This window comes from Limosilactobacillus oris DSM 4864 (assembly GCF_001434465.1).
In the GTDB taxonomy this organism is placed as follows: Bacteria; Bacillota; Bacilli; order Lactobacillales; family Lactobacillaceae; genus Limosilactobacillus; species Limosilactobacillus oris.
The window spans coordinates 1-45,526 of sequence record NZ_AZGE01000013.1; the positions used below are offsets into that span (position 1 = coordinate 1).

Consider the following 45,526-nt stretch of genomic DNA (forward strand, 5'->3'; position numbering starts at 1 on the left):
TCAGTTTTCAAAGGTCTACCAAACTGTCACTAGACAGCTCTTATATTTTATCATCAAGGCGATTTGATGTCAAGAACAATTTTTAATGATTCTTGATTATCATCTCACAAGACAACTCATTTATAATAACAAAGATGTGAATCTCTGTCAACAACTATTTCGAAGCATCAATCACACTGCTCCGTAACAGCAAGTAATAATATACCAAGCATTCCCCTGTTCGTCAACACTTTTTTTGAATTTAAAAAGTATGCCGCAGTTCATACAAACTGTCGTAAACTTCAATCGCCGTTAAGTCAATACTGTCAAAACAGAACCGTTCCTGTGGACGAAAACGCACAAAAATAAAATCATCGCTTTCACGAACATAGGTCACTTCGCAAACCGGAATCCCAAACTGTTCAAACGTCCGACGCTGTCTTTTCCCACTTGTATCACACCGCATCGCATTGAGGCGGCGAACAATTGGCAGCAACATTGATTCTTCCACTAAGTCAATCCTCCTTAACTAAAAAGGGCTGGAGAACATCCCCAACCGCTAATCTTCATGTTTAATTTTATCTGGTTTAATAAACAATGCAACCATCCCGGCGAACATCCCGAAATAGTACGTCAACAGCCGCCACAAAATCATCGCCAGCACTAGCTTAGTACCAGAACCAATGAAGCTGGCAAAAAGAACGGAGAATGAGTACTCTGCCCCACCGGCGCCTCCCGGAATCGGGAAGAGCGAGATGATCATGAAAATAAGTACATGGAGGCTAATCACCATTATAAAGTTCATTCCGTGAACACCGAGTGCCAGCATAATGAAGTATGGAATAGCGTAATAGAAAAACAGCTGGCATAACGTTACCAGGCAGACCTTAGCCATCTTCCCGTATTCTTCCTTCATGCGGAGACTTTCCTGATAAAACGAGTCCACCTTTTCATTCAAAGAAATCCGTAGCCGCTCGTACCGTTGTGGTTTCATAAACCAGGCGCAGGGTTTAATCAACAAGTTCAGGGCCCGCTTGGTGAATCCGTACCAGTACATCACCAGCAGCAAACCGACGATCACCGCCAAGTGGATAACAAACCCCAGCAATACCAGCAGTGATAACGCATGGAGTTTTTCCGCGATAAAGTGGAAACCAATCAGTAAGCTAATCAGGAAGTTAATCACGATCATCGCTTGGAAAACCACGAACTTCATCAAGAGAACCGAGCTTGCCAGTCCCCCGTCAACGCCACACTGCAGCATTGCTACAAGCTGGGCAGGCTGACCCCCAGTAGAAAAGGGCGTAATCCCGTTAAAAAGCTGCTCAATCGGGGGCAGCCGCAGCGCATCTTTCCAGGTAAAGTCAGCATGACGGTTATTCATAAAAATCTTCACCACGACCCCCTCCAGGATTAGGTAAAGACAAATACAGGCCAGAGCAACCAGCATCCACCACCAGTTAAGGGTAAAAAAGTCCTGGACCAGTAAGCGGAGGTTGACGGTCCGTAGGGAGTAGGCAACGATTCCCCCACCAATCAGCAGCATCGCAACCAGAGCGAGCCAATTTTTCCTACTCATGCTGGCCCTCCTTTACCTGGCTTTGGTAAAAGGCAAGCCAGACCTTTGCTAAATGATCCTCCGAGTAGCGTTGGGCCGCCTGATGAGCCTGCTCCTGCCAATGAGCCAGTCGCGCCGGGTCATTTCGCAAGAGGGTCAGTTTTACCTGCATCTCATCCACATCCTTAGCCGGCTCGTAGTCACCAGCAATGATTGAATGATACAGGTCAAGGTCCCGTAGCATTACTGGGGTCCCACAGCTAAACGCTTCTAAGACCGACATTGGGAAAAGTTCATTATAAGAAGGAAGCAAAAACAAGTCCGCCAGGTTATTTAGATCGGCAATTTCGTCCCGGCTAACGATCCCGGTAAAGAGCAGGTTGCTTGGCGGGTCATCAACAACTTTTTTCAACTCCGTATAGCCGTCCGTCAACCGTCCAAAGGAAAAGCCCCCGGCCCAAATAAACTGAACGTCTGGATTCTGCCGCGCCAAGGTAATAAAGTCCGGTACTCCCTTGCGTTCCTGTACCTGCCCCGAGCCTAAAACGACAAACTTATCTGCAGGCAGGTGGTAATGACGCCGCAATTGCGCACGCCGGCTTGCATCCACCGGGTGGAAACGTTTGGCGTCAACAAAGTTTGGAATATAGGTAATTTTCTGGCGGGGAATACCATAGGCGGTTAACTTGTCAATAAAAGACGGGTTAACCACCACCAAATGGTCCATTCGTTTATAAAAAGCAATGACATAATGGTAAAAAATCCCACGAAAAGGCTGTGGGATTTTTAAACTCCCCTCCAGTGTTTCCGGCAAGAAGTGAACGTAGCCGATTTTTCGGCCCCGCTTTTTGGAAAATGTCGAAAAATAGAAGGGTAAATCAATTGTGTGGTAATGACTAATGTCGCTTTCCCGGTAGTGGTTGATCTGGACGTCTAATTGGTCTTGGTACCGGCTCCGCAGTAGGTTGACCAATTCCAGGTAGGCACTGCCGACCCCCTGGCCAGCTACCTTATCAGCAGACGAAAACATTGTAATCTTAATCATCACTAACTCCTTGAACGATGAAATAGACGACGAGAATGATGGTGGGCTTTCGCCGCTTCTTCTGCCGCTAGCTGTTCCTGGCAGTCATTATAAAAAGCGACCACCCGTTTTGCAAACACCTCTGCCGAAATCGCGTGAAGTTTTTCCTGGCGGCGAGCATGGGATTCCTGACTGGCGGGATGGTTAAGGTAGTAATGAACTCCCTTTACCAGGTCTGCCCGCTTTTGGAAACTAACCCCAATTGCCGGATCATCAATCAGCTCATCCGTGTACACGCTCCGCATCACTACAATTGGTAGATCGGAAGCCAGGGCTTCATCATAGGTCAAGCCCTGGGACTCCGAATCCGAGGCTGACACGAAAACGTCCGCCATCTGGTAATAATGATGGACGTCCGCGTTTTTGATCTCGCCAGCAAATTGAACGTGGTCGGTTAGCTTCATCTGCCGAACCTGCCGTTCCAAAGTAGTCCGGGCCGGACCATCCCCAACAATCAGCAACTGGGTCCGGGGATCCTGGGCCAGAATATCTGGCATCGCCTCAATCAGCGCATGAATATTCTTTTCGTAAGCCAGCCGGCTAAGTGACAACAGGACCGGCGTATCCGGCGCATAACCGTACTTTTCCCGCAGGGCCGCCAGCTCCGCGGGAGAATCCCACTGCTGGTAAACCCGTAAATTAATTCCGGTGGGAATAATTCGGATCGGCGCACTAATCCCGTACGAACGGAGCGTGTCTAGCACCCGCTCACTTGGAGCCACGATCCCATCCATGTTTTTCATGTAGAGTCGGGCATAGGTCGCCACATTCTTAGGCTTAACAATGTGACCATTTGCAATGTAGTGAAGATAGTCCTGGTACATCGTGTGATAGGTATGCAAGCACGGAATTTTCAACTCGTGCGCAACTATCTTGCCCATCATCCCCAGCGCAAACTCGGTCTGGTTATGAACCACGTCTAGCTGAAACTTCTTTGCCAGGTGGACTGCCCGAAAGGCTCCGCGCACCGCAATCCGGCGCTCAGTAAAGGAGACAAATGGGATGCTCGGGAAGCGGTAAATTCCTGCCTCAACATCATCCTCCCTCGCCTTGGGATCGGTGGTCGTAAAGATGTATACGTTGTGTCCCTGAGCAGTTAACTCGTCACGGAGGGTCTTAATCGACGTCGCCACCCCGCTGACCTGCGGAAAATATGTATCTGTAAAAAGACCGATATTCACACTAACTGCTCCCATCTATTATTTTCGTCCATAATATTAGCTATTATACTAAATGCATCTTTCTTTAGCAAAGACCCGTATTTTTTATTGTAAGATGAATTACCACAAGCGACAAGCTCTAGTGGATGGATTAAGTCTTTCTTAAAACAAACAACCAGGAGATTGGCTGGTAACGGCTCACCTCCTGGTTGTTGTTTAGTTTGACAGGCTGCCCTTATTAAAAAGTCAGCTCCTGTCCTTCCTATCTATTGAGTTCCGGAATTGCTGTGCGAACCAGCTCCGCCACTTCCGGAGCGCTTTGCGCGTTCAACGCCCGGTGTACAAGCGGTTGCAGCTGGCGGGTGTTCATTTTCTTAATCAGGGACCGAATTTGTAAAATCTGGTTGCTATTCATTGAAAACTCATCTAGCCCCATCCCCATTAATAAGGGGGCAGCCAACGGGTTCCCTGCCATTTCACCGCACATTCCAACCCACTTTCCTTCAGCATGGGCGGCGTCAATCACTCGCTTGACCGTCCGCAAGACAGCGGGATGCAATTCTTGATAAAGATAGGCCACCCGTGGGTTCCCCCGGTCCGCCGCGAACAGGTATTGAATCAGGTCGTTGCTGCCGATGCTAAAGAAGTCGACCTCCGTGGCAAAAATATCCGCCATCATGGCAACCGCGGGAATTTCCAGCATCATCCCCAGCTCAACGTTCTGGGCGAGTGGAATCCCCGCCGAACTAAGTTGGGCCCGTTCTTCCTCCAAAATTGCCCGGGCCTGGTGAAACTCTTCTAACGTTGCCACCATCGGAAACATAATCGCCAGCCGGCCATACACGGACGCCCGGAGCAGGGCCCGCAACTGGGGACGCAAAATTTCCGGGCGGGCTAACCCAATCCGAATAGCGCGAAAGCCAAGATAGGGGTTCGCCTCGCTCGGCAGCGGGACCATCCCAAGCCGCTTGTCTCCCCCGACATCGAGGGTGCGGGCAACCACCCGCTTTTCATTCATCCCCGCGACAAATTGCTTGTAGGCGCGAAACTGTTCCTCCTCGCTCGGCAAGCGGGACTGGTTCATGTATAAGAACTCGGTCCGAAGAAGGCCAATCCCCTCGGCACCATTCTTCCGGGCATCCTCCATATCCGCCAGGGTGCCCACGTTGGCGGCAACTTCAAAGTGCCGGCCGTCCGCACTAATTGTCTGCTGGTTCCGAACCGCTCCCCAGGCTTCCTGCTCCCGGGCAAACTTGCCAGCCAGTAAGCGGTATTGCTCAAGCTCTTCCTCCGTTGGCCGAACGATTACCTTGCCGTGAATGCCATCGACAATGAGGAGGTCACCGTTTTGGATTTCCGTCGTTGCGATTTTTGTCCCGACAACGACCGGCAGCGAGAGGGTCCGGCTCATGATGGTAAAGTGTGAGGTCCGGCCCCCTGTATCAGTAACCAGCCCAGCGACATAGCGCCGGTCAAATTGGGCGGTGTCGGTCGGAGTGATGTTTGCGGCAACAATAATTGCCCGGTGGTCCAGCTTTTGCGGGTCCGGAAGTTCCACCGCCATTAAGTGGCTTAGCAGCCGTTTGGCAACATCCCGCATGGCCGTCCCCCGCGCCTGCAGGTAATCATTGTCATTTTGTTTTTCAAAAATGGTCAGGTAGTGATCCGCGGTCTGCTTGACCGCCCACTCCGCAGTCACCCCGGACTGCATAATCTCTTGCCGCATCATCGCAAAGAGGGCCGGATCCCCCAGCATTGCTAATTGGGTATCTACCACGGCGGCCGCCCGCTGCCCTAATCGTTCGTGGGCCTGGTCACGAATGCGGCGAAGTTCCTGGCGGCTGAACGCAAAAGAATCATGAAGCCGCGTGACCTCATGATCCTTATCATTAGTATGCTGTTTTTGAACAGGCAGATCTGACCCCACTAACAGGTAGGCAGGAGCAATTGCAATCCCGTTGCTCGCTGCCAACCCATTTAGCAGTAAAGACATTAGTCAGTCAATCCTTCCTTCTTCATTGTTTCAGCAACGGCATCCAGGGCTTCCTTTTCGTCATCCCCACTTGCGGTGATGGTAACGTTGGCGTTTTGGCCCACGCCAAGTGACATTACACCCATGATGGACTTCAGGTTAACACTCTTGCCCTCGTATGACAGGGTAACGTCTGAAGCAAACTTGGAAGCAGCTTGTACCAAGATTGTTGCTGGACGTGCGTGGATACCAGTTTCAGCAGTAATAGTAAAATCGCGTTTTTCCATTATTAATCAGTCTCCTTCGAGCAGATTTACTTTTATCAGTGATTATTCTACCACCGATACACCTCGATAGATATATTTTAGCAATTGTAAGCGGTAAATACAAGCGAGTCCGGGGCACTTATCGCTTTACCAACCGGTAGATGATTTTACCGCCTATATGCGCCTTCCCCACAATTTGGGTCCGGTAGGGGTATGAGTGGTAGACCGGCTGAAATTCCTGAAACTGCTCTGGTCCAATTTCAAACTGGTCGATTTTCCCTGCCCGCAAGTCGTCGAGGAGCTGTTTATAATCTTGTTCTGCCATCTTCTCGCCTCCATTTTTCTTCTATTATACACGACCCCTGAGTGACCCTCTTTAGCAAACTCACTTGAAGAGTGCTAAAATAATGCTAAATCAGCTGCCTTTCCTGATTAGGGAGGCCATGCCACCTCTGCAATCAAGCAGGCGGTATTTTTAGCCAGGTCGAGACACTTGACTTGCGCTGTAATAAAAAGTAAGTATAATATAATCAATAGTCAAGAATGGTCAAACATTTTGACCACGATTTTACCAAGGAGGTATTTACCTGATGCTCTGTCAAAATTGTCATCAAAATCCCGCATCAATCCACCTACAAATGAACTTTAATGGTCAGCGGGTGCAAATTGACCTCTGCCAACAATGCTACCAAAAATTACAAAATCTCCAAACTAATCTGATGAACGGAGGTAACGGAATGAATAACTTTAACTTTGGAAGTCTCGAAGACTTTATGAACGCAATGAACGATATGCAAAGCCAGGCGGCCGGCCAAAATGGTCAAGCCGCTGGTCCCCAGGGACAACAAGCCGGCGGCCGGCGTGGCGGCAAGGGCATCCTCGGCCAATACGGGATCAGCCTTACTGAAATGGCGCGCCAGGGTAAAATTGACCCGGTAATCGGCCGGGACAACGAAATTAAACGGGTCATTGAAATTTTGAACCGGCGGACCAAGAATAACCCGGTCCTAATCGGTGAAGCCGGGGTTGGTAAGACCGCCGTAGTTGAAGGACTCGCCCAGGCCATCGTTTCCGGCCAAGTTCCTGAAAAGCTGGCTAATAAGGAAATCATCCGCTTAGACGTCGTATCCCTAGTTCAAGGGACCGGAATTCGGGGTCAATTTGAAAAGCGGATGCAGCAATTAATGGAAGAAGTTCGCAAAAACAAGAACATCATCCTCTTCATTGATGAAATCCACGAAATCATGGGTGCCGGAAATGCCGAGGGCGGCATGGACGCTGGCAACGTTTTGAAGCCGGCCCTCGCCCGTGGCGACTTCCAATTAGTCGGCGCGACGACCCTGAATGAATACCGGAAGATTGAAAAGGACGCAGCCCTCGCCCGCCGGTTCCAACCGGTCGAAGTCGACGAACCATCCGTGGACGAAACCATCAAAATCTTGAATGGAATTAAGGCCCGCTACCAGGACTACCACCACGTCAAGTACACCGACGAGGCGGTCGTTGCCGCTGCCAAGCTCTCTGACCGCTACATCCAGGACCGCTTCCTGCCGGACAAGGCGATCGACCTCCTAGACGAAGCCGGCTCCCGCAAGAACCTGACCCTGAAGACGGCCGACCCGAACATGATTGAAAACGAGATTCACACGGCCGAAGCTCACAAGCAGCAAGCCGTTGACAACCAGGACTACGAGAAGGCCGCCTTCTACCGGGACCAAGTTACCCGACTGGAAAAGGCTAAGAAGGACGCCGAAGAAAACCACACTGAGGAGTCCGCAACGGTTACTGCTCAGGATATGCAAAAGATTGTCGAGGAAAAGACCAACATCCCCGTTGGTGACCTCCAGCAGCAGGAAGAAAACCAGCTACGGGACCTCGATAAGGAACTGGAAGCCCACGTAATTGGCCAAAACGAGGCCGTTGACAAGGTCGCCCGGGCAATTCGGCGGAACCGGATTGGCTTGAATAAGTCCGGTCGGCCAATTGGTTCCTTCCTCTTCGTTGGGCCAACCGGGGTCGGAAAGACCGAAACTGCTAAGCAATTGGCTAAGCAGCTCTTTGGTTCTAAGGACGCCATGATTCGCTTTGACATGTCAGAATACATGGACAAGACGTCCACTTCCAAGTTGATTGGGGCAGCTCCTGGTTACGTTGGTTACGAAGAAGCCGGGCAGCTGACTGAACAAGTTCGCCGTCACCCGTACAGCTTGATCCTGCTGGATGAAGTGGAAAAGGCCCACCCGGATGTCATGCACATGTTCCTGCAAATCCTGGATGACGGCCGACTGACTGACTCCCAGGGCCGGACTGTTAGCTTCAAGGACACGATCATCATTATGACTTCCAACGCCGGAACGGGCGATGCGGTTGCCAGTGTTGGTTTTGGGGCCGAAGCTGCCGGCTCGACCCACTCGATCATCGACAAGCTGACCAACTACTTCAAGCCGGAGTTCTTAAACCGGTTTGATGACATCGTCCAGTTCAACGCCCTCACCAAGGAGGACCTGATGAAGATTGTCAACCTGATGATCGATGACGTTAACGGAATGCTCAAGGAAAAGGACCTCCACATTACCGTTCCGGATGACGTGGACGAAAAGCTGGTCGACCTCGGCTACGATCCGAAGATGGGTGCCCGTCCTCTTCGTCGGGTAATTCAAGAACAAATTGAAGACCGGATCGCCGACTACGTCCTTGACCACGGTGACGTCCACGACTTAGCCGCCCAACTAGACTCTGCTGGCAACATTACCGTCGTTGCCGCCGGTGCCACCCAACCAGCCGAAGCACCAGCAGAAAACAAGTAAATACTAGCTCAATCAAAAAATGCGCCTAGGCCAATTTTACCTAGACGCATTTTTAACTTTCCTATCCTAACCGCCGGCGCACTTCCAAGACCGGGTAAGCAACCAGCGGCACCACGATAGCAGCAAAAACTAGCTCAGCCAGCCCATTCGTTGCCATGATCGTTTCAAGAGCCGGCAGCAAGTGGTCAACGTTAACTCCATAGGCCCGTGCCACAGCCGGAGTCCGGTAAAAGAGTGCGATTGCTCCCAAGACTAGGCCAGTGTTCGTTAGGCTGCCAGCAATTCCTGCAAGAATCATTGCTAGCCGGGGCTGCTTACTCAGGCGGGCCAGCCAACGGTAAAGGTAACCCGCTACCAACCCGATCATGATTCGCGGCACCACCGAAACCAGGGGGTTAACCATGACCAGGGGGGCCAGGGGACTTGACGGCGCGACGAAGGCCCGGACCCAGGTCAGAATTCCCCAGACCCCGCCGATAATGGCACCATCTACCGGCCCAACCACGATTGCCGCAATAATCACGGTTACGTGCATGGTTGTAATACTCAGGGGACCAACCGGAATGTTCCCTAAAAATGGTACGAAGTCTTGTAAAATAATTATCGCAATCAAAATTGAGCGAATGGTGCTTCGCTGGATCTGTTGGCGGCGTTTCATCTAGTTATCCCCTTTTGTAAATTTACTGAAACTATTTTAGCAAACGGAAATAAAGTTGGCTAGTTTCTGACTTCTCAGGGACTAAGGGCCAAAATGCGGTATAATTAAACTAATTATCTTTTACAATGAGGTGGGAATCGTGTTAGAACCTTTGAAAACTGGCAACCCAATTTGGGTGTACTACCTTGATATTGACACTGGTGAGAACTTAATGGTCCCCCAACTGATGCGGGGCGTCACCGGCTGCAAGTACCACGTTGAACGGAAAAACTTCCCCCGCTACCGCTATGTCGACGTCGACGGTGCGACCGATGGCACTTTTAACATGCAGCGTAAGGACGTCAAGTTCTATTATCGGAAGGACAACTGGCAGGAAGTCGAAGCCGTCGATACTTACCTGCAAATCGACCAGGCAGCCACGGTCTACGATAACGTCAAGGGCTTGCCAATTGACATCCCCCTCCCCGCCGGAATTGTTGTTAAGGCCTTTCACCGGGTCAACACCGAAAATGGTGACACCTGGTACGAGCTAGGCGCAGACCAGTGGGTTCGCTACCAGGGGATGCGCGTCGTCACCAATCCCTACCAAAATGATGATCACCAGCCTTCCACACTGGCGGACCAGTTAACAATCCTACCGCTAAAGAACGTTCAGGGAACCGTGGATTACCTGCCGAACCGGGAAATCGATGTCTATGATGCCCCCTATGGCAAAAAGGTCGCGACCATCCCCGATGGTAAACGGGTCAGCATCAGCGGTAAGTTAGATGATAATGGCGAAATTACCTGGTACCAAATTGGCGACCAGCGGTTTATCACCGGAAACTACGTCATTGTCGATAATCAAGAAGATTAAAGTATGAGAGTGGGACAGAACTAGCTTGTCTAGTTCGTCGTCCCACCCCTGTCGACGCGCAGCTAGCCTGTAGGAAGGATGGCTACGCCGTGTAGCAAGCCTATTTTGGGTTGGTTAAAGGCTGATTGATCAGCGTTTGAACTGCCAACCAGCTACTGCNCCTGTCGACGCGCAGCTAGCCTGTAGGAAGGATGGCTACGCCGTGTAGCAAGCCTATTTTGGGTTGGTTAAAGGCTGATTGATCAGCGTTTGAACTGCCAACCAGCTACTGCGCTGAGGCATTACTAACTTTAAAATATTAAAGAGGTTGAGTTAATTCCCAGCCTCTTTTATTTTAAAGGAAAACCGTAGCGCAGTGCCCGTGCGAAAACAGGATGGTGAACTAGCCAAGCTAGTATTCTCTCTTTTTATGATTTTTGTTACAAAAACATTACATTTTAATTGCTGACGTGTTACAATAATAGTGTAAACAAGAAGTGGTAATGCTTCCTGCGGTTAAAGGGGTGTTTACAATGAGATTAAATAAAGCCATTATCAATAGTTCATTAGTATTATTACTCGCACTCGGGCTTGGTGGCTGTGCAGCCAATAACAGTGCCAGCACGCATAAGACTAGCCACGAGCCAACTTCCGCAAAGGTCACGAAAGCAAATAACCATAAGAAAGCCGCTAACGATAGCACTGACCAGCCAAGCACTAAGCAGGAAAGCAACCAGGCCACTGCTAACAAGGCGGCCATTGAGGCCCCCGCAAGCTACGCAAACGTAAATCAGCCAGCCAGCGTTGTTAATCCGGCACTCGCTAACAGCAACGCGGTAGCTTCCGGCAACCAGGCTCCTGTCGCAGGCCAAACTAACGCTAACCAAAACAACCAGCTTGTGCGGCCTGCACAAAACACCCAGCAAGCAGTTAATAACGATGACGAACAAGAATTACCGGCACCGTTTTACTACTACTGGGTTTGGAATGATGAGCAAGGACGGACTCATAATGTTGATTGGGATATGTCTGATATCATCAACCACAATAATGGCACGATTACCAATGAATATCGCTATGACCCGATTCCAGGCCAAGCTGTTCAATATGATAGTCGGGAATTCAACCTCCACTACCATAATGGCGGTTACCAATGGGTAGTTAACTTTGACAACCAGATTAACGCCAACCCGAGCCACGGGGTCGTTAACCGCATGAATTAACCTATTTAAGACAAAGAGAGGCTGGGAGAAAACTTCATTTTCTCACCAGCCTCTTGCTAGTTCTTAACTATTATAAAGATAACGTGGAAAATAACCACAAGGCTAGTGTCTAGCGCCGCGAAGCAAGGCTATTTGCCTACGAACGATAGCCGACCCGTGCCGTGTCAACTATCGTCCTAGGCTAGTCATACGCCTTGTCAAGGAGGTTATTTCCCACTCACCTTTTTATTATTCTTTTGTTTCATCCTTTACCGGGTGTTCAATCCGGTAAATATCAAAGAAGTATTCTGCAATCGTCTTGAGGACGGCATAGAACGGGATGCAAAGAATCATTCCCGCAATTCCCGCGATGTGGCCCGCTGCAAGTAAGAACAGGATGATCGTCAACGGGTGAATTTGGAGCGTCTTCCCGATAATATTTGGGTAGATAACGTTCCCGTCGATTTGTTGGACCACAATAACCACAATGATAACCAAAATCAGCTTCTGCGGGGCCATCGTCAGTGACACAAAGAGTGCCGGCGCGATTCCAATATAGGGACCGATATAGGGAATAATATTGCACAGGCCGGCAACAATCCCGAGCACCAGGGCCAACGGCTGGTGAATCAACAGGTAGCCCAGCGAGGTAAAGACGGCCACGAACAAGCACTCAATTACCTGCCCCGCAATGTAGGAAGACAGGGTATCATTCATCTTCCCCAGCAGCTGGTCGACTTCCTTAGCATGGTGTGGTGATAGCCACTTCTGGATGCTTGGCCCCAGTTTGGACCCATCCTTCAGCATATAGAAGAGCATTACTGGCACCGTGATGGTCACGACCGTAATATTCGTCACCGCATTAATGACGTCGCCAATCCGCGATGATAGACCCTTGAGAACCACCTGGGCATAGTTAGCAAGCTGGTGATCAAACTGCCGGTAGTAAGCCGTCAGGTCGATATTTTTCAGGGGCGAATGCTGGATCGTATCATTCAGCAGCCGCTGCAAGCCGCTCGCCGTCTGTGGCAAGTGGGTCACCAGACTCGTAATTTCCTTGACCACTGGTGGAATCAGCATTGCTAGGCCGCCACAAATAATTAAAATCAGCATTAAAACCAGCAGCAAGCTGGCAACGCCCCGGTTAAGGCGAAAGCGGCCCAGACGAACTTTCAGTAATAATTTCAAAATCGGGTTAAGCATGTAATAAAGGAAACCCGACAAAATCAATGGCACAAAGACTACTGAAATAAAGGTAAGAAAGGGCTGGAAAATAAACTGGATCTTGGTGCACACCCAAATCAGAGCCGCGATCACCAGCAGTAGGCTCGGCCAAAAGAGCCAATGGTAGTATTTTTCTTTCACGTTTTCTCCTCGTTTCTCGTTAAGCATTCGTATAATATAGTAAGCCTTTTACCACCGAAAAGATAGCTTAGGTCCCCTTTTCTGGTCGTAATCACCAGCTTATTAAACATTTATTACGAAAAATGACTAAGTTTGAAATAAATTGACATTTTATTGTCTAAAAGGTTACATAAATATTTCAACAGTGTTACAATATAATCATTGAAAGAAAAGAACAATGTTAAAAACATTGCGGAAGGGGTGCTATTATTATGAAGTTAAATCAAAAGGTCTTAAAGAGTTCATTAGTTGTTATGCTTGCGTTAGGGTTAGGCGGTTGCGCTGCCAATAGTGCAACTACGACCCACAAGAGTCACGAAGCGCAAAGCGCCCAGGTCGTTAAGCAGAACCATAAGAAAGCTAGCGACAAGGCAGCAGCTAAGGAAAGTACTAGCGAACAAAAGATGACTTCGAATAACAGCAGCTCTGCAAGTACGGTATCCAAGCAGGCTAGCAGCCAAGCAGCAAGTAGCACTGTTGCTTCCACGAGAAGTGCTAATGCCAGTGCCGTTGCTGCTCCTGCAAAGGCTGCCCAAGAATCATCCAGCAGTGTGAAGGAAAACCAAAACATCCAACTCGGCTTAGGTGATGTTGCCAGCTGGACTGACGCTCAAGGTGTTACCCACCACGTTGATAGCGACGGGATGGATCGTTACACTGCCAAGGGCAGTTCACAGGTTCAATACCAAGACTGGTCTGGTCAACTGCCAAGCAATGCGGTTGTTAGCCACCACTAATCGGTGACGTAATAATAGCATTCCGTAAAAAGCCGCTCGGGAATTTTCTCGAGCGGCTTTTTGTGTTCCATTAAAGTTTCTCTTGAATGACACCAAGGTGGATCGGCACGTCTACGTAATTGACGTTCGCGTCGGCGGTTGGCGAGTACCGACTGATGAGCGTATAGTCATTGCCACGCGGCCATCCCACGGGTAAAACTAGCGTAGCCGTAAAGCCAGCGGTGGCCGCGTTTAAGTACTGCCGACCATATAACCGGGAAATATCCGGCCGGGAGATACCTACCGGCGAATCAGCAACCGTCTGCCGGGTCAGTTCCCGCCCCCGCGTGTTATCGAACAGGATCAGGGTGTGGTAGCCACGAGCCAAGTTAGTGACCCGCCAGCCAGCAACTGTCAACTTAGCTTGGTCATTAGCCTGCTGGAGGAGGTGCTGGTCCACGTACCCAGCTTCCTGACCGGACAACAGTTCCTGGGGTGCGAACCAGTAGTCGGTAAACTGGCTGCCATTCCCGTTGCCGTTCCCACTAGCACTGCTGGAATAACGGCTGACAACCAGGTAGCGATGCCCAGGAATCAGGTTGAGTTCCGCCAGGTTTAAGGTTAGCTCAAAGCCAGACTGCCCGGCGTTGGCAACTCCCGGGTAAGCTCGTTGAACATCCGGCCGGGCGGCAGCGGTAACCAGGTACGATTCTACCTGGCGGTTTGCCGTCGCGTCGAACAGGATAATAAAGTGGTGCTGTTCAAACCGGCTGACCCCGTTCGCGTGCCAACCAGCAATCCGCAACTGACCATTGCTGACTGTAAAGTTATCCAGGTAAGCCTGGTTGCTGTACTGGCCATCCGTCAGCGGAGTAAACCAGTAGTCGACAGCGTTGCCGTTGCCGGCGGGGTCATCTGTGTAGCGACTCAACACCTGGAGCCGCTGGTTAAAGTTAAGCGCGGCCAGGTCAAAGTTCACACTAAAGCCGGACCGCCCAGCGCCAGCGATGTGGCCGTAAACGTTAGCTACGTCCGGCCGGTTGGTGCCTGCCGACACCAGCCGCCGCCCCACTTCACGACCATTGTTCAAAATGATGATGTAGTGGTAAGCCTTTCCAGACGCCTGGTTGCTGGCGTGCCAACCGCTGAGCTGGAGCTGGTCACCCACCACCGTGGCACCATCCAGATTGGCATAGTTCCCCTGGTCTACCGAAAGCGGCGCAAACCAATAATCAACGTAATCGCTATTGCCATCCGCACTGCCGCTATACCGACTGATCAAGCGGATACTGGTCACCTTGGCAAGCTGATTTGCCAGGTCGAGTTTGGTTGAAAAGCCTGCCTTGGCCGCATCATAGACATTATGGGCCCGCTGAACATCGGGACGGTCAACACGGTTGGTGATCACCCGCCGAAGCTCGTGTCCGTTCTGGTCGAGTGCAATCAGGTAGTGGTAAGGGCGCCCCTGGGAGGCGTTGGTCGCGTGCCAGCCAGTCGCCACGAGCTGACCAGAACTGGTGATAAAGGAACCATCCAGCCAGGCATAGTTACCATTATCCGTCCGGTCCCAGTCAGGAGTGACTGTCCCCTGGTTGCTGAAATCATCACGCTTGTAATTGTTTCCGGTCGTCCAGATATAGTGCATATCAACATTTTCCAGCCGGAAAGTAAATGAGGTCCCGTTTGACCAGGTCCCTCTCCCCGTCGCGTAAGTCAGGGATGGGTACAGGGCCAGGGTCGTAATTGGCTGCTGGACCGTCAGGAAGTTCTGGGCGTGGCCAAAGAGGTCGCCAGCGTCGTTGAAGAACATCCCCATCAAGCCATAGTAAACACAGGCTTGCAAGTCATCCATCGTCTTGATGGTAAATAGCGGCACCGCGTTGACATTTACGAAATCAGTCCCAACCGCGCTGGCAAACGACCGTGCCGTCAGGTTGGGGATGTTATCCACGTAGACCTGATGGGCCGCAATGTTTTCCGATTGGCCGCGCAGAATCTCGTAATCATGCCAGTGACCATTGAGGAGGGACTCATCACGAAACTGGTATTCGAGGGCCATTGCCCGTACCTGGTTGATGGTTCCGGCATCCTGGGTAAATGGTTCCAGGCCAAATTCAGCTCGGGCCCGGTTGACGAGGTTAAGCCCGTACTGGTTAAGCTGGCTAACCTGGTCGGCAGTGAGGCTGTTTAGGTCAACCACCTGGGTGGCCGCGAGCCGGTCGGACTGGTAGTTATTATTGTAAATTCCCTGCTGGGCGGTCTGCTCGAAGGCATTGGCCGCCGCCTGGCTATTGACGTTGCGAACCGCGTCAAGGGTGTAGCCCGCCGGAAAGTTAATGGCTTGCGTGGCCTGAACCTGGGCCAGGTTATTGGAATAGAGGTTAAGACTGGTTGTTGCTGATTGGATAGCAGTCGGCTGGTTGGCTGCCGTGCTAACGGTAATATCGTCGGCCTGGGCGCCCCTAGTGGTCAGCGTCAGGCCGGTAAAGGTTGCAATTGCCGCTGTAGCAATTAGTTTAGCAACCGTGGTGTTCATTGAATACTCCTCCTCATGTGAATCTTTTAATATTTTACTATGAGTTCAAGTGAAAAAGAACCCCGCGCTAACGCAGAGTTCTTTGAATGATAATTAGTTGTCGATAACGACCCGGGTACCAGTTGGGACGTTGTGCATAATCCAGTAGGCATCGGGGATGGAAAGCCGGATACAGCCGTGGGAACCTTGGTTGATGCCCAGTTGTGAGGCTTCGTATGGCTTGTAGTTGCCCCAGCGGTCAGTTGGCACCGTGTGGAAGAGGTATTCCCCGTGGTTAAGGAAGGACGTCCAGTAGTTGGCCCCCTCACCTAAGGCACCATTATAGAAACTGTTCCCCCGCTCAGCCTGAATGTAGTAGGTTCCAAGCGGCGTGGTGCTGACCCCGTTTTGGTAGTAGCCAGCAGTACAGTACATTGTGTAAACCACGTCATTGTTGTTCATCAGGTAGACCCGGTTCTGGCCGATCCGGACATGGATCCAGAAGTTGTTGAGTTGGCTCAAGTTCGGGTAGGCAAAGTATTCCGACGGCTGACGGTAGTCAATCGGTGTCCGCATCGCGTTGATGGAAACTAATCCGGACCATTCGTCAACCGCGTTGCCGTTCCCGTATTTGTCGTCGGTAATCCGGTGGATGATCCGCACCATGTGGTGGTTGAGCTGGTTTGGAATGTTGAAACCGAGCTGGTAACCAGAATTGCCACTGTTGTAAATCGCTGGCTCTGCCTTGGCAACATCTCCCCGGGTGCGATTAGCATCTAGCACCTGCTGGCGCCAAAGCTCATGCCCAGTTTGACTATCGATGAAAATTAGCCATTGATACGGCTTATTAACTGACTGATTGCTGGCATGCCAACCAGCAACGTAAATACTTTGCGGACTAACTTGAATAGCATCGAAGTGACCGGCACTGGACAAGTAAACTGGACTGTACTGGTCATCGCAATTTCCATTTCCATGTTCATCATCAGAGAACCGTAAAATCAGTTGCATATTTCCTGTAATTTGGGTCGGGTTTAGTTTAACTAGCGCCGAAAAGCCACTATTAGCGCTGTTATAAACTCCGCCGTAAATTTTAGCGATATCTGGACGGCTGGTTAAATTAAGGGCTACCCGATTGACTTCCTTACCATCATTCATGACCAATAAATATGGATGGCTCTTGTTCAAAGATTGGTCGCTAATCATCCAGCCATTAACTTGCAACCCCTCCTTGGTCATCTTAATCCCTTCAATGTAAGAAGCACGTTGGTTGAGGGTAAATGGTGCAGACCAAAAGTCTGAATATTGCCCATTTCCACCATTGCCCTCGCTACTCGTCGAATAGCGGCTAACGATTACATAGCGATGACCAGGCTGCAAGTTCAAGCCCGTTAAATTAATTTGACCATTAAAACCTGATTGACCAGCACCGGGTACACCCGCCAAGAACCGGGTAATATCAGGACGATATATCTGTTCAGTATTAACCGAAGTAACTTGAGCATTACTCGTCAAATCAAAAAGAATACCGAAATGATTCGTTTCAAATGCTGCTAATGGACTTGCATGCCAACCACTGAAAGTTAAATGCTCCCCATCGCTCAGGTCGATACTATCAAGATGGCCCTGGTTATTCTGCTGACCAGTTGTAAGCGGCGTAAACCAATAATCGACATAGTCACTGTTACCATCATCCTGACTAGAATAACGACTAATAACTTGAAGCTGGTGATTAAAATTAATTTTTTCTATCGGAAGCTTAACAGTGAAGCCGGATTGGTTGCCATGGTAAATTCCTGGAAAAGCATGAACAATGTCCGGACGTGCTACTGGAACGTCAACCTTTACGCGGGTAACCTCTTTGTTAGTTGTTCGATCAAGCAGAATAATATAATGGTATTCCTTATCGGCAGCCAGATTAGTTGCATGCCAGCCACTCAACACCAGCTGATTATCAGCAACAATTGCCTTATCAAGATTAGCCAAATTTGCACGACTCACCATAATTGGTGCGAACCAATAATCGATGGAGTTCCCATTTCCAGCTGCATCGTCGGTGTACCGACTAATGATTTGAATTCGGTCAAGATTAGCCAACTGACTACTAAAATTAAAGACAGCACTAAAACCCGATTGACCTGCTCCCGCCACATGATAATTTTTAGCAATATCAGGGCGGCTTACTTCATGATCAGTAATGTTTTGGCGAGCGATTTCTACGTTATGCGTCGGATCAAAGGCAATGATGTAGTGGTACTGCCGGCCTTGTGATTCATTCGTCGCGTGCCAACCACTGACGTTCAGGCTACCATCTGAATTCAGCTTCGCCTGGTCTAGCCAGCCGTAGTTCCCATGGTCATTCGGGTTGATGTTAGTCTGGTCAGTAGTTGCCTGGCTAGTTACAGCAGTACCCCGGTTAGTATCCTGCTGAGGTGTAGTGGCAGAAGGTTGCTGATTGGTCTCCCGCCCATTTTGACTACTACCCGTAGTAGTTTGACCGACTTGCTGGACAGCTGGCGTGGTCGTTGCCGGCTCAGTGGCAGCCTGAGCTTGACCGGTACCGACTGCGATTCCCAACGTTGCGGCGAAAATCGTGGCCGTGACCCACAATTTTCCATGCTTATACAGTTTCTTATGTTCCTTCATGGATTCATAGTCCTCCCCTAATGATAATCACCCATATTATACAATGACCCGGGCCTTAATATGGCAACTTTCTACTATCTGCTGATTTATTCAGTTAACGAAGAATTTTAGCATTTTCATCACAATAATATTTCCGTATAATGAAAAAGTATTTTTATTTATTTGGGAGGAAGAGAATGAGAAATACAGTTATTGCTATTATTGGTTTGGTTATTTTCTTTGCATTTATCAAGTTCTTTTTAGTTGTGGGCGGAATCGTTGCCCTCTGTGCCAGCGGCTACTTTCTTTATCAAGCCGTGCGCGATAAGGATAACCGGCAAACACTGCTGAAGAAACGGTTGCTCCCGGCAGTGGTCACAATGGTCTTGTGCTTTGGTTTTACAGGGGCCCTTTCTGGTAATCAGCAAACTAGCCACCATGAAGCAGCAGGCAGCAGTGCTAAAACTACCCATAAGCACGCCGATAGTAGTTCCACTGATGATTCAAGTGACGATGATGAGGATAAGGATGACTTCGATTCAGAATCCAGTGAAGATAGCAGTGAGGATACCGGATCAACTGAAGATACTGCTAGCGAGCGCACCAGTAGCACCGACATCTCAACCACTACGGAGAATGGTAACGCAAACCTGCATAATAACGGCGATATGACGACCGACCAGGTGGGAACCATTGTCGGTAACAGCCGGACGATGGTTTATCACACACCGGGCCAGCATGGTTACCGAATGAACTCTGGCAATGCCGTGTACTTTAACTCAGAAGCGGAAGCGCAGGCCGCCGGATACCGGAAAGCACTCCGTTAAAGAAACAAACCAAGCTCGTTGCTGATATGCCAGTAGCGGGCTTGGTTTGTTTTCTGCTTAATTATATAGATTACTGAGGTCGTCAACTTGCGCTCTCAACTCGGGACTAAAGTCAACTAGGTCGGCTGGCGTAATGACCTGCTGGCCTAGTTGCTGGGCAAGAATCGTCAGCATTGACCGGCGGGATACTTCGCACACCACTCCTGGTGAGCGGCGGTCGGCCTTAATCCTTTTTTCAGTCGCCAAAAATTGGCTGATGCAAATTATCGCACTCCTTGTGAACGTTTTTAATTATTTTCGAAACAGTCAAAACATTGGACGTTCTTCCCCAACGCATCTTCACAGTCATAGTAATCCACTATAGGCCAACTTCGTCAAATCACCACAACACGCCCAAGCGAGATTTAAGGGGTAATAATCTCGCTTGGGCGTGTTTATTTTAGATTAAACAGTTGTCTTAAAGGGTGTTTTCACCTTCTTTCCAGCTATTCTTTGCGATAAATGGCACCGTCTTTTGTGGAGCAATAAACGAGAAGAAGCTAAGCTGATTACCCCAATCTGCGGTATCTCCCCAATCTAGTTCTCGTAAATTACGATTATCGTAGGTGAAGGCAAATAGCTTTTTGTGCCGAATATCATAGCCAGAAGTATACTGCGTCCAGGCATAAATTGTTTTCTTATCACCGCCTATTCTTAGCGAGCCCTTCGGCGTGTTAACCGTTGTGATCAATTGAAAAATTTGGTTAAGCGCTTCGTTATCACTTACCGTCGGAGAAAGTAATTTAGCAAACGCTGCCCGTAGAAAACGTGATTCTGGTTTATAATCCGCTGGAATGCCAACCATGCCGCTAGTCGCCTCATCCATTGCAATTGGCGCAATTTCTTCATCCATCTTGTAATCATAGCTACGCCCAGTTGTGCGTTCTAACCATAGTTTGACATTATTAATCTGCCAATCAAAAGTCGGCGCATTCGTGAACACGCCCAGTCTATTCTCGTAAATCTTAAATCCATTGGGGACAGAAGGCTCCACAACGATTGAACGACCAGTTTCGTCAACAAAGACACAGTGCTGAGGTACCGACATCCCCATCATTGGTCCAGCTTCATTCGTAACCCCCACGTCCTGATTTAGCTTTTCTTTAATCTCATCTAAACTGCCGTAATGAGTTAAAATCCAACTACAAATTTCTTCGCCCCGGATCGGCGTCTTGCCACTATCCTTAACTTCTTTCGTAGATACATAGCGGTAGAAATGATCAAAATAAAATGAACCGCCACAAATACCACTTTCATTAATTCCATCCAATAAGACGGGGGACTTATGCAAGTCCTTCGCCCAGACAATTCCCATCACCGCTTGCTGAGTAACAAAAGGCGAAGACATTGATGAGAAATTGTAACCCTTGGGAATCTTAACTCCTGAATATTCAAAATGCTGTTCAAAATCCTGGGTTCGTCCCCAATAGGGATTCCCCTGCTTGCTAATTAATTCTATTCCGGTACAAGCCATCTGCAGCCGCCTCCTTAATTATTCGTGGATTCCGCTTCTTTTTGCGAAGGGATCATTGCAATTCCGGCACCAATCAGGGCTACTAACGCTCCCAATACAGTTACCATATACACATGAGCACCAAGTTGGGGAATCAGCAAATCCATCAAGACTGAACCAATCAGCTGACCAGCAGTCGAAGCCAAGCCCAGTAGAAGCAGTCCCAGTCCACGCACAAGCAATGCCATCAAGGCAATCGACAAAAGTCCCAGGGGTCCGCCCAAGTACATCCACCAAACGTGGGGAAGCTCGAAACTGACTTGGCCCATCCCAATTCTGACCAGCAAAATAACCGTCAGAATAGAAAAGCCAACGATGAAATTCCAAGTAATCGACACTAGCATTGAACCAGTTTCCTTGGCAATTGCGGAATTACCCGCCGGTTGCCAACCAGCAAGGATTCCCGCTAAGAACGGTAAAACGGCAAGACCGATTACTTTCGGAGCTGACCAGTTTGGCGAAACAACCAGGATCGTCGCAGCAATCGCACATACCGCGCCCAGGATCCGAGCAAAATTAAACGGCTGTTTTACCTCCACCCCAATTCCAAAACGGTCACAAAGTAATCCGGAAATCACCAGTCCGGAAATTAACGTCGTTTGAAAGGTGGCAACACCAAGAACTGAAGCGGATGCCCCTTCAGAAAAGACTACCATTGCTCCGCAAATTCCAGCAATCCAGTTCCACCATGGAAGATCATGAGCACGCATTTTTCGCGGAATAGAGGCAAACTGCGCCCTAGTCGAATGCCGGGCGAGGATGATAACCGTCATCACGACTAAGCCCGAGCCAAACGAAATGACTGCTGCCGCATTTCCATCGCCATGCAAAGTGTTACCGAGCTGACCATTTACAGCCGATTGTAACGGTGAGAGCATTCCGGCAAAAATAGTTGCTAGTACAAGTAAGGGAACCACAACGTCCTTCTTCACCCTATTGTTTGAGGAATTCATTTTCAAACCTTCTTCCCATTTCAGATCTAGTTATTAGAAAGCCAGTTAATACAACGGGAGTAAAACTCCCCGTAATTATTCCAATCCATAAATTTATTTGACGCCCAGTGAGGACCGATGTCGCTCATATAGGCCAATGACCTGCCCTTTCCAAAACTTGCGGTAATTAACAACGGATTATCATCCACGGTAAGTAAAACTTCACTTCCCTCCTTAGGGGTGGCTAATTGATAGCCAAGAATTGGCGGGAACTTGCCCAGCTTTTCAGTAATTGGGCTAGCCTTAGCGGTCTGTGGAAGTAGCCCTTGTGGAACCTCCCGCCGATCATCATACGGAAGAATATTGACCGGCAGGACATCTTCTACCGCGGTCCCGTGATAGTGCGCTTTCCCCTCAAAGCCGGCAAATGATAGGTAGCCACCTGCCATCATCAGGGCCCCACCATTTAAGACCCAGCTTTTTAATAGTTCAAGTCGGTTAACGGCTGCTTCTCCCTTATTAAAAACCTTATCGGGAAGCAAAATAGAATTAGCACCTATATCCGAGAGAATAACTACATCATATTCATCCAATTCCTTGTCAGACCACGGAAATAGTTCAGGAACATCATGGGCAAATAAGTGCGTCACTGAATGGCCATGTGCTTCTAGTTCTTTAACGAGGTGCGCACACCCATTTTCAAGTTTGGTGCTGGTAAAGGAGTCATAACCCTTATATTCAATCGTCGAAGAAATCCATGATTCGCCTGCAATCAAAACGTTTGCCATCTAAAGCCCTCCTTCAAGCTAAAATTGAAGTAAGTAAATGATTCTTGAAGTGATAAAGCGCTTTATCAAATTGCTAAAAAAAATCTTTTAATCCGAATGTATTTAAAATCGACCAATTTTGATATTAAGTGACATTCAAATTAAAAGAATCATTAGCAAACTTCGTCTTAAATATAACACATAATCGCGAAATGTAAACGCTTTTATTGAACAAAAGAATTATTTTTTGATCATTCGCACGGACTGACGCCTGATTAACTCGGGAGTTACGATTAATTTCTGGTGCGTAATTTTTTTATTAACAATCATTTTTAAGAGAGCTCCGACACTCTCACTAACCATTTTGGAAATTTGCTGGTCAACTGTTGTCAATGGATACTGAGTAATTACGTCGTAAGGATCATTATCAAAACCAATCATTGAGAACCGGTTAAAGGCGTTTACCTGATGTTCATTAGCCCACTTGATAATTCCGAAGAGCATCATATCACTAGAACTCAAGACAGCGGTGACTTCATTATTATTAATAATAGAGCTGGCTGCCTGGTACCCACTTTCAATCGAATAGTCGCCTTCATAAAGGAAGTCGGGATGAAACGTCAAGCCATTCTTTTCTAGCGTCTGACGATAACCTTGGTAACGCTCCGGTGCGTTAACATATTGAGCTTTCCCTTGGATAAAAGCAATATTACGGTGACCATGATCAATCAGCTCCTGGGTGGCTAGAGCGGCCCCCTGAAAGTTATCAAAATTGACTGAGCAAACCCTTAATTCATCCGCAGTTGCGTTAACTAGCACGAACGGCTTCCCGGTCTCATCAATCTGCTTTTGCAGCTTCTCCATGTCTTGGTAGAAAAATTCGTTGGACGGCACTAGCAGGATACCATCAACTCCTCGCGATACCATGTTATGAAGAATATGTCTTTCCTTTTCTGCCGAATTATTGCTATCAGCAAATAAGGTAGAGTAGCCATGCTGCGCTAATTGTTCATTGATTTCCCGTGTCATCTGGGCAAAAAAGGGGTTGGTAATGTCGGGAACAATTAAGCCAATGTTATAGCTAACGTGCCGGCTTAACGAAACCGCCGCAGAATTAGGCTGATAGTGAGTTTCTGCCGCAATCTGCTTAATCCGCTTCCTGGTCTTGTCACTGACGCGGACCGGGCGGTCATTGAGCACTAAAGAAACCGTGCTCAATGACACACCCGCGGCCTGCGCAATATCTTTCATTGTATATTTCATCGAAATTCAGTCCAATACTAGTTACTGGTTTAATTATACCAGTAATTGTTTGAGCAGATACTCCCTAAGGCAACGTAAGAGTGTTCATTTTCCGCCAAGAATTTCTCAATAATCTTAAAGACATGCAACTGTAGGAACTTTGTGTTCAAATACTCAGCCCCCTTGAGGATATACAGATCGGCCGGGACGTGCTTCTCAGCTAATTCATCGTAAAGGCGCTCACTGTCCCGCACTGGCGCTACCTTATCCTCGCTGCCGAAGAAGATCAGAAACAGCACGGTATTCTGGTCGATGTATGTCAGCGGGTTCGCCGCCTAATCCAAATCTGATGCCACTTCGAGTTCAACCCCGAGCAGTCTGAGATAAACGAAGTCAAAGTCATCTGTTGCCCTACCCTGCTTGGCGCTCAGCGGATCCACGACACCATAAAACGGAAACTCGACCTGGGTAATTCTTGAAACGTCGAGGCTATCAAACTCTTTGCGGCCATTCGTCACCCCCAGCCAGATGCCCACCGGCAGGCTAACATTATTATCCATCCACCACCGGCAAATCAAAAAGCCACTGGGTAGCGTTTATCCATCCGTTTGGAAGTGGCGGATTACGGTCAGTCTCAGATCTGCCTACCCAGCCTGGCACTTGCGCGTAAGTAATAATTGTGGACACATAGCAAAAACATCCCCCACAATTGAATGAGGGATGTAAATTTCCAAACTCTATTTCACGGCTGCCTTTGATTGGATAACTACTATAAACTACCGCCTTCCTGTTGAATCACCTTTGCGGACAATCGATTTCCGAGCTTTACGGCTTCATCGATCACCATCCCTTCTTGTAAACCAGCGAGCACACCACCGCAGTGAGTATCCCCCGCGCCAATCGTGTTAACAACTTCAACCTTTTTGCCAGGAATTAGCCGTCCACCGTTTGCGTCATATAGATACGTTCCTCGCGCTCCGAGGGTAACAATGACAGGCGTCTTGGTCTTCTGGTAAATATCAGCCGCCTGCTCAGCAAGAGTTCTTTTTCCACTCAGATAGCTAATTTCGTCTTCGTTTGCGTTAACAATTGTATCCGCTTTCAAAAATTCGGTTAAAATTGCTGACTCGATATGACTAATCCGGGGTGAAGCGTCAAACATAACCAGTGCCCCCGGCTTTCGCTTACTTAAACATTTCAATATTACTCGTGCTGCTTCTGGGTCTTCCATTTCGTACCCGCTGATGTAGAAATAGTCATAATCAGTTAAGTTAATCCCTGAAAACCAGCGCTCATCCCAGTGCTGTTCAATTCCCGGAACGGTAATAAAGGTCCGCTCTCCCGAAGGCTCAACCAGGCACAGATCCCAGCCATTATCAAACGAATTTTCATGCAAAATAACCGGAATCCCTTTTTCCTTCAACGTTTGTCGGACAATCTCCGCATACTGGCCATCACCAACGGGAACCAGCAAGTCGGTACTGCCCTTTCCTAAGTAATGGCTAATTGCCCCATAGACATTGAAGGCACAGCCACCAACGTTATTGGACTTGAACTTAGCGGTAGCGTCACCGCCAGATTCTGGCATCTGTGCAATATCCATAATGACATCAACAAACGCTGCTCCTAGGATAAGACTTTTACTAGCCATGCTGCTCATCCCCTGTTCTCTTATCCTTCTTTACAAACAGGGAAAGCACAAACATCACAATAATTGCAGCAATTCCCGAAACAAAGACTGCTAAACTACTGTTATTTTCAAAGATCCCGTGCGCAAATGGTCCCCTGTAGACAGCATTTGATGTAAAGAGGAAGCCAAAAACAGTAGCAACGACCCAGGAAATAATCCCTGGCCAGTTATAGCGAACTGGCGAACCCTCCTTCATTAAAAAGACGTCATAACCTTGGCGACGATAAATCACGTTATCAACAAGGAAAATAGCTACCCAGGAGGCTAAACAGATCCCCAGGAAGTTCAAAAAGAGCTCAAAGTTGGTTAAAAAGTCACCGGAGATAAATAAAACATAAATGGAAATGACAACAATAATTAACGCATGAATTATCAGGGAAGTTTTCTGGGTAACTTCAATTCCAATCGTTGCTAAGTTGATTCGCGCAGACCTGAAAGATACTAGACATTGTGGAATAATTCCACCTGCCGCAACCAGGAAGTACAGGAAGCCAAACCAACTCGGAATCGCATTATACATCACTTGATAGGGGTCACTAGACGTCGCTAAACTAGGTGAAATCGTACTCAGGAGAACTCCACCGGCCATTAAAATGAACAGCGGTGTTGCGGCCCCCATCGTTGTATTCCAAAATGTTGCAGATAACTTGGTGTCAGGCCGGACATAAGCTCCCCAGTCGGCCGCTGCCATTGACCAGGAAATACTCGACCCTGCTGCAACAAAGGCAACTGCTGGTAGCCACCCCGTAAGCCAGCTCCCTGCTTTCATCGAGAAGGCTTCACCCCAGTTGGCATTTATTAAGAACATAATGAGCATTACCAAGGTTAAGACACCAAAAATCCAGCTCAGCCAAGTTTGAATTTTAGCAAGAGTGTCCTCCTTAAATATCCCCGATAAGATAACCAAGCCGGCGAAAATCACTAGGCAAATAAACTTCGTAAACCCAGTTTGAGGGACTTTGATGGTCTTCAACATTGCTGAAAATAACAACGTCCCGGTAATAACATTGACGGCCAACCAGCCGACCATGTTGAGCCAGGCCATAAAGTTTGGAATCTTATTCCCATAAGTCCCAAACGCCGCACGACTCATCTTGAAGGTAGTTACCCCCTCACGCCGGCCAATCATCGCTACCCAACCGGGAATTGCAAAAGTCAACGCCCCAATTAACGCTGCCGTAATGGATTGCCAAAATGACAAACGATAGCTGACAATAATTGCACCATAAACAAACCCCATTATCCCGATATTAGCTGCAAACCAATTGTAAAACAATTTCCCCGGACTTAATGTCTTATCTTCTTCTGGAACTTTAACAAAGTCATTATTCATGAGAAATCACCTCATTATTTTCTAGCCATTGAAAGTGCTAATCTGTTGCGCAAACTCCTTAATATTATGTTGTGGATTCTTGTGATCAATTAAATTCTTCCAGTCAGCTGGAATTGCCTGAGCACCAACTTTGGCTCCGCAAATCGCAGTTGCCATGGCTCCAATCGTGTCCGTGTCCCCACCTAAATTAGTGCAGATAATTGCGCTCTTTTTTACGTCTCGAGCGTAATAAGCAATCGCAACGGCAGCTGGAATGCTTTCGGAAACCATCGTCCCCGTCCCTACCGTGTTGTAGATTGCCTGACTAAAGGCTGCGTCGTCGCCAGCGTATTTTTCAGCGAGCTGCAGGCCAACTTCAAGCCGTTCCTTGTTATGGGCCGCCCAGGTTGGCGCCCCGAGCTTGAAGCCAGCATCGTTTGCTTTTTCTGCGTAGGCAATAATGCTGTCCCAATCATAATCTGCTAAGGCAGCCGTTACCGCCCCAGCAACCATTGCAGCCCCACTAATGGCAACATCGCTTGAGTGTGTAATCTTTGTAACTTCATAAACCATCTCGACCAGCTCATCCAATTGATCAGGGGCATACAGAGTTCCAATTGGTGAAACCCGCATCCCACAGCCATTTGTGAGGGCCGATTTGGTGACCTCGGAGGGATTTTTCCCCTCCTTAACCAGAGTCAGAGCCGCCTTACTGCTTGGTCCAAGAATATTATTGGTCCAGGCGCCGACCTGGTCAGCCCATTTCATAATGTGCTTAACGATTACTCGGGTATCAGGTTGCCAGTTAGTTTCAATGAGCGCATCCAGGATTGCAAACGCCTGGTTGGTATCGTCGGTATACTCGCCTGCTTTGAAGTTAATCGCAATGTCGTTGTCTTCAGTACCATCTAAAAAAGTCGTAATGTGCTTGCCAAACTTGGCTTGAATTTGCTGAATCGGCCAAAGCTCAGTTGGCATCCCCATTGCATCGCCAATCGCTTGTCCATATAAAGCTCCCAAAATTTTATCAATATCTCTCATGCTGTGCACTTCCTCTTACATTCCTAACGTCAAATCAAATTCTGCATAATGACTATAAATAACTTTTACCCTCTCGACCATTTCACCATTCTGATCATGAACGATCCCCTCTGCTTGTAGCAAGGCAGAATGTTCATCGCAATCGAGCAGCTTGGCTTCCTCTTGATTAGCCGACAAGGCAGACATCCGAAGGAGTGAAGTCGATGGGTAGGTCTTATATTCCTGCCGGATAGTTTCATACAGAGACTGCTTAGAAAAATCATAGCCGTTCAAACCGGGAAACCGTTGTAAGTCAAGTACTGACTCATCAAGGGTCATCGGGGTCAGATTTTGATCTGCTTTAATTAGTCGTAACCGGCGCAAAACATACAGCTCTCGTCCATTTTCGTGCTTAATCTCTGCCGAAATAATTCTGTTAACAGCGATAGCTCCAATTTGGCGAGCGTAGTCAGAAAAGCCTTTAAAGTTAAAGAGCTTGACTCTTGGCTTAGTCTGCCGGACAAAAGAACCCTTGCCTTGAACTTTTTCAATTAGGTTCATCTGTTCAAGGTCTTTTAGGGCCTTTTGCACCGTTGTCCGCGTGACATCAAACATTTTTGAATATTCTGTTTCAGAGGGCAGTTTATCCCCAGCCTTTCTATTAGTAAAAATATCATTCTGAATTGCTGAAACTATTTGTGCGCGCAAGTTACCATTCCGATCTAAATACATTATTACCATCCTTACCACTTGAGTACTCAAGTACATGTTAACACCAATTTGTAGAATAGCAAGCGCTTTCTTGAGGTGGAAAAAATTAAAGTATAACAAATCCTTGTGGTCCCTATTAATAACTTCAGTAGTAAGTAGAATATAAAAAAGCACCCCCTCAGAATACCGAGGGAATGCTGCATGTAAATTACATAATATAAGCAATACGAACAAAGCTATTCATTTGATGGTATAATGTTCACATTAATTGAGGAGGTCCACCGACATGAACAAAACCGATTACATCAACTCTCTCCACCTTCAGCCCCATCCGGAGGGCGGCTGGTACCGCCAGGTTTATCATAGTGCTGACACGTTTGCACCGGCCACGGTAAATAAGGATCGCTACTACTATACATCCATCTACTTCTTGCTGGATGCCAGCTCGCCATCACACTTTCACCGGCTGAAGCATGACGAGCTCTGGTATTATCACGCTGGTGACCCGATTACGATTTACAGCCTCTACCCTAATGGTTCGTCTAATCAAGTCATCCTCGGCCCCCATCTGGACAAGGGCGAACAACTCCAGTACCGGGTATCAGCTGGCGTTATCTTTGGCTCAGCAGTTAACGCGAATGGCTTTAGCCTGGTTAGTTGTGCTGTTGCACCCGGCTTTGACTACCATGATTTTGAAATCTTTGACCAAAAGACTCTGTTGGCTAAGTACCCACAAAATCGTGATGTGATTGAGAAGCTTGCTTATGAGAGGATTGATGATGAGGGTAGTAAATAGGAGCCATAGCATAACGCTAGATCTCTGCTTAATTGTTATCTTAAGGAAAATAAAAAGTGGTTACTATTCTTCATTTGATATGATTCTCGTCTAATATGAACTAAAAATAAGAGGCAAACTTTGCTTGTGGGTAAAGCCGAATTTCTATTGCCACCGTAGCCATCAAACATATGATTCCCCGGTAATTATCGTCAACTATCTTACCGACTGTGGAGCCAGCACAAGTATAGTAATAATAAAATATCGCCAGTTGATGGTTAATAAACTCTTTAACTGTTCCGGCTACCCAGAAATAGCTAATTTCATAAGCATCATCGAATACTTTAAAAGACGTTTCATCCATATGAACAACTGTTTCTTGGCAAGTTAATTTTAATAGTCGTTGATACAACGGCTCTAGATAGACTTGACTTACTTTGATGATGCTGGCTGGTAACTGCATCCTTTAAGCAATTCTAACACTTGCCATAGCCTAATTTAACGATGAAAAGGCTGCGCCAAATTAAATTTGTTCTCTGCAGCTTTAGCTAAAATTGAACTAAAAAAGTAACTATGCGTTATGAAGTGAACCTCGTAAGCTGGATACTTTAATTTAGACAATTCTTTCCAAGGTAAGATTCCGACATTCAATCAGAGTCTTGCCTTTTAGTATGTAACTTATCCGATTTTAATTGTAAGCAGTTATCATCAAGAAGTAATTGAAAAATTTGAACAACACAATTGTTAATCAAGCTTTAGTTGATAGATTGTACGTTTGTTTAAGGGCAATCAGGCAATCACAAGGGCGATTCAAAGAAGCCATCAACAATGCGTTGAGATTAAAGGGACGGGTATATCGAATCCTTGAGAATGGTCAAGTTCCCTTAACCAATAATTAGGTAGAGTCATCGGTCCAACCAGTTACTTTAATACGCAAGAATAGCTTATTTGCTAAAAGTAAAGCTTGAACACAAGCAAGTACGATTATCTCCACTAAGCTAAAACAATTAGATGTCTATAAGTATTTCAAGTACTTATTTGGCAAAAGGGCAAAAGAAGCTCAATTAGATTGTCATGAAATAAACAATGAGCGATTTTTTCAGCCCGTTGATATACCCCACCTTATATCGCCATTAACTGGAAGAATATGAAAGTAGCCCGTGCCGTCTCCAGGCACGAGCTGCTTAACAACAAAACTTATTCGATTTTTCTTGACGAAAAGCCTACCATTATATGTCTATTCTAAGGAATAGTACATCATTATAATACTCATTAAAGATCTTCAACTACCTTCGAAAGTCATCCCACTAAAGCCTAATCACTCACGCCTGCCATACTTTATCTGATAAATGGATAGACATAGACTGAGCATAAGGGGAATAGTGTACACAACCGGATACAGATATCTTCTTCCTTCAAATAAAGTCGAAACAGGAGCGAGCCAACACCCTAATAAAATAGAAAGACCTAACGGAATAACACTAAGCCAATAAAATTTTACCTCCTCTAAGCCCCATTTTCTCAAAAAAGTTGCAGTGATAAATAATGGCAAAACAGAAGCATATAAACCATATGAAAGTAGTAGCTGCAAAATAGGATTTTTATAAAGATTGTCAAAAACTGTTTGGACAGCCTGACTTGATTTTCTAAACTCTCCCTGTCTAACAGCTGCCGAAGTTGGTATTAATTTAGGATCTAACAAATTATGCCAATCCATCGACATCAATGGATCATATTCTGCAAACGAAAACCACCCAGACACCATCGCATTAAATGCTGCAATATAAGTCCGCGGATGCCGTCTACCCTCCTTAAACCAACTAACCAAATAATTCTTATATTGCTTATAATTGCCACGATCGGTATATCCCTTTACAGGATCCGCATTAGTAGGATTATAGACTTTCCCAATATTTTTACCATCAAGTAGGACGTTTATTGAGTTAAATTCCGCCTTTGTCACATCTTTTGAATGGTATTTAAAATACCTCGCAGTTTGTTGAAACGGAACCGAGAACATTTCTTGCTTCCCACTTGGCGCCACATTTAACGTTCTTTTTACTCCTGTTAAAAGGCCCAGTGCAATTATCACGCTGCAAACCAGAGTAGCAATTGAATATTTCCTATACTTTGGGATAAACAGGTACACCGCTACCAACGAAAAAGTAACTATATAAATTCCAACCGATTTCGTAATAATGCAAAGAATAGCAAATAGACCAAGCAAGCTATCGTATTTAAAATTAGAAAATACCCGCCCTTGGGTTCGCAAAGCCTCAATAAATAGGATAATGAAAATGACATAAATCCAAGAAAACAATGCGTCTTTAGAAATAGTTTGAGCACTGATTGGAAAGATCGGACACAATGCGTAAAACAGAAGCATCGCCAAAACATATCCCGATTTTAACTTCAAGTATCTATGAGCATAGTAGGTAGTCAGTGAAAAACTAAATGCCGTTAAAAGCTCTTGGACAAAAGAGTAAACGAAAAATCCTAACTGCCAATTGTCCAGTTTCTCACCAAAGGGGGTAATAATTGCACCCATTATTAGAGTATCAAAAATTGGATGATGATTTGAAAATACTCCGTCATGGTTTCCCTTATAAAAATACTGAATAAATTGCGCTAATTGTCCCCAGGTATCATTAATCAATGTCCCGGGATACAGAGCAATTATTATTGGTAGCCAAAACAATAGGATAATTACAAAAAACAACCATAAATTATGCTTACTGTGTAATATTTTATTCCAAGCATTAAATAGGCCGTTAAATTCACCTATATATACCGGACTAATAATATTTCTAACTATTAGTCTTCTAGCAAAGTAATTAATCACACTCAAAACAAAAAACACTACTAAAACTGTTACTAAATATGAGGATGAGAAATCACAACTGCCGCTCTCAATATAATTAGGTGCGGCAACCATTGCTAACGCCAATAATAGGCAAAATATATAATCAGTTGCCCCAATAACTTTAATTCTATTATTCATAAATGCTTCCCCTCTGACTATAACTTTCTACCACTATAAATGCCATTAACCAGCGGCAAAATCAGTAAGCCTTCAACACTGACCAATGGTAAGACATACCGTAAGAGGATTACCGGACTAAACACTAGTAAAACTAACCAAAAGATAACCGGCATAATAAACATTGCCCAATAGTGCTTCTGCTTATCAACGATAACTTTACCTAAACTAACTGTCAGAATAAAAAATGGCAGTGCCGCACTAAATAATAATGACACCAGCGGAATTTTCTCATAATATTGTCGATTAGAAAAAGCATCAACTATCTTCTTAAAAGATGGCAATAAACTTTTGCCAAAGGTTTGCCGAGGCTGATTAGGCAGTAACGATAGACTATGAACCTCATAGTATGGTTCACCAAACGCTGACGTGTCCTTATTCATCCCTGGATACCATAGCTGGACAGTCAACCGGCTAAAGGCATTCACGTACTCACCTGGATGCTTTCGTCCAACAGCACAATATAATTTAATAAATTTCCATGGTTCCTGACGAACTGCTTCCGTATTAAAGGTCGTCTTTACCGGATCAGAAATTGCTTCGAACGGGCCACGGTAATTGTCATAGTTAGGGATAAACCCTTTGACTTCTTTTAACTGTTCACCTTGGTAGTCATGCGGATGTCTAACTACTGCTCGCGCTATTTGAACCTCTGGAATACTTAACGATTCTTTAATAGCGTCGTCACGACTATTAGTGACTTTTAAGCTCGATAGAACCGGTCCAGAATATAGCATAAATACTCCGACGGTTATCATTGCCGTAAACAACAGGCGTCTACGACCATGCTTCAATAAACAGCACAGTATAATTATGGTCAATACATAGACATACATCGCCTGCTTGAGAAAGGCCATGCTCAAAAAGGAAATTACTCCAAAAACAACTACATTTTTCCAGTTGTTAAAATATTCCTTCCCCCAAGCAATTTTAATCACTTGAAGTTCTAAAATAATAAACAGCGCTGTGAAAATCACATTCTTTGTTGTAGTTACCGCCATAATAGGATAAAACGGCAACAAGGCAAATGTTAGAAAGGAGCCCAGTGACAAAAGCAACGACCGAGAATACTTAGCAATAAATGCACTTACATCTGCCAGGGCAAACGATAGGACAAGTGTTTGAAAGAATGAATAGACTGCTGCTCCTAACCACCATGGGCTTTTCAGTTTCCCGATGGTAACGCCCAACAAATACGTATGTAACACTGGATGATGGCTATTAATGTTATGAGTTAAAAATTCCCCAATTTGTCCTGGTCCATCGTATCCATACACGCTTGGGAAATAAGCGAGTAAATATGGCAACCAGCAGAGTAAAATCACTGCCCAAATAATTACCACCCCGCGCTTCGTTGAGGCAAAACGATTTATTTTAACAATCGCCTGCTCCTGTACTAAAGCGTCCTTAATGTGCAACGAAAACAAGGCACGAATTAGACCAAACCAGAGAGGCCAGATTAAAAAAATCCTTATACAGGTTAGAACCGAAAATACCCGTGCATCATCAAATAGCATCGTATTACGACCCCAAACCAGACAAATAGCAAAGACTAAGGAAATAATCAGAGCTCCAATATCTTTCCTCCGGTTTCGCGCCAAAAATAAACAATGTTTTAACAGGGTATAGCTACCGCTAAAAATTACCAGGCTATAAATACTATTCCCTAAAACTGTCTTATCACTTGTCTTAATCGTCATTGCTATGCCAAATGTTGCTAACAAGGCTAGCAAAGCGGCTACTAATATTCTCTTACGTTTAGTTTTCAAATCTACCATAATTTCCTCTTAATAATTGATTCCCTATTGGAAAAGCAAATACTTTTTAATCCCTCAAATTCTATTTTACATATACTGAACAATAAATTTTCAACAAAATAATCAGCTCTAAGTTTAAACACTAATACTTATACTTACAAGACGAATTTATTATTAGGAGTACGATTTCAAATTCTAAACCGATGGCTTGACTAATCGTAGGAAATCGGGAGTGGAAAGTGACTTCCTCGACAGGATGTATGACTAGCCAGTCACGTGTCAACTATCATATAGCCTTGCTCCGCGACGCTAGGTACTAGCCTATCCCCTGTGATTGCAACGCGAAGTTAGTCTTTATAGAGACTAGGCAAGATTTATTAACGTTTGACCTACCAGTCAGCTACTGCGTCGTTGCATTTTTATCTTTAAAATAGCTAAGAGGCTGAGTTGATTCCCAGCCTCCAGAATTATCCGCCGATTTCAAAATAGTAATAACAGAAATATATCACCAAGTTGCTTAATCCTTGTTTTCTTTTTTCCAAGTTGCTTCTTGCAAACGGAATTCATATTCCCGCCGCTCTTTTCGTTGCAATGCGTCTAAGATTAAACCACTATAAAATGAAATAATTCCGGCAATAAAACAAAAGCCGCAAACGACCAGCGTTGGCATATTAAGAACCTTACCAGTATGTTCATAGGGAATCCAAACGTTCGGTATAAAGAATCCGATTGACAAAATCGCCAACACTAATGCTAAGAAACTGAAAAACTGTAGAGGCTTGTAGTTTCGATACAGGGTGAAAATCAACCGCAACACCTTAAAGCCGTCAGAATAAGTACTTAGCTTGCTGATACTACCCGCTGGCCGATCTCGGTAATCAATAATGTGGTTCTTAACTGCCAAGTTATTAACCGTTGCAAAGATACTCATTTCCGTCTCAATCTCAAAGCCGTGCGATAAAACAGGATACGTCTTTACAAAGTTATAACTGAAGGCTCGGTAACCAGTCATAATATCCTTAATATCCGTATCGAAGAAGAAATTAATACTGCCCCGTACGAGTTTATTGCCAATCCCATGGAAAGGACGCTTATTTTCTGCGAAATAGCTCGAGCTTAAACGGTCACCAACTACCATGTCGTAATTGCTGTGGAGTACATACTCGGCCATTTTAGGAATTTCTTCAGCAGGATAAGTATCATCTCCATCAATCATCACGTAGCAACGGGCTTCAATTTCACGGAACATTCGACGAATAACGTTTCCTTTCCCTTGCTGGTACTCATGTCGTACGATAGCTCCTGCTTCCTGTGCTAGCTTAACAGTATTATCCGTTGAGTTATTATCGTAAACAAAAATAGTGGCATTCGGGATATCATTAATTGCCCGTTTACAATCTTCAACAACTTTTTTGATGGTCTTTTCTTCGTTATAACACGGAATCAAAACGGCTAGATCAATCATTTGGTTCACCTTTTTTCTTTCCAAACTTTAAAATATACAAGTAATAAATTATTAACATAAAAGTAGCAAATACGGTACAGCCTGAGTAACGTACTAGTCCGTTAACCGGTGAGGCAATACAAATCAAGAGGTTCATAAATATCGGTATAATGGGAACGATAAACCGAAATCCATATTTTGTCCACATTAGCAGTGCCATCAACAAACATAACCATATTGCAATCGACGTACTAAAGAAAATATTGATAAATGGAACTGTTCCAGCACTACCGATAATCTGAATAAATCTGTTTCGCACCTTGGCAGAAGTAACATAATGCATATGCAGGAAAGTCGGTTTAGCGTAATCTGCCATTGCACCACACCAAGTAAAATCAGGTGCCAGAATCCACGGGACATAATAACCATTTGTCCCTGCAAATGTTGCGGAGAGATAAACCCCTGGATGACGCAATCCCATATCTAACCATACCTTAGCATACTTACGAAGATTAAAATTTTTTCTTAGACTAAACTTCACCGGGTCAGCATTGTTAGGAACATAAATTTCCCGGAGCTTTTCTGGATTCTTAAAAGTAGTTGCCAAAATATGCTTCTCATGGTTAGTAACATCATTGGGGTATGCCTTTAAATAACGTGCGGTTTGTTGTACTGGCAAACTAAGAGTCTCTATTCTTTCCGTCGGTGCAATATTCATTGATGGCAATGCCACTTTTATAAAACCAACATAAACAGATACTACTATAGCTAATGATAATAAAAATCGTTTCCAAAATCTTCCTTTTTCCACAAAAATCAAGCAAAAAAGTGGTGGAGCTACCATATAGATCCCATCATTTCGCCAAAAGCAAACTAGCAGACCAGAAATAATTAGGCCTGGTATCTTCCCCCCCCACTTTTTTCTAATCCCATTTGTATGCCCTATGAAGAGTTCAACACCGATCAACAATAGCACTGTTACGTACAGAGCAAATAAGGCCAGAAACATTCCGTCTTTATGCAGGGTTGTGCTTGCAAAGGACCAGTATGGTGCCAGTCCAACAAACAGTGAGCAGGCCACCGCGATTACCCTATTAACACCTAGCTTGGAAACCCGGGAAATACACCAAGAGTAAATTAAGGCGCAGATTAACATCTGTATGCAGACATACAGAAATAAGCCAAAGTTATCGCCGCCAAGACACCTCCCCAAATTGAATACTTCACCCTCGAAGATTGTACTCAAAATTGGCTGATGATTATTCATTGGAATAGCCCCATAAAACTGTAATAACTGAAAATTACCATCCCCCGCAACGTTTCCTGGAAGAAAGGGGAGAAGGTATAGCAACCAGCCTATTGAAATAATACTAAATGATTGAAGCCATGAAATTCCCTTAGATCTACCAATAATATTTTTAACAATGGAACATTGAATTAGTACCTGAAACATCTTTTCAAAAAGAATGGTTAACCCAATTACCGCTAAAATCACTTCTACCAGCAACAGTTTATCCACTGCTCGATTCCTATAATCAATTACTTCCCAAATAGTAACCACAGCTAAAAGAGCTGCAAAGGTGAAGCAAAAATACCCATTCAGGTATCGCCCTGCCAAAAGCGGTGTCTTTAATAACCAATAAGCTAATCCTAATAGCGGCAGATATAACAAGAAGTAAATATTATCAACGGTTATCTTTTGTAAATCAAGTACCAGCCATAGGCTAATTCCTACGATAAACAACTGCGTTAATTTCTTTATTCTCATTATCTTTCTCCGTCCTTCTTGTAAAAACAAAGAATTAACAAAAGCGGATCAAGTACAATTAACGGTAATGTGTACCTCAAAAAACCATTAACTGGTGAAACTAAAGAAATCAATACCACCGCACCACCAACTAAAATTAAGTTTAAGTAGGCAAAGCGACGTTGGTCAATAATTGCCACGCTCGGCAGTAAATATAAAGCAAACCAAGTAAATGAAATAAATAGCCAATTTACTAACGGAAGTTCTGATCCCTTCTTGAGGAGGGTTGCAAAGCTGTAAAAGAGGTTAGGATTTTTCAAATGATAGTTGGCAAATAAACGCGTTACTGTCTCATTACCAGCATCATTCGGGCCAACAATCCATGAAAAGTACGAAGGGTGGTTCTGCGGATAAAGGTAGAAAATATTTTGACCAACAAGTGCTTCTAAGTAAAGGCGTTTGTTCTTCATTCCGATTTGCAGCCAGAGTTGCCAAAAGCTCCCCTTATCCTTCACAAATTGTTGGCTTTTATATAACTTCATCCGCTGTTGGTAGTCACCGACAAATTTATAATAGGGCCATCGTGAATTCACCTTAACACTATCAGCAAATTCAGGATTATAAGCAGCGGCTATCTTTGAATAATTAAAGAAATGGTTTAACTGGCGTTTTTCACTTCGATTAAGCGATGCCGGATTATCCTTTGCTACCCGAGCTAATTGTTGCATAGGTATTGATAAGGACTCCATCGGCTCTGTCGGCAGCGCTTTAGTTACCATAGTCAATCCCTTGGACAACCCCAAAGTTAACAAGACCGCAACTAACACTGCAATAAAGATTTTCTTGCGCTGTTTTAGCCAGATAGAACCTAACGCAGCCAAAATCAGGTATACTACACCATCGTTTCGCGTTAGTGATAGTAAAACTCCACTAACTACCAGCAACCAGATTGCAAATCGGTTCTCAATGGTTGTCTGCACATCCAGAAGGAGTAATGCGGAAATGAATAAAATAAAGAAGGCAACAAAGTATCCTGTCTTATCCAAACCATTTGCCCATTCGATGACTGCTGGGAATCCACCAAAAAATACAGCGAGAACAACTGCCACATATTTATTAAAGTAGCAGGCTATGATTGTCACTAGTAAACTAAAACTTGCAATCGTTAATAGGTTTAAGAAAATGCTATTTAACAAAATCCCAGCATTAATTGAATGAAAACAGCTCAGACCAACTTTAACAAAAAATCCCTGAAGCAAAGTAGTAAAAAGCGGGTGGTGGTTAGTTAAACTAAAAACACCATAAATCGTTTTCTGATGAAACAATTCATCCATCTGCCGCATCCCGTCATAACCAGCCAATCCAGGAATGGATACAACAAAATACGGCAACGCTAGGACCGCTAAGAGTAAAAAGATAAACAAATAAAATTTAACCTTGCCCTCTGCGTTTATTGGCATTTCTCGCAAATGAAACTTAATAGTTAACTGATAGACCGTCAAGAACAGGTAAAAGAGCAAAATTGAAATTGCTAGCCAAGATAGAACTGAATACCAAACGTCGCGGCCAGATTCCCAAATTAACGAAAGATTGCCACGCGAGGTATAAGCGCGGCCAATCACAAGGATAATCGAATATCCAAGAGCAATTACCGTATTAAGTAATAGCCCACGTTTACTAATCTCCAAATTCCGACTAAATACGCTCATTATAATTAACAGTATCAATGCCGATAATATTGAGATAGCCGTCGCACCATCAAATGAGATCCGACTAGCATTACCGCTCGGGTAGTTAACTGCTGTCCCTAGCAACACTAACAGTGAACTAAATACTAATAAATACTTATTTAACTTAATCCTAATCATTATTAAATTCTCCAGCTATCTAACTCACCGAATAGCAAATAATTTGCGTACAATCTTAAACCGAGCAAGGATGACCGTCGCTATCTCACATAATAATACCCGGTAAATATCTTGAATAATCCCAATGCTATTAAATGATAATCCGAGTGCAGCCAGATGGTTTCCCAAAATGACTGTGTCCGTAAATACACTTAAACATACTAAATGGAAGGCTAATGTAATCAATGCTAACCGTCCCAACATCGCCAAACGGTGCATTGAAACACGCGTTTCAAGTACCTTGAATAGGTACATCAAAAAGTAGCTGCCACCAATGGCCCCCACCATTTTCAGAACAGGATTGTCGGCATAGCCAGTATTAAACCAGAAATCACCTTTGAGTGCGGACCAACAGCACAAGACAAGTCCAATCACTGCCAGTACACTATTTCTGATACTTAAATCCATCAAATGGTACTCACGGATAATATGGCCAGCGGTATAGAAAGAAATACTCAGGAGCGCCGGCCCAAGTGACCAGGGAAGCTGAATAAATGAACTCACTGCAAAAACAATTACTGCAAGAACAATACTGACCCCTACTAAGACACTGGTTTCTTTATTACGGCTAAGCGTATCGGTCACTTTACGTAAAAGCTGATAGATAATATTCCCAAAATACATTGCCAATAGGAACCACACTGCTCCGATTGCAGGAATCATAATTCCTCGAAAAATCGTTTGATTACTAGGCGTACCAATTCCATACAGAGCAGCGATAAGGTAATGATACCAGTGATCCGTCGTTATCATTCCTGGAACATGACGATGCAAGCTGATTAACGAAAGAAGAAAGATGATTAAGGCCGTGACACCATACGGAACCAGTAATGTTCGTATCCCGGCCTTAGCAGTCCGAACAATCGTTTTACGTCGTGTTAAATAACCAGATAGGACAAAGAAAATTGGTACATTAATCGCATATATTAGGTGCTGCCAAAAGCCTGCAGTATAGGTATGACCTACAATTATTAGCATCATACTTACTGCACGCACACAATCTATCCATTCAATTCGTTTCCGACTGCTCATTTAGTCTCCTCCCTATAACTTCGCCGTCAGCTTCACATCCGGGTACTTCTGCTTGAACCAGTTTTCGGCAAACTGGTTTTCAAACAGGAAGAGTGGCTGGTCGTGGATGTCCTTGACCAGGATGTTCCGCGAAGATGACATCTTTTCGTCCAGCTGTTCTGGGTCGATCCAGCGCGCCGTCTTGCTCCCCATTGGTTCCATGACAACATCCGAGTTGTACTCGTTCTTCATCCGGAACTTGAAGACTTCAAACTGCAGCTGACCCACGGCCCCCAGGATATAGTCATTAGTCGTGTAAGAACGGTAAAGCTGGACAGCCCCTTCCTGGACCAGCTGGTTGATCCCCTTGTGGAAGGACTTCTGCTTCATCACGTTCTTTGCCGAAACCCGCATGAAGAGTTCCGGTGTAAACTGCGGCAGCTTCTCAAACTTAACGTCCTGCTTACCGGTGTAAATCGAGTCCCCAATCTGGAAGTTCCCCGTATCGTACAGGCCGATGATGTCCCCGGCAACCGCGTTTTCGACGTTTTCCCGGGTATCTGCCATAAACTCCGTCACGTTTGACAGGCGAAGCGGCTTCTGGGTCCGCTCCAGGGTAACGTCCATCCCCCGGTCGAACTCACCCGAACAGATCCGCACGAAGGCGATCCGGTCCCGGTGCCGCGGGTTCATGTTAGCCTGAATTTTAAATATAAAGCCAGAGAACTCTGGCGCCAACGGCTTGATGACCTCCCCGTCTTCTGTCTGGTGTTCACCCGGTGCGGGGGCAAACTGGAGGTAGTTCTCCAGGAAGGTCCGCACCCCGAAGTTAGTTAGGGCAGAACCAAAGAAGACTGGAGTCTGGTAACCCTTAGCAATCTTGTCCCGGTCCAGTTCATTACCAGCAACTTCCAGGAGCTCCATCCCGTCCAGGGCGTCTTGCCATTCACCATCGCCAGCCAGCGGGTTGTCACCCATAACGTTGCCATCTTCATCCAGCGGCAGGTAGGGATTCTCCGGGTCCGCTGGGTGGGTCAAAGCAACCCGGTGGTTAAAGCGGTCGTAAATCCCCTTAAACTGGTGACCAGATCCGATTGGCCAGTTCATCGGGTAGGTTTCGATTCCTAAAACATCTTCAACTTCGTTTAGGAGGTCAAGCGGTTCCCGGGCGTCCCGGTCGAACTTGTTCATAAAGGTAAAGATCGGAATCCCCCGCATCTTACAGATTTGGAAGAGTTTCTTGGTCTGCGGCTCGATCCCCTTGGCGGAGTCGATCACCATGACCGCGGAGTCCACGGCCATCAGTGTCCGGTAGGTATCTTCGGAGAAGTCTTCGTGCCCCGGGGTATCCAAAATGTTGATTCGCTTACCCTGAAAGTCGAACTGCATGACGGAAGAAGTGACGGAGATTCCCCGCTTCTTTTCGATTTCCATCCAGTCGGACTTAGCAAAGTTACCGGTCTTCCGGGCTTTAACGGTCCCAGCCTCGCGAACTACGCCCCCGAAAAGAAGGAGCTGTTCGGTAATCGTCGTCTTCCCCGCGTCCGGGTGCGAAATGATGGCGAACGTCCGCCGCTTATTCACTGCTTCAGCAAGCTGTTTTGGTGACATCATCAGTATTTTCCTTTCATATTTAAAATTGCGCAATATCTTTTATATTTTAAGATATTCTGGGACGTAAAGCAATTGGCCGTGCGGTTAAATCACCGGTATTATTATAACGATTCCGGCTAATAATAGTGACTTTTTCAGGGAAAGAGCCCATTTTTCAACTACCGTCCACCTAATGAAAATGAGGCTAGGAATTAACTTAACCTCTTTAATATTTTAAAGTTAGTAATGCCTCAGCGCAGTAGCTGGCTGGCAGTTCAAATGCTGATAAATCAGCGTTTGACCAACCTAGCCATCCTTGCGGAGGTTCGAAGACAAACGCCCCAAATCAGCTTGCTGGTTTGGGGCGCTTTTTCTCACTCTCTAGTCTCTACTTCAAATATTTCAACGTGTATTTCTTGCCCGCAGTGACGTCATACTGGACGAGACGGTAATCTTGTAGCAACTGCTTTTGCTGCTTAGTCAAGCTGCTTTCCTTGACCAATTTGCCCTGACTATTGATAAAGTCAGTGTGGGCTACTGTGCCGCCAGTATTACCATCATCATCTGCCTTGACGTTTTTAGCCATCGCTGGGAGCTTTTCAAAGACGTCTGTTAACAACGCTTGATACCAGGTAACCTTGGAATTAGTCTGTTTGGCAACCATAGCAATAAAGTCGTTGGGACTTACTACCGCCGTGCCTTGCTTAAAGTTCTTCGCACCATGGGCCCGAGCATACTTATTAGAATAGATAAAGTACTCGGTCTCGTGCAATTTCACCCCATCCTTTGCCATGTCATTCTGGTAGATTCCCGGCAAGTGGTCACCGTAAAAGACAATCGTAATCGGCCGGTTAATTCCATCAATCTGCTTGATAAACCGCTTAACGGCGTTATTGGTATAGTGAATCTCTGTACTAAATTCATTAACTTCGTCGATCTTCGTTCCCTTGGAGACACTAATAGCATTATACCGTTTAAGATGGTTATAACGGTGATCAGAATATGGAAAGTGGTTTTGCATGTAACTAAGTTAATAAACTGACCATGTGGATATGACCGCAACTGATCGATAACGTTTTGATATGAGGTTTGGTCTGACAAGTATGGACTCCTGTCAATTCGATGCTGATGTCTAATCTTATCCTTGCTCCCTAAGTAGAGAAACTTATCAAAGCCAAATTTTGGATAGACACTTGTCCGGTTGTAAAAAGTACCGATATAAGGATGGATGGCCACCGCATGATTAAAGCTATCCACAATGGAAGGGTTAACTTTTAGCTTGCCAACTAACTGTGTATAAGGAACCGGAAGCGTTGGCGAAAAATTGCTGACACTATAACCAGTTAGCGTCATGTATTCCATGTTGGCCGTTCCTCCACCGTAGCCAGAACTAATCATCGTTCCCCCGGTATTTTGTTGTTGTATTTTTTTAATCTCCGAAATCGGACTATTTTTCAGATTAACACCAGGAACCCTACTAGGATCAGAAAAGCTTTCGTTAAGGTTAAAAATCACCGTCTGCCGTTTTAAGTCATTATGACGGTAACGGTTCACTACTTGCGCTTGTGATTGGTACTTTTTAACGATTTGTTCCATTCTAGCCTTTGAATACCCTGATGGTTTATCCATAATTTTAACATCAACGTTATTCATAAACTGAACCAGTGGGCCGTTAGTTCGAGCACCGCTCAGTTGATTATAAAACATTGGCTTATCATCTATAGAGAGCAGCAAGTTATTAATTGGTGTCCCCGCATGATTCCAAAAAACACAACTGCCAAACAGGATTGGGGCTAAGAGAAGGTATCCCCACCGCTGACGGCTTTTAAATCTCAATTTAACTGGATAATGCTTTTCTAACCAGTAAATCGCAACAATTAGAATTGCGATCCCGGTTATTACCCCCACCCAAAGAATAGGGCTAACCATTCCAAACAAACTACCGGCAACCTTTACCATTGATAAATCTACCGGCAGAACTGGCTCATTACGGGCAGCTATCTTTTCCCGATTAGCAATCACGAAGGCTGCGTTGATAAAAATAATCAGTGCCAAGCTGAACCAGTATCGATTACTAATTGCCTGAATAAACTTAGTCGCTGAAAAAAGTAGTAAAGTCGTTAAAAGTAACAATAACTCGCGTTGAGTAAATACATAAGAAAAAATATTATGATATTTGCCAGCACTAATTAGCCAAGTATTATTCATTAAAAGCATCGATGCCGCCGCAATGGCATAAGAAATAGCCGCCACCAGCAGGTTAGGCCCATACCTTTTAATCAAAGCTGCTCTCTCCTGCTTAGTAAAACTTAAAGCAGTAGTGGTACTAATCCATTGGTTAATTGCTCTTACTTTAGGAGTAGTTAAGAGCCACCACCATAGTCCAGCAACCAACAAATAAATGCTAATCGCACTAAGGGCTAAAGCACCCGTTGCAACCGTTGAATGACTTATCGGCTTTCTTTCTGCAATTGCATATACCACCGCAAAGACTGAGCTATTAGATAAAAATACCATTACTGACAATGGATAACTAATTGCTGGCTTGCTTATCTGTTGAATTAATAATTTGGCAAAAGAATACGCCGCTAATACTGTAAAAAGGTTTGTAACTACTGTGAAACGGTTAATAGTGGTTCCGTCATAGCTTAAAAACGGAATCAAGCCTTGACAAAGAAAATTAATGACTAGGCTCCCCAGTCCTACAAGCCCCCACCTGTAATTATTTGAATGTCCAAGGTTTCCACCAAGAACAAATAAACATGCATAGAAAAGGGTCAGAAAGTTATCATTCCATCCCCAGATATTTACCGGTGTTAAAAATGGCAAAGCAATTAACAGCCAGATAATTCTTATTAGCCGTTGCGGAACCATTCTCTGCTGCGTAGGAAATAAACTTGCAATAATCAGTCCTCCCATCACTCCTGTAATTAATGGGTAGGAGTTCCGCAAAATTGGCAGCATACTGTTAAAAATAGTAATCGGGTAGTAGTTGATTCCATTATCCGTCAACGCAATTGCTAAACTGAGTAGACAGCCAAAGACTGCCGTGTTTAACCATATTTTAACTACTAACGCTTTCTTATCTACCCGGTTATAAAGAAAATAGCCTAATAAAAGCACTAACAAGTCAGGCCCAATAAGAGTTAGCCCTTTAATAATTAGATAGACACTAGTACGAATGTTAGCCGCATTGTGTTCAGTTATATTTGGCGTCAAGTTCCAATAAACTTGAGCAAAGCCTGCCCAAAATAATACTAAACCCCAACTTATCTTATTTTTCAACCCTTGCATTTCCTAGATTCCTCTTTTTAATTATCAAAACTATTATCACCTAAACGATTTCTTTCTTCAAGTTTAGAAAGTAACGAACAGTAATTATGAAAATCTTCGGCTCTACAATTTTAAGTACTGATGG

The 45,526-nt window shown here is 45.4% G+C and carries 36 protein-coding genes and 1 pseudogene; 6 read left to right on the forward strand and 31 right to left on the reverse strand.

Going from position 1 to position 45,526, the window contains the following annotated elements:
- Nucleotides 1-241: 241 nt before the first annotated feature.
- The 7 genes from FC49_RS05780 to FC49_RS05810 form a co-directional block, all read right to left on the reverse strand.
- Complete coding sequence (locus FC49_RS05780; protein ID WP_056984501.1) at nucleotides 242-490, reverse strand: DUF1797 family protein; 249 nt, start codon at nucleotides 488-490, stop codon at nucleotides 242-244.
- A 48-nt stretch (nucleotides 491-538) separates the two neighbouring features.
- Complete coding sequence (locus FC49_RS05785) at nucleotides 539-1,558, reverse strand: lysylphosphatidylglycerol synthase transmembrane domain-containing protein (RefSeq protein WP_003712601.1); 1,020 nt, start codon at nucleotides 1,556-1,558, stop codon at nucleotides 539-541.
- Nucleotides 1,551-2,582 carry a glycosyltransferase family 4 protein gene (locus tag FC49_RS05790; RefSeq protein WP_056984502.1) on the reverse strand — a complete coding sequence of 344 codons (1,032 nt, stop codon included), beginning with the start codon at nucleotides 2,580-2,582 and terminating at the stop codon, nucleotides 1,551-1,553. The genes FC49_RS05785 and FC49_RS05790 overlap by 8 nt, the downstream gene beginning before the upstream one ends.
- A 2-nt stretch (nucleotides 2,583-2,584) precedes the next feature.
- The gene (locus FC49_RS05795; RefSeq protein WP_191976056.1) at nucleotides 2,585-3,802 is read right to left on the reverse strand and encodes a glycosyltransferase family 4 protein; all 1,218 of its coding nucleotides are present in this window, start codon (nucleotides 3,800-3,802) and stop codon (nucleotides 2,585-2,587) included.
- Nucleotides 3,803-4,043: 241 nt separating this feature from the next.
- Nucleotides 4,044-5,774 (reverse strand): phosphoenolpyruvate--protein phosphotransferase, encoded by a 1,731-nt coding sequence (ptsP, locus tag FC49_RS05800; RefSeq protein ID WP_003712611.1) that lies wholly within the window; start codon nucleotides 5,772-5,774, stop codon nucleotides 4,044-4,046.
- Nucleotides 5,774-6,040: a phosphocarrier protein HPr gene (locus tag FC49_RS05805; protein ID WP_003712636.1), complete on the reverse strand. Its 267-nt coding sequence runs from the start codon at nucleotides 6,038-6,040 to the stop codon at nucleotides 5,774-5,776. The genes ptsP and FC49_RS05805 overlap by 1 nt, the downstream gene beginning before the upstream one ends.
- Before the next feature lie 118 nt (nucleotides 6,041-6,158).
- Nucleotides 6,159-6,344 (reverse strand): hypothetical protein, encoded by a 186-nt coding sequence (locus FC49_RS05810; RefSeq protein ID WP_003712597.1) that lies wholly within the window; start codon nucleotides 6,342-6,344, stop codon nucleotides 6,159-6,161.
- 265 nt (nucleotides 6,345-6,609) lie between these two features.
- On the opposite strand from FC49_RS05810, the gene FC49_RS05815 reads away from it, so the two are divergent.
- Complete coding sequence (locus FC49_RS05815) at nucleotides 6,610-8,826, forward strand: ATP-dependent Clp protease ATP-binding subunit (protein ID WP_056984503.1); 2,217 nt, start codon at nucleotides 6,610-6,612, stop codon at nucleotides 8,824-8,826.
- 61 nt (nucleotides 8,827-8,887) lie between these two features.
- Here FC49_RS05815 and FC49_RS05820 read toward each other — a convergent pair whose 3' ends face one another.
- Nucleotides 8,888-9,484, reverse strand: coding sequence for an ECF transporter S component (locus FC49_RS05820; protein ID WP_003712603.1), 597 nt, complete (start codon nucleotides 9,482-9,484; stop codon nucleotides 8,888-8,890).
- 139 nt (nucleotides 9,485-9,623) lie between these two features.
- On the opposite strand from FC49_RS05820, the gene FC49_RS05825 reads away from it, so the two are divergent.
- On the forward strand, nucleotides 9,624-10,340 hold the full coding sequence (locus FC49_RS05825) for a MucBP domain-containing protein (RefSeq protein WP_056984504.1): 717 nt from the start codon (nucleotides 9,624-9,626) through the stop codon (nucleotides 10,338-10,340).
- Nucleotides 10,341-10,852: 512 nt separating this feature from the next.
- On the forward strand, nucleotides 10,853-11,542 hold the full coding sequence (locus FC49_RS05830) for a hypothetical protein (protein ID WP_056984505.1): 690 nt from the start codon (nucleotides 10,853-10,855) through the stop codon (nucleotides 11,540-11,542).
- A gap of 228 nt (nucleotides 11,543-11,770) precedes the next feature.
- On the opposite strand, the gene FC49_RS05835 is transcribed toward FC49_RS05830, so the two are convergent.
- Complete coding sequence (locus tag FC49_RS05835; RefSeq protein ID WP_082603561.1) at nucleotides 11,771-12,886, reverse strand: AI-2E family transporter; 1,116 nt, start codon at nucleotides 12,884-12,886, stop codon at nucleotides 11,771-11,773.
- 251 nt (nucleotides 12,887-13,137) lie between these two features.
- Here FC49_RS05835 and FC49_RS05840 point away from each other — a divergent pair, with 251 nt between their 5' ends.
- Nucleotides 13,138-13,662 carry a hypothetical protein gene (locus tag FC49_RS05840; protein WP_003715819.1) on the forward strand — a complete coding sequence of 175 codons (525 nt, stop codon included), beginning with the start codon at nucleotides 13,138-13,140 and terminating at the stop codon, nucleotides 13,660-13,662.
- Between the two features lie 70 nt (nucleotides 13,663-13,732).
- On the opposite strand, the gene FC49_RS05845 is transcribed toward FC49_RS05840, so the two are convergent.
- Nucleotides 13,733-16,177, reverse strand: coding sequence for an SEC10/PgrA surface exclusion domain-containing protein (locus tag FC49_RS05845; RefSeq protein ID WP_056984507.1), 2,445 nt, complete (start codon nucleotides 16,175-16,177; stop codon nucleotides 13,733-13,735).
- Between the two features lie 93 nt (nucleotides 16,178-16,270).
- Entirely contained in the window at nucleotides 16,271-18,802 is a 2,532-nt protein-coding gene (locus FC49_RS05850; protein ID WP_056984508.1) for a L,D-transpeptidase family protein, read from the reverse strand.
- 176 nt (nucleotides 18,803-18,978) lie between these two features.
- Here FC49_RS05850 and FC49_RS05855 point away from each other — a divergent pair, with 176 nt between their 5' ends.
- Nucleotides 18,979-19,608, forward strand: a complete 630-nt coding sequence (locus tag FC49_RS05855; RefSeq protein WP_056984509.1) for a sunset domain-containing protein — start codon at nucleotides 18,979-18,981, stop codon at nucleotides 19,606-19,608.
- Between the two features lie 57 nt (nucleotides 19,609-19,665).
- On the opposite strand, the gene FC49_RS09920 is transcribed toward FC49_RS05855, so the two are convergent.
- The 11 genes from FC49_RS09920 to FC49_RS05905 form a co-directional block, all read right to left on the reverse strand.
- Nucleotides 19,666-19,806: a hypothetical protein gene (locus tag FC49_RS09920; protein WP_156402470.1), complete on the reverse strand. Its 141-nt coding sequence runs from the start codon at nucleotides 19,804-19,806 to the stop codon at nucleotides 19,666-19,668.
- Between the two features lie 259 nt (nucleotides 19,807-20,065).
- Entirely contained in the window at nucleotides 20,066-21,121 is a 1,056-nt protein-coding gene (locus FC49_RS05860; RefSeq protein ID WP_056984510.1) for a linear amide C-N hydrolase, read from the reverse strand.
- A gap of 14 nt (nucleotides 21,122-21,135) precedes the next feature.
- Complete coding sequence (locus FC49_RS05865) at nucleotides 21,136-22,113, reverse strand: DMT family transporter (protein WP_003712615.1); 978 nt, start codon at nucleotides 22,111-22,113, stop codon at nucleotides 21,136-21,138.
- 26 nt (nucleotides 22,114-22,139) lie between these two features.
- Nucleotides 22,140-22,880: a glutamine amidotransferase gene (locus FC49_RS05870; RefSeq protein ID WP_003712587.1), complete on the reverse strand. Its 741-nt coding sequence runs from the start codon at nucleotides 22,878-22,880 to the stop codon at nucleotides 22,140-22,142.
- Nucleotides 22,881-23,099: 219 nt separating this feature from the next.
- Complete coding sequence (locus FC49_RS05875; RefSeq protein WP_235804881.1) at nucleotides 23,100-24,110, reverse strand: LacI family DNA-binding transcriptional regulator; 1,011 nt, start codon at nucleotides 24,108-24,110, stop codon at nucleotides 23,100-23,102.
- Nucleotides 24,111-24,151: 41 nt separating this feature from the next.
- Nucleotides 24,152-24,400 carry an alpha/beta hydrolase family protein gene (locus FC49_RS05880; protein WP_003715760.1) on the reverse strand — a complete coding sequence of 83 codons (249 nt, stop codon included), beginning with the start codon at nucleotides 24,398-24,400 and terminating at the stop codon, nucleotides 24,152-24,154.
- Between the two features lie 36 nt (nucleotides 24,401-24,436).
- On the reverse strand, nucleotides 24,437-24,661 hold the full coding sequence (locus FC49_RS05885; RefSeq protein WP_056984512.1) for a hypothetical protein: 225 nt from the start codon (nucleotides 24,659-24,661) through the stop codon (nucleotides 24,437-24,439).
- 209 nt (nucleotides 24,662-24,870) lie between these two features.
- Nucleotides 24,871-25,752 (reverse strand): PfkB family carbohydrate kinase, encoded by an 882-nt coding sequence (locus tag FC49_RS05890; protein WP_003712605.1) that lies wholly within the window; start codon nucleotides 25,750-25,752, stop codon nucleotides 24,871-24,873.
- Nucleotides 25,745-27,124, reverse strand: coding sequence for a purine-cytosine permease family protein (locus FC49_RS05895; RefSeq protein ID WP_056984513.1), 1,380 nt, complete (start codon nucleotides 27,122-27,124; stop codon nucleotides 25,745-25,747). The genes FC49_RS05890 and FC49_RS05895 overlap by 8 nt, the downstream gene beginning before the upstream one ends.
- Nucleotides 27,125-27,145: 21 nt before the next feature.
- Nucleotides 27,146-28,144, reverse strand: coding sequence for an ADP-ribosylglycohydrolase family protein (locus tag FC49_RS05900; protein WP_003715827.1), 999 nt, complete (start codon nucleotides 28,142-28,144; stop codon nucleotides 27,146-27,148).
- 15 nt (nucleotides 28,145-28,159) lie between these two features.
- Nucleotides 28,160-28,855: a GntR family transcriptional regulator gene (locus FC49_RS05905; RefSeq protein ID WP_056984518.1), complete on the reverse strand. Its 696-nt coding sequence runs from the start codon at nucleotides 28,853-28,855 to the stop codon at nucleotides 28,160-28,162.
- A gap of 265 nt (nucleotides 28,856-29,120) precedes the next feature.
- Between FC49_RS05905 and FC49_RS05910 the strand changes: the two genes are divergently transcribed.
- Nucleotides 29,121-29,630, forward strand: a complete 510-nt coding sequence (locus FC49_RS05910; protein ID WP_003715815.1) for a cupin domain-containing protein — start codon at nucleotides 29,121-29,123, stop codon at nucleotides 29,628-29,630.
- A 100-nt stretch (nucleotides 29,631-29,730) separates the two neighbouring features.
- On the opposite strand, the gene FC49_RS05915 is transcribed toward FC49_RS05910, so the two are convergent.
- From FC49_RS05915 to FC49_RS10360, 9 genes and pseudogenes are all read right to left on the reverse strand, one after another.
- Nucleotides 29,731-30,072, reverse strand: a complete 342-nt coding sequence (locus tag FC49_RS05915) for an IS66 family transposase (RefSeq protein ID WP_050811847.1) — start codon at nucleotides 30,070-30,072, stop codon at nucleotides 29,731-29,733.
- Nucleotides 30,073-30,927: 855 nt separating this feature from the next.
- Nucleotides 30,928-32,610 (reverse strand): DUF6020 family protein, encoded by a 1,683-nt coding sequence (locus FC49_RS05920; protein WP_056984514.1) that lies wholly within the window; start codon nucleotides 32,608-32,610, stop codon nucleotides 30,928-30,930.
- A 17-nt stretch (nucleotides 32,611-32,627) separates the two neighbouring features.
- Nucleotides 32,628-34,427: a DUF6020 family protein gene (locus tag FC49_RS05925; RefSeq protein ID WP_056984515.1), complete on the reverse strand. Its 1,800-nt coding sequence runs from the start codon at nucleotides 34,425-34,427 to the stop codon at nucleotides 32,628-32,630.
- 496 nt (nucleotides 34,428-34,923) lie between these two features.
- On the reverse strand, nucleotides 34,924-35,871 hold the full coding sequence (locus FC49_RS05930) for a glycosyltransferase family 2 protein (RefSeq protein ID WP_034537814.1): 948 nt from the start codon (nucleotides 35,869-35,871) through the stop codon (nucleotides 34,924-34,926).
- Nucleotides 35,864-37,618, reverse strand: a complete 1,755-nt coding sequence (locus tag FC49_RS05935) for a DUF6020 family protein (protein ID WP_056984516.1) — start codon at nucleotides 37,616-37,618, stop codon at nucleotides 35,864-35,866. The genes FC49_RS05930 and FC49_RS05935 overlap by 8 nt, the downstream gene beginning before the upstream one ends.
- A complete protein-coding gene (locus tag FC49_RS05940; RefSeq protein ID WP_056984517.1) occupies nucleotides 37,618-39,465 on the reverse strand; it encodes a DUF6020 family protein in 1,848 nt (615 codons plus the stop codon). Before FC49_RS05940 ends, FC49_RS05935 begins: the two co-directional genes overlap by 1 nt.
- Nucleotides 39,466-39,489: 24 nt before the next feature.
- On the reverse strand, nucleotides 39,490-40,536 hold the full coding sequence (locus FC49_RS05945) for an acyltransferase family protein (protein ID WP_003715805.1): 1,047 nt from the start codon (nucleotides 40,534-40,536) through the stop codon (nucleotides 39,490-39,492).
- Nucleotides 40,537-40,548: 12 nt separating this feature from the next.
- The gene (locus tag FC49_RS05950) at nucleotides 40,549-42,126 is read right to left on the reverse strand and encodes a peptide chain release factor 3 (protein ID WP_034537799.1); all 1,578 of its coding nucleotides are present in this window, start codon (nucleotides 42,124-42,126) and stop codon (nucleotides 40,549-40,551) included.
- Between the two features lie 370 nt (nucleotides 42,127-42,496).
- Nucleotides 42,497-45,402: pseudogene (locus FC49_RS10360) on the reverse strand (LTA synthase family protein).
- Between the last annotated feature and the right edge of the window lie 124 nt (nucleotides 45,403-45,526).

Bases quoted from the DNA above. Each gene is read 5' to 3' on its own strand.
- FC49_RS05785 (WP_003712601.1), bottom strand. From the start codon at position 1,558: ATGAGTAGGAAAAATTGGCTCGCTCTGGTTGCGATGCTGCTGATTGGT.
- FC49_RS05790 (WP_056984502.1), bottom strand. From the start codon at position 2,582: ATGATTAAGATTACAATGTTTTCGTCTGCTGATAAGGTAGCTGGCCAG.
- ptsP (WP_003712611.1), bottom strand. From the start codon at position 5,774: ATGTCTTTACTGCTAAATGGGTTGGCAGCGAGCAACGGGATTGCAATT.
- FC49_RS05805 (WP_003712636.1), bottom strand. From the start codon at position 6,040: ATGGAAAAACGCGATTTTACTATTACTGCTGAAACTGGTATCCACGCA.
- FC49_RS05810 (WP_003712597.1), bottom strand. From the start codon at position 6,344: ATGGCAGAACAAGATTATAAACAGCTCCTCGACGACTTGCGGGCAGGG.
- FC49_RS05815 (WP_056984503.1), top strand. From the start codon at position 6,610: ATGCTCTGTCAAAATTGTCATCAAAATCCCGCATCAATCCACCTACAA.
- FC49_RS05820 (WP_003712603.1), bottom strand. From the start codon at position 9,484: ATGAAACGCCGCCAACAGATCCAGCGAAGCACCATTCGCTCAATTTTG.
- FC49_RS05830 (WP_056984505.1), top strand. From the start codon at position 10,853: ATGAGATTAAATAAAGCCATTATCAATAGTTCATTAGTATTATTACTC.
- FC49_RS05840 (WP_003715819.1), top strand. From the start codon at position 13,138: ATGAAGTTAAATCAAAAGGTCTTAAAGAGTTCATTAGTTGTTATGCTT.
- FC49_RS05845 (WP_056984507.1), bottom strand. From the start codon at position 16,177: ATGAACACCACGGTTGCTAAACTAATTGCTACAGCGGCAATTGCAACC.
- FC49_RS05850 (WP_056984508.1), bottom strand. From the start codon at position 18,802: ATGAAGGAACATAAGAAACTGTATAAGCATGGAAAATTGTGGGTCACG.
- FC49_RS05855 (WP_056984509.1), top strand. From the start codon at position 18,979: ATGAGAAATACAGTTATTGCTATTATTGGTTTGGTTATTTTCTTTGCA.
- FC49_RS05860 (WP_056984510.1), bottom strand. From the start codon at position 21,121: ATGGCTTGTACCGGAATAGAATTAATTAGCAAGCAGGGGAATCCCTAT.
- FC49_RS05865 (WP_003712615.1), bottom strand. From the start codon at position 22,113: ATGAATTCCTCAAACAATAGGGTGAAGAAGGACGTTGTGGTTCCCTTA.
- FC49_RS05870 (WP_003712587.1), bottom strand. From the start codon at position 22,880: ATGGCAAACGTTTTGATTGCAGGCGAATCATGGATTTCTTCGACGATT.
- FC49_RS05875 (WP_235804881.1), bottom strand. From the start codon at position 24,110: ATGAAAGATATTGCGCAGGCCGCGGGTGTGTCATTGAGCACGGTTTCT.
- FC49_RS05885 (WP_056984512.1), bottom strand. From the start codon at position 24,661: ATGGATAATAATGTTAGCCTGCCGGTGGGCATCTGGCTGGGGGTGACG.
- FC49_RS05890 (WP_003712605.1), bottom strand. From the start codon at position 25,752: ATGGCTAGTAAAAGTCTTATCCTAGGAGCAGCGTTTGTTGATGTCATT.
- FC49_RS05895 (WP_056984513.1), bottom strand. From the start codon at position 27,124: ATGAATAATGACTTTGTTAAAGTTCCAGAAGAAGATAAGACATTAAGT.
- FC49_RS05900 (WP_003715827.1), bottom strand. From the start codon at position 28,144: ATGAGAGATATTGATAAAATTTTGGGAGCTTTATATGGACAAGCGATT.
- FC49_RS05905 (WP_056984518.1), bottom strand. From the start codon at position 28,855: ATGTATTTAGATCGGAATGGTAACTTGCGCGCACAAATAGTTTCAGCA.
- FC49_RS05910 (WP_003715815.1), top strand. From the start codon at position 29,121: ATGAACAAAACCGATTACATCAACTCTCTCCACCTTCAGCCCCATCCG.
- FC49_RS05915 (WP_050811847.1), bottom strand. From the start codon at position 30,072: ATGCAGTTACCAGCCAGCATCATCAAAGTAAGTCAAGTCTATCTAGAG.
- FC49_RS05920 (WP_056984514.1), bottom strand. From the start codon at position 32,610: ATGAATAATAGAATTAAAGTTATTGGGGCAACTGATTATATATTTTGC.
- FC49_RS05925 (WP_056984515.1), bottom strand. From the start codon at position 34,427: ATGGTAGATTTGAAAACTAAACGTAAGAGAATATTAGTAGCCGCTTTG.
- FC49_RS05930 (WP_034537814.1), bottom strand. From the start codon at position 35,871: ATGATTGATCTAGCCGTTTTGATTCCGTGTTATAACGAAGAAAAGACC.
- FC49_RS05935 (WP_056984516.1), bottom strand. From the start codon at position 37,618: ATGAGAATAAAGAAATTAACGCAGTTGTTTATCGTAGGAATTAGCCTA.
- FC49_RS05940 (WP_056984517.1), bottom strand. From the start codon at position 39,465: ATGATTAGGATTAAGTTAAATAAGTATTTATTAGTATTTAGTTCACTG.
- FC49_RS05945 (WP_003715805.1), bottom strand. From the start codon at position 40,536: ATGAGCAGTCGGAAACGAATTGAATGGATAGATTGTGTGCGTGCAGTA.
- FC49_RS05950 (WP_034537799.1), bottom strand. From the start codon at position 42,126: ATGTCACCAAAACAGCTTGCTGAAGCAGTGAATAAGCGGCGGACGTTC.